We start from the raw sequence: 54,673 nt of genomic DNA on the forward strand, positions 1-54,673 counted from the left end.
ACCATATAAACCCATACATATTTAGAATTACTTAAGAGTAGGCATTTCATTCCTGTTAAAGAATGACGGTAAAATAAATAAGTATTCTTTAATACAGTTAGGCTGACGAGGTAAGCAATGCGCGCCATCAAACATATTCATAATAATAAAGCACCGCATTGGGTCGGCGATGGTTTTTATGTCAAAACTTTGTTTAATCATTTAGATAACGAAGCTGATTTTAATTATCAGCATACCGATCCGTTTTTATTATTGGACTATGGTCAGCCGACCACCTTTGCGCCAAATCCAAACCTTGAGAAGGAGCCGCACGGTATCGGGCAGCATCCGCATAAGGGTTTTGAAACGGTAACGATTGCCTACGCGGGAGAGATTAGCCATGCCGATTCGGCTGGTGGTTGTGGCATCATCAAAGAAGGTGATGTGCAATGGATGACCGCAGGTCGCGGCATCATGCATGAAGAGTTTCATTCTGAAGCATTCGGGCAGCGCGGTGGGGTCTTCAGCATGGTGCAATTATGGGTAAACCTGCCAAGCGCCCACAAGCTAACCGCACCCAAATACCAAACGATAAAGCGCGCCGAGATACCCATTGTTGAGTTGACGGATAATAATGGGAATAATGACAATAAGAATGACCATGGCAACCAATCTGCCAACGCATCGATTGATTCAGCGAGCAATGCTACACTCAATGCAACACTCAATATAACAATAGGCACAGCTGCTATCATCGCTGGTGATTGGCAAGGAGTGATAGGAGCCGCCAGTACCTTTACACCGATTAATCTATGGGATATCGAATTACATACGGCAGGTACTACCTTGCTGCAAGTGCCTGATAGCCATAACGTGATGTTATTGGTTCAAGAAGGCGAATTGCTAGTCAATGGTACGTCAGTCAGTGCTGGCAACTTAATACAGTTCGAAGCGCCAACGCAACATCGTGCTGACATGCCTGCCGAGCAAGCGCTTACCAACGATACCATTGAGCTGACCTGTTCGACACATATAACTGGCACAACCGACAAGCAAACACCTGCACCCGTTAAATTATTGCTGCTGAGCGGGGAACCTATCGGCGAACCTATCGCCGGTTATGGCCCCTTTGTCATGAATACTCAAGCAGAATTAAAACAAACGTTTCGCGATTATCAAACCGGTAATTTTGGTAAATAGTTAAAACACTAAATACTCAAAAAATAAGCATAAAAAAGCCACCCTACTAATGATAGTAAGGTGGCTTTTTATTGTTTATAACGCTATGACTCATCTTGTCAGCATTGAGGCTGATCGATGAGACTTTACGCTTGGTTCAGGAACGGATAATCAGTGTAGCCAACCGTGCTGCCACCATAGAAGCTCTCTGGATGCTGCTCGTTGAGCGGTGCGCCCTCTTGAATACGTTCAGCGAGATCAGGGTTGGCAATATAATCACGACCGAATGCTACCGCATCGATATAGCCTGCTTTGATGTTCTTCTCAGCTTTGTCCGCATCATAGCCACCAGCGGCAATAATCAGTTGACCAAAAGCATTACGTACGTTTTGGCGGAACTCATCGTTATAAGGCGTACCCCCTGCCCAGTCTGGCTCTGACAGATGCAAATACATTAGACCACGCTTGTTGATTTGCTCAATCAGCCAAATGTTATCGTCTTCTTCGTAGCCTCCCTCAACATTGTTGAACGTGCCAAGTGGTGAAATACGAATACCCACGTGATCAGCATCCCATGCCTCTACGCAAGCATCAATCACGTCCAAGGTTAGACGCGCGCGGTTTTCGCGGCTGCCACCGTACTCATCGTCACGCTGATTGGTATGCTCGGCCCAAAACTGATGCAGCAAATAACCATGCGCGCCATGAATCTCAATACCATCAAACCCCGCTTCCTGCGCGCACTTGGTTGCATGCGCAAAGTCAGTAACCACTTGCTGAATCTCATCAAGACTGGCTGGGCGCGGCGGCGTGGCATCCGCGCGAATGGCTTGGTTGTCACTATCACGCAATGAGGTACGGATACCTACATCGACATCTGAGGCTGAAATTGGCGCACGGCGTTCAGGTTGTACGCTTTCATGTGAGACAAGTCCTGTGTGCCATAGCTGGACGACGATCTTGCCACCTTTAGCGTGGACATTGTCAACGATGGCTTTCCATGCAGTGACTTGATCTTGAGTATGTAGCCCTGGTGCGCCTGCATAGCCTTTTGCTTGAAACGATACTTGCGTCGCTTCAGTGATGACAAGGCCCGCCCCTGCACGCTGCGAGTAGTACTCTGCTGCCCATGTGATAGGGACATCGCCTGGCTCAACGGCACGCAGACGTGTCAGTGGGGCCATCATAATGCGATTTTTTAGCGTTTGTGTGCCCATTTTTACAGGCTCAAATAAAATATCGTGTGCCATAATCTGTCCTATTGGTTATTGCTGCTATCTATGATCTTTAGTTATAGCAACCATCAATCATACTAATTATTATCGAATGCTGTTTAGAAAAACTTATAATATCATTAGTAAATCTACGTTTAGCGCCTACCTTTATAGGGAACAGATTTCATTATTCCAAGCAATATTTACAAACAGATACAACAATATTCACCTATACAAATCTTCGTACTCGTTTACTACGAAGACTGTTTACTAAGCCTTAAATACTGTTCATCTGAGTCTTGTCTTTTGGCTTTAGCATTTTCTTAATTGACAGCTCTAATGACAAATACGTGCCGATCAATATCACAATCGAACCAATGATGGCTTGTATATTTAGCGCCTCGCCAAGCAATAGATAGCCCAAAATAATGGCAAAGATTGGAATGACCAAGGTGATGCTCGTCGCCCGTGTTGGTCCAATATTTTTGATTAACTGATTCATAAAAATCAGCGCAATCGCTGTTGAAAACACGCCAATGCAGATAACAGAGACCCACGCTTTTAGACTGATGGTTTGACCATAAGGGAATTCATAAAATGCCACAGGCAACATAAGAATACTCGCTATGATGAGCGAACCTGCGGTGATTGGCACTGGTGAAACATTGTACAAATAACTTCTGGTGATATTGGCGCCAACCGCATAACCGACACAGGCCAATAATGCGTAGCCCATCGGCAGTAACCCTGAGCCTGACTCAGCGCCCTGCCCGCTGCCGCCAAATAAGTTCTCACTCATCAAAATAATCACGCCGATAACGCCAATGATTAAGCCGATAATTTGTTTTTTTGACAGTCGGTCTTTAAAAAAGGTGCTGGCGATAAAACCGCTCATCATCGGTACGGACGCATTCAGCACCGCCAACACCCCAGCATTGACCGAGCGCGCTGAAAAGGCAAACAGGATAAAAGGGATAGCGGCAGAAAACAGTCCGACTAGCATCAAAGCTTTCCAGTTATCACGTATGCCTGCTCTGTTTTTTGAGCTGATTAAGACAAAAATCAGCATCACCAAACCGGCAAATACCACCCGCAAACTGGCAAACGCTAGCGAGCCAAATTCTGGCACGCCGATACGGTAAAAAATAAAAGACAGCGACCACATAAAGGACAGTGTCATAAAAATAATGAGGTCGCGGTTGGACATGGGTGAATCCTATCAAGCGTTAGACTAAAAAAACCACGATGATAACTTGTTAAACGCTTGAGAGCTGTTGTCTTTTTATACTGTTTGCAGATTTTTTATAGCTTTACCTTATCCAAAATAAAATCAATATCTTTATCGCCGCGCCCTGATAGATTAACCAAAATCGTCTCATCCGCTGACATATTTTTGGCGATTTTCATCGCGTAGGCAATGGCGTGTGCTGACTCTAACGCTGGAATAATACCTTCAAGTCGAGATAGCGCCATAAAGGCTTCTAAACATTCTGCATCAGTCGCTGATTCATACGTAGCCAGTTGTAAATCTCTTAGGTGCGAATGCTGTGGTCCAACGCCCGGGTAATCTAGACCAGAGGCAATCGAATGTACCGGTGCAGGCTCGCCTTTTTCATCAAGCAGCACGTAGCATTTAAAGCCGTGAATCTCGCCTTTGACGCCGAGCGACATCGTCGCCGCATGATTGCGCGTATCTAAGCCCTCACCAGCAGGCTCAACGCCAATTTTTTGTACCTCTGCATCATCAAAAAAGCCGCTAAACATGCCAATAGCATTGGAGCCACCGCCAACACAAGCGACTACTTTATTAGGCAGCTTACCCGTCGTCGCTAGAAACTGCGCCCGTGCTTCATGACCAACCACTGACTGAAAATAGCTGACCATTTCAGGATAAGGCGCAGGCCCCAATGCCGAGCCAATCGCAAACATACTGCTATCTAACTCGTTAAGATAAGTTTCAAACGCACTATCGACCGCTTCCTTTAATGTCCCTGCGCCGCGTGAGACTGGTACGATATTGGCGCCCAAAATCTTCATCCGGCTGACGTTTGGATGTTCTTTTTTAATATCGACCACACCCATGTGAATCTCACACTCCATACCCATCAATGCCGCTGCCGTTGCCAATGCGACGCCATGTTGCCCCGCGCCCGTTTCCGCAATCACCTTGGTTTTGCCTAATTTCTTGGCTAATAACACTTCACCCAAACAGTGATTAATTTTGTGTGCGCCCGTATGGTTTAAATCTTCACGTTTAAAATAAATCTGCGCGCCGCCGCAATGCTGGGTCAAACGCTGCGCATGATAAATGGGACTTGGACGACCAATATAAGTCTCACGCAAGCGCTTCGTCTCTTTGATAAAGTCGTCGTCTTTGATAATTTCACGAAAACCTACTTCGATCTCGCTCATCGCTTTGGCGAGCTCAGGATGAGCAATTTTGCCACCGAACTCGCCATATAAACCCTCGCTATTCGGCAAGATGGATTGATGTAAACCGTAGCCCGTGGCGGTATTTTGCGTTGTCATAGATAAACCTTATTGTTTTAGATTACTCTTATTATTTTTGCCAAATTAATTAGCATTTTTAAAAATAATTAAATGTATTTATGTTCTAGTACATTGAAACAAGATAGTAAGGGATATTTCTTATTTGGTCAAGTCACCTTATAAATTTAAGCGCGCTAAATGATTACCCGTCTTGCTTCAAGTAGTATTATTTTGTTCTAATCTGGCTAAAATCGCCTCGCTCGCAATATAGAAATAATAATGACACTTTCTTTTGCTAAACTCTCGTTCATTACTTTCGATTATTAAAGATATAAAAACAGGAAAGTCATGCAACGTCGTCAACTGATTAAAGCCATGGGTCTAAGCTTAGGCGCTATCGGTACCTCTGCTGCGGTGAGTGGTTGCCATTCAGCCAAGACGCGCGCACTTTGAAGCAGTGTTCCCATGGATTGATTCTGATGAGATGTACAGCACCTACTTTCCGCGCGCTATGCGAGAATTAAAAGTCAGTCAAATCCCTGAGTCATTCTTTAATCAGTCCGAGCATTACGAATATACGCGCGCTGCGGAACGGCAAGCAGCAAAAGCGGGACTGAAAACCGAATTTTTTAGTAATAGCTACGACTTTGACTATATGCAACGTGAGGCGCGTGGCGAAGTCTATCCGTCAGCACTCGGCGGCGAAGTCATCTATGGCAATAATGCTGGCAAGTTTTCACTGGATTTAACTTATCTAAAAGATGCCGAAGCCACAGGCAATGTGACGGTCAAAACCCTACGCAAAGTCAATAGCATCCAAGCGCTCGATAATGAGCAACTCAGATTAGAAGTTCATGTCCTCAATACTATTGGTGGCATCGATAAAATTGAGCATTACACTTGCGATAAGCTATTTCTCAATGCAGGCAGTACGGGCACTTCAGAACTGCTACTTAAAAGTCAAGCGGAGGGCAAATTAAACAACCTAAACGAACACATCGGCAAACATTGGGGACCCAATGGCAATATTATGACTGGGCGCAATTTCGTCCACGCTGCGGGCACCACCCAATCTACCATTCCGGTCAAAGGCATCAATATGTGGGACGGCGATAGAGGCGGTACAAAGTACAAAATATTTGCCGAACTCGCGCCATTACCGCTAGAGCTTGAGACGTGGACGACGCTCTATCTCGCCATCACTGACAATCCAGAACGCGGCAATTATTACTTTGACAAAGCGAGCAAAACCGTCAAACTAAACTGGAAACGCGAGCAAAATGAGTACTCAGTAAATGCTGCCAAAGAGCTGATCGAAAAACTCGCCAAAGTAAATGGCGGCTCTACTTCAAGCTTATTATTCACCAAAGGCTTCGGCGATAACTTCTGCTATCACCCACTAGGTGGCTGCGTATTAGGCAAAGCGACTGATGAGTTCGGTCGCGTTAAAGGGCATAAAAATATCTACGTACAAGATGGCGCGTTAATCCCCGGCAGCGCAGGCGTCAATCCCTATGTGTTTATCACCGGACTTGCTGAGCGTAATATGGCAAGTATTTTAAGGGAAGATTTTGGGTAGGTTTATAATAATCAGTTATACATAAACGTTCTTAAATGTTAGTTAGATGATGGGTTACGCTCGGACTAACCCGCTCTACGCGCTACACTTCAAAATTATTGATTAGCTATTAAACTACCTATTTTATCTTTTATTTCAATAAATTTATTATTCTCTATAACTCTCTCATCAAAATCCTCTCTCCAAATATAAAAATCTGAAAAGCTACCGTTACCGCTATTAATAAAGCTATAGGTGTTACCTATACTTTTAATAGTGTCTTTTACCTTTTCATTATCCTCTAATGAATAATTTATTTGATTCAATATTGAGTTAATACCTCTTATCCAATTATTCTCATTCTCTTAAATTAGAATATCTCGTATTTGAGTAAAAAGGTCAGCTAATCTTGCTAATTTATCTAAGTCGCTCATGTTAGAATTCCTATAGATATTGAATAATATATAAACATTATATGTGAAAGCCTACAACACATAATAAAAAGGATAAATAATGAAACTGCGCATCTTAAAATCTGCCGTCACCAACCCTTGGTTTAACCTCGCGACCGAGGATTGGATATTTAATACGCTTAATCCCGACTCGCATACGCTATTTTTATGGCGCAATAGCGAGACCGTGGTGATTGGACGCTCTCAAAACCCATGGGTAGAATGCAAAATCGATAAGATGGAAGCCGACGAGGTGTTTTTAGCACGGCGTCAGAGTGGTGGCGGCGCGGTGTTTCATGATTTGGGCAATACCAACTTTACCTTTTTATCACCTAAAGACGACTACGACCAAGCAGCGAACTTTACGATTATTATCAATGCGTTAAAGAAATTGGGCATAGACGCAGATTTATCGGGGCGTAATGACATGCAAGTCGGTGATAAGAAAATATCAGGCAGCGCCTTTAAACATGCCGCCGATCGCAGCTTTCATCACGGCACGTTACTGGTCAATGCCAATATGCAAAAGCTCGGCGATTATCTCAACCCGCATCCGCTAAAACTAAAAGCCAAAGGCATCAAATCTGTCCGTGCTCGCGTCGCCAACTTGGTTGAGTTTAATGAGTCTATTAACCACGAGACTTTATCCGCTGCGATTATCGAGGCGTTTTGTGAATATTATCGTGACAAAGATTATGGCGACACTACGCCAGTAGAAGAATTGGATGAAGCCAGCCTCGCCAAGCAGCCTAACCTGAACAAATACTATCAGCAAATGGCAGATTGGGACTGGCGCTTTGGTAAGACGCCTGAGTTCACCCATCATATTGAGACGCGATTTGATTGGGGCATCATTGATTGTCACCTTGATGTGAAGCAAGCAGTGATACGCGATGTGGTTATCTTTTCTGATGCGCTAAACGTTGAGTTAATCGACCTATTAAAAGACACATTGACAGGTATTAAATATGACAAACATGAGATTAAAGCTAAGTTTGACGAGTTATGCAAAGCACATCCTGAGTTGGCAGTACAAATTGATGACGTGTCTAAATGGCTGACTAGTGAGATGGAAGGTTAGATTTTTGCTTGTTATTGATAATTAGTAAAGAGTCTTAATTTCTTATTGACGTCAATATTTCAATCGCCTTTATACTTTGCGTGAATTAGACTTGCTGTCTAGATCATACTCCTAGATAAACTTAAGTTTGATATTTAACGCTCTAGCCATCTATAATGTCAGGCAAATAATAGACTCGATTTAAGAGTCTACACTTTGGGCATTTAAGCAAGGTAGCACTATGGCAGCCTATATTACCGTCGGCGCAAAGACTTCTCATGGTGGGACGGTCATCTCCGGCTCACCGCACACCACTCATAACGGTATCCCAATCTCGCGTAAAGGCGATAAAGTCCTCTGTAAAAAATGCAAAAAGGTCACCACTATTCTTAGTGGTGATGCCTCTTTTATCATTGATGGCGCACCCATTGCTCGCGGCGGCGATGTGACAAGCTGCGGCGCTAAACTGATTGCTAATCAGCAGTCATTTGCGGAGTCAGGATTTGATGTGATGGGGATTGAGCAGGCAGCGGCTTTGGTGTTTCCGAAGTCGAGTATGAGTAATTCGTTCGTTAATAAAAATTCAGATGAGTCTTCGTCCATTTCATTAATGTGGGTAGATTTAAACGATAATCAGTTCGTACCTTTGAATGCTCCATCTTATGACTCTAATAGTACGGATTATGGAAAAATAATATTTACCGTAGCTATAAAAGAAGGAAGTTATAAAGATTTAAAAATACTTTTAGGTAATGAGGTTATTGCTTCAAAGAAGGGCGATTTCAGACCCGGTAAGCATGTAAAATTATATTGGGATGGATTTGTAAAAAATATTTATGATAGTACAAGCTTTACCGATAAAGCGGTTGTATTTACTTTAGAAGGTAATAGCAACGGTACTATAGATAGAGACAGCAAAATCGTCACCTTTGAAAATAAGTACAAATGGTTAGATGTAAAGATTAACAAAGTAACTAAGAGAATTGATGCTATTTTGAGAGTTTCTATCTCGTCAATTACTAAAGTTAATGTCCTACCTCTAGTAGTCCCTTTATCTGTTCAACAAAGTAAAGGAAAAGGGAGGCCGTTAATGAATGAGATTAATATAACAAGTAATGAGATAGAAACATTGATAAGGGAAAGTATTACTCGATATTGGAGTCGTAATAGCAGTACCTTAACGGGTAAAATATCCAACTCAATAGGTATAAGCGTTTTTGGCAGTAAATACGAAGTCTTCACAACTTGCAAAATTACTGATACCAATAGTCTTCCCACATTAAATATTAAATTCAATACTAATAGAGGCTCCGCTCGGTCTCGAAATTGGGAAGGCTCGAGAATAGTTTTTTATAATATTGGATACATAAAGTATGAAAGTGGATGGAGCTATATTACTAAAGCTTCTGCGAATAGAAGTTTTAAAAAGACTTTTGCTCATGAGCTAGGTCATGAGATACTTTTGGCATATGGTGGACACTCATATTCAAAAGGACATAAAGGTTCCTCTTCTCTTATTACTCAAAAACCAAATGCTAGTTATCAACATATCGGTAAGGAATATGACTTAATGCAGTATGATTCAGCCAAAACTAACCCAACAGACATTTATGATAAGCTTGTTGCCAGCGACAGGGATGTACGCGGTTTACTATGGTTATCAATGATTGCGACTACAACATGATAAATACATCGATGCTGAAACTCAGATTTTTAATGGGATCATGCTTTTTAATATTATTATTAAGTGCTTGTTCATCCGAAACTACCACATTACATTACTTGACACCTATCGTTACAGGACAAGTGCTAGACAAAACTACAGAGCAACCCATCAGTGATGTCAGTATTATATATACCAGTTCAGCATCTACCACAACTGACAAAGACGGTTTTTTTCGACTACCTGCTATTGAGATTAAGAGCTCTTCAACTGACGATTGGGAGTCCAAACAACTAAGTGAAAGCGACATGACCGTATATAAAAAAGATTATAAGAGTAAAGATTACTGGAATTTTGGTCTTCCAAGAATAAAAGCTAAAAGAGCTTCAGAGGTCCCTGAGTACGTACATATGGGTATAATTTATCTTGATAAATTACCAGATGGTGTGCAGCTAGAAGACAACTATAAATACAACGAATATATAGAAGATATGTCTTACTGCCAATCTAATCAGTCGCAAAAAGAGGTAAATTGCATTCCACTACCAGATGGAGTGGACCATGAAGCCGTCTAGTAAAGTTAGATTATTCAGTATCTTTTGGCTGACTGCTTTAGTAACCTCATCTTGTACTGCGCAAGAACCTGAGGCCTTTTATGTCACACCTTCTATAAAAGGACAGCTAATTGACAGTCAAACTGATCAGCCACTTAGCAATATCACCGTCTACTTAACAGATGACATTCAAGGCATCTCTGATAACACAGGCCGTTTTGAATTACACTCAATGCAAAAGATAGATTCAGATAATATGGGCAAAGGTTATTTTAAAGCGTTAGCTGAAGAAGCCAGTATCATGATAGATACCCAAGGTTATCAAAGGCGTCTGTTTGCAATTGACGGTATGGCAAAATCTGAAGATGATAACTTAAAAAGTCCCATGATTATTGATATGGGTAATATTTATCTAAAACCATTGCCTGATGGCCTGCATCGCTACGCAATAGTATTTGAATATATAGCAACCATGCCTTACTGCCAACCGAGCCAATCTCAAAGAGAAGTCGACTGCATACCCGTACCACAGGGTAAAACTTATGAACAAGTGAGACCAAATCAGCCAATAAAATAAAGTTTCCTAATGAGGTTTTAATGTATCAAAGAAGAATTACCCCTTTAATTCAGTCTTTACTAATAGCCACAATGCTATCCAGTAGCTTAATAACTTCTGCTTGCTCAGCAGAATCATCAAACGCAAAGATATCATCCAATCAAAATACACCTGCTGAAATATACGAACTCGTGCTAGCCTACTACGAGGGCGACTCAGTTACTGTAGGTAATGACAAAGCTTTTGAACTGTTTCAAGAAGCTGCTTAATCAAGGGGTACGCTCGTTTAAGTCAATTTACGGATACTTGAATCCTGCCGTTTTCGAAAGAAAGCTAAAAATACAGCTGAACCAATCAACGCCATAAACATATCAGACTGCGTATCCCAGACATAACCTTGCGTGCCCAAAAAAGCTTCTGCATCGCTGCCAATGGCTAACGCTACCCACCATTCTATCAGCTCATAAAAAGCACTAAACGCCAAACAAACGGACATCACAAAGACCAATAACCAACGCTCATTTTTCACCACATTTAAGCGCAGTAAAATTTCTCTCGCAATCCCTGCCGGTACAAACCCCTGAACGAAATGCCCCAATTTATCATAGTGATTGCGCTCCCAACCAAACCAGTTGGCGACCGTATCAAATAGAGGTACTTCGGCATAAGTATAATGACCGCCTATCATTAATACGATGCAGTGCAGCAATATTAAAAAATACGTGAGCCTTGATAGGGTAAATCTTTGATAAGTCGCGGCTAGTATGCCCAAACCAATCAGCGCGGGCGCAACTTCCAAAACCCAAGTGAAATAATTTTTAGGTGCAATACCCGACCAAATCAGCGCCGCAAAAAATACCACTAACCAAATGATCTTAAGCGAGCCATCATGCCCTCTATTTTTATTTGAATGATTCATTAAGGTTTTAATATTCCTTGTTAAAAATAGAAACTTTTATCACTATGCTTATTTTTCTGATTATTAATGATGTGTGATGGACTTAGCAATTTATGCTATTACTCACTCGCCTTATAAATAAACTCAAGTTACTGCTCTAGTGGTAGATTATCCAACATCATTTTCACCTCAGTAACATACTGACCCAAGTCTGGCTCCAAGTGAAAACCCTCTACTGGTGTGGGCAAACCTTTTTGCATGCCTAATCTAACGACAATCGCATTCTCTTCTGGCAGCACCAATACCCGCTGCCCTAAATGACCAAGCATGGCATAAAACGGAATCGGAGCGTCCATATCCGTCCATACCGAATGACCGTAAACTTGCGCTTGCCCGTCTGCAAATGCTGCTGCATTGGGCGTAATCATAAAATTAACGTGCGCTTTACTAAGTAATTGCTCGCCTTGCCACTCACCACCATTTAATAATAGCTGCCCAAATTTGGCAAAATCTAATGCGCTGGCATTGAGGCAGCAATACACTTTTTCGATGCTCGAAGCACCATCAAGCGACCAATAAGCATCGCCTTGCATGCCGAGAGGTTGCCAAAATTTCTCTTCTAAATAGCTAGAGATGGTATAGCCATGCGGCGCAAGCGCTCGCGATAAAGCTATACCAATCATTTGCGTATCGCCTGATGAGTATTCAAACCGACCACCACATTCTTCTACAAAATCACGATTGACCATTTGCTTGACCAAGTCATGACCATAATAGGATTCAGCCGTCGGATTGATGGGAAAGTAATAATCTTCCGTCCAATCATAGCCTGAGGTCATCGCCGAGAAATCTGCTAAGGTACAGTTCTGCGCATATTGATTGTCCGCATATTCAGGTAGCCACTTGGTAATTGGCTCATCAATGCTTGATATATAACCATCTTCAACCGCTTTGAGATACAGCAAGGTTGTCACAGTTTTTGCCATCGAAAAGCTATTGGTGTGCGAATCAGCACCATAACCTTGCCAGTAGTTTTCGTACAGCAGTTTGCCGTCTTTGATAATGGCAAAGAAAGGCAACGGTTTCATCGGTATCTAAAGCATTTTGCAAGGTGGGCGTGAGTTTGACCTGCTCAAAGTTGGCAACTTTTTCCCATTCGATAGGATTTTTGGCGCGGATAGTACGATTATCAAAATCGACATAATCGTCAATATTGGCAGTGCTTTCACCTTTAAGATAAGTAAGCTTTAGCCCTCGAAATATATAAGCGTTACCCGTCACTACTAAGCTCAAGCTGATAATAATGAGTAGCGCTACAATAGGCAAAACGATCCATTTAAACAGGGTCTTTAACACTACCATTATAAAATCCTTTTTTATGGCGTGAGTAATGAGTACGATTGAGTATCGCTGATGGGTTAGCGTAGCATTTATAGGTTATTTACGAGTGACAATGCTATATTCATATTCAGCTTTAGAACAATGGTATCAATTTTCGAAATTAAGCATTAAACGATGAGAGTAACATGAAAAAATCAACCGTAATTATTATTACTACTTTAGGTGTTTGTCTACTATCTAATCATGCAAACTCAGCAAGTTTTGATTGTAAAAAAGCCAGCACTTGGGTAGAAAAAACTATTTGCCAAAGTCCTGAGCTTTCTAAGCTCGATGACGCAATGGCGAAGAAATATAGAGCTAATCTCAATGATGGAGCTAACGAAGAAGACAGCGAAAGCTATAAAAACAATGTGATTATAGATCAAAAATTATGGTTAAATTTTCAACGAAATACCTGTAAAGATACTAAGTGCCTTAAACGTGAGTATGAAGAACATATCGGAGAAAAGACAGATTCTAACTGGAACGATGATTTAGATTCTTCTGATTTGCCTAATAAAAATGCATTTGGAGAATTTTCTAAAAACTTCCAGATTTCAATCTATAATTTAGATGGTCAGCGCAAAAATACTTTGCAAGACGCAACGAATACTTTATCTATTAATAAGGTTGATAATAAACCTCATCTTTCTGTAATTGAAAGTGACTTAGTTTTTAATAACTTACACACCTGTGGAATTGAAGAAAGTATTGCAACATGGTCACAGAACCACTGGGCGATTCATGATAATAGTCAAGATAAAGAAGTTAGGTTAAGGTTGTATCCTGCACTCTATCAAGGTAAAAGTCAGTTACTCTTAAAAGACGTTGATTATCAATTTAGTTCAGGGCGTTGTGGGGTGCGCGGCTATTTTGACGGAATTATATTAGAGCGAGAGTAAATAACTTTGGACTAGAAATATACTCTAAAAGCTTAAAACCTAGAAACAAAAAAACGGCAGGAAATTGCTCCCCTGCCGTCTGCGAATCTTACACTACGACTTTAAATCATCAATTATATCGCTGCCGCAACCTCAGCACCATCTCTTATAGCACGTTTAGCATCCAGCTCCGCAGCAAGTTTAGCACCGCCAATCAAATGATATTGTGCGTCTGGTGCATCACCGACATTTGGCATCAGCTCAACCACTGATTCTTGACCAGCACAGACCACAACGCTATCGACACGGAGCAGCTGGCTTTGACCTTGGTTATTGGTGATCCAAATACCTTCATTGGTTATTTTATCGTACTGGGCGCCTGATACTTGGATAACGCCGTGTGATTTGACATGAGCGCGATGTACCCAGCCCGAGGTTTTATTGAGCCCACTACCCAAGCGACCTTTGGTACGCTGCATTAAGTACACTTGGCGCACAGGTTTGATGCCTTCAGGTTTAATCAAGCCGCCATCTGCCTGATAGTTAGTATCAGACGTCACGCCCCACTCTTCGCGCCAATCACTAATTGACTGCGGTTTTGGACGATAGCTTGGGTCTTTTAGCAATTCAGGACCAAGCTCATCTAATGGCTGCCCATGATTGGCGGTGAGATATTCACTAACATCAAAGCCGATACCACCAGCTCCAATGACCGCAACGGTTTCGCCGACAGATTTTTCACCAGAGAGCAATTCAGCATAGCTGATGACTTGTGGTAAATCTGCACCTTCTAGCTTGCCCTTTAGGCTTCTTGGCACCACGCCCGTTGCGACGATAACATGATGGAACTTGGCCTTCTCGAGCATATCTTTATCAACTTTAGTATTAAGTTTAATTTCAACGCCTAAGTGCTCAAGCTCATTGATATAGTAGCGAATGGTTTCAAAGAACTCTTCTTTACCAGGTATGACTTTGGCATAATTAAACTGACCGCCCAAGATATCTTTTGCTTCAAATAGGGTCACGTCATGACCACGCAAAGCTGCAACATGAGCGGCTGACATGCCAGCGACACCGCCACCGATGACCGCCACTTTTTTAGGCTTTTTGGTTTTCTTATAAACCAATTCTGTCTCGTAGCAGGCTTGCGGATTGACCAAACAGGTCGAGCGTTTATTCTCAAAGGTATGGTCAAGACAGGCTTGGTTACAGGCGATACAGGTATTGATACGATCGGCTTGACCTTCTTTAGCTTTGTTGACCCAATGCGGATCCGCTAAGAACGGACGCGCCATTTGAATCATATCTGCTTGCCCACTGGCGAGGATTTCTTCCGCTGTTTCTGGCATATTGATACGGTTGGCTGCCATCATTGGAATACTGATGTGCTTTTTAATTTCAGCAGTGAAATCAACAAACGCCGCGCGTGGCACGCTGGTGACAATGGTTGGAACACGCGCTTCATGCCAGCCAATTCCAGTATTCATAATGGTCACGCCCGCTTCTTCTAGCGCTTTAGCGACAGTGATGACTTCGTCCATAACGTTACCGTCTTTGACCAAATCAATCACTGACAAGCGGAATAGGATAATAAAATCTTCACCCGTTGCTGCGCGAACGGCCTTGACCACATCGACCGCAAATTTCATACGGTTATGAATATCACCGCCGTACTCATCGGTACGTTTATTGACATGACGCGATAAAAACTGATTGAGCAAGTAGCCTTCAGAGCCCATGATTTCAACACCGTCATAACCCGCTTGTTTGGCCAGTTTGGCACAGCGCGCATAGTCTTTAACGGTTTGCTCGATGTTTTTGATGCTCATCTTACGCGGTTTAAATGGCGAGATTGGTGATTTAATCGGACTTGCTGACACCGCAAACGGATGATAACCATAGCGACCGCTGTGCAAGATTTGCATGATGATTTTGCTGTCATATTTATGCGCCGCACGGGTGACGCGTTGATGATTAATGACGTCAGCGCGGGTGTTCATGGTACCGCCAGCAGGGAGCAACCAGCCTTCGCGATTGGGTGAAATACCACCGGTAATCATCATCGCCACGCCGCCTTTCGCACGTTCGGCGAAATACGCCGCCAGTTTACCGTAATTATAAAAACGGTCTTCAAGCCCCGTATGCATCGAGCCCATTACCATGCGGTTTTTAAGGGTGGTAAAGCCCAAATCGAGCGGCTCAAATAAATGCGGGTAGTGCTCGTTGGTGCTGGCAGTCTCAATAGTATTGGCAGTGCGGCTGGCGGTCATATCATTTTCCTTATGAATGAATTATCAAACTACGTTTTGAAAACAGAAAAGTCACGGGATTTAGCGTTGCTGCTATCGTAACACACCGCTATTATCATCAGCTATGCGGACAAGCGACTGATGAGTGAGCAATATATTAACCCCAATCCTAGACAGTCAAATGTTTAACTCGGCTTTATGGGTTTTATTGAGCAAATCTCATAAAACCCACCAAATTTTTGGGACAATTGGCTATAATAGCGTGAGCGTTGTCAATATTTAACGTGTTTTATAACAACCGTTTTTATGACCATTGTTTTTATGACAACGGCTTCTATAATAGCCGCTTCGCTTAATCGGCATCATCGAATACCCGCAATACGATTACGATAAAGGACTATCCACATGACAGACTTTCACACCGGTCTTGGCAAAAATGCTGCCAACCATCAACCGCTGACCCCCATCGATTTTATCATTCGCAGCGCGCAGGTTTATCCTGACAAGACTGCGATTATCTACGACGACCTAGAGCACAATGAGCTTACGCAGACATGGCAACAGACTTATGATCGCTGTCGTCAATTGGCGGATGGTCTGCGTAAGTTGGGTATCGATAAAAATGACACGGTGGCGGTGATGATGCCGAACACGCCAGCGATGGTCGAATGCGCCTTTGGAGTACCCATGTCAGGCGGCGTACTTTGTACTCTTAATACCCGTCTTGATATCAACGCCCTAACCTTTTGCCTACAACATTCTGAAGCCAAAGTGCTGATTTTAGACAGCGAGTTTGCTGAGCACGCTGAGATTATCGATGAAGCTTTTCCCAATCTCATCGTCATTCATGCGACTGATAAAGCGCTCGATATCGAGCGTTTTGGCAGTATGAGTTATGAAGCATTAATTGCCAGCTCAGACCGTTTGGATAATTGGGAAAAGCCAACAGATGAGTGGGATGCAATCGCCCTCAACTATACCTCTGGCACCACGGGCAAACCCAAAGGCGTGGTTTACCATCATCGCGGTGCCACGCTCAATGCCGTGTCCAACATTTTAGATTGGGATATGCCCAAGCACCCGATGTATTTATGGACACTGCCATTATTTCATTGTAATGGTTGGTGTTTCCCATGGACCATCGCCGAACGCGCGGGCGTCAACGTCTGCTTGCGTAAGATTGACGCTGATTTAATTTTGCAGCTCATAGCCAAATACAAAGTCAGCCATTATTGCTCAGCGCCCGTGGTGCACAACATGATCGCAGGCGGCAAGGCTGAATACAAAGAAGCCATTAACCATGAAGTTAAAGGCTGGGTCGCTGGTGCACCGCCGTCTGAAACCATGCTCGCCGCTATGGAAGCAATGGGCTTTCATATCTCGCATGTTTATGGCCTCACTGAAGTTTATGGGCCGGTTACTGTCTGCGCTGAGCAAGAAGAATGGGATGCGCTTGATGTCGCGGCTCGTGCGCAAAAGAAATCACGTCAGGGCGTAACATCGCATTTAATGACTGGCTTTGAAGTCTTTAAACAAGGGACCACTGAACCCGTTGCCGCCGATGGAGAAGAGATGGGCGAGCTGGCACTGCGCGGTAACATGGTGATGAAAGGCTACCTAAAAAGCCGTAAAGCCACCGAAGAAGCCTTTGCTGATGGCTGGTTCCGTACCGGTGATTTGGGCGTCAAATACCCCGACGGCTATATCAAAATCATGGATAGGCTTAAAGACATCATCATCTCAGGTGGTGAGAACATCTCTAGTATCGAAGTCGAAAACGTCTTATATAAGATGCCAGAAATTCAAAGCTGTGCCGTCGTCGCCGCGCCCCATGACAAATGGGGCGAAGTACCCGTTGCCTTTATCGAAATCCATGCTGGTAGCACCTTACAGCGCGATCATGTCATGGAGCATTGCAAGCAGTATTTGGCTGGCTTTAAAGTGCCTAAATATATTATCTTTGCTGAAATTCCAAAAACCAGTACCGGTAAAGTGCAGAAGTTTGAGCTACGGCAAGCCGCCAAATCATTGGCGCACGAAACACCAAAAGTCACGGCTAGCGCTAAATAATAGCTTTTGAGCAACTTGCACTTTGAGCAATTTGCATAAAACAGGGTCAGTCTAATCATTAGGCTGACCCTGTTTTCTTGAACTAAAAATGTAAAACTTATTATTATAGGCAGTCTGCTATAAAATAAACACAGGGCTACTGTTATTAATTTTGCGCAGCCTCTGTCTGCGTAGGCACAGCAAGCAAGGAAAATGAATACCAGTAGCGCGTTATAACACTGGTACTGATTTTATTTAGGACTGACTATAACCAAACGACTAATCAAGCTTTGGTTCAAGCCATTGATAAACCAACATACCCATTATCATCGCTGGAATAAAGACATACGCTTGCCATTGTCCTGTCCCAAGTAGCACGATACCCGGTCCTGGGCAAATACCCACCAAGCCCCAACCGATACCGAATAGCATCGCGCCGATGAGCAGTTTTTTATTGATGGTGGTTTTGGTTGGCATCTCAATCAAGGTGCCAATCCAACTATTCTTTTGGCGCTTAGCCAATTGCACACCGACTATAGCCACCGCCAGTCCGCCGCCCATTACCAGTGCGAGGGAGATATCCCATGCACCAAAGACGTCTAAAAACCCTTGTACTTTAGCAGGGTCAGTCATCCCTGATATCAGCAGTCCAAAGCCAAATAATAGCCCTGCCAGTAATCCAATCATATTTTTTAACATTATTGTGCCCCATACTCAAACAATTTACTCAAGCGCTTATAAATGATGTGCTGTCTATATGACTTTTAAATCAAGCCCAAGACATGGCGACCAAGATAAACCGTCACAATACCAAACAACATAAAGGTCACCGTCGCCGCCATCGAGCGTGGTGACAAGCGCGCATTACCGCAGATACCATGACCACTGGTACAACCAGAACCTAAACGCGTGCCAAAACCGACCAGCAAACCTGCCATAATTAATAACGGTATAGAGGTGCTGATTTCTAGCACTGGTAACGGCTTAACCAAACGATATAATAACGGCGAGATAACAAGACCGGCGATAAATAATACCTGCCACATCTCGACGCGCTTGGGCTTTAAAAGACTTGAGAAAATACCACTAATCCCCGCGATACGGCCAATACCCAATAGCAAAATGACAGTTGCCACCCCTAATATCAGCCCGCCTACCAAGGAGATTGGCGTAAATGCCTGCCAGTCTATTTGTATACTCATAATGTTTACCTAAGCCAATTTTTATCAAAAATAAAATATATTCGTTTTATATAAATACATTATATAATAAAATATAATAGAAAGGTAAAAAAATACTGAGCCTATTTTTTTAATAGGTTCAGTATTGATGTTACGCCGTTGTTAGGTTAAACCTTCTTTCAAAATAAGAAGCTATTTAGCCAACACTGCATCAAGCGCTTTCTCAAAACGTTGTACCGCACCGTCAACATCGGTCAATTTATCAAGACCAAATAGACCTAAGCGGAAAGTTTTAAAGTTCTCAGGTTCGCCTACTTGTAGCGGAACGCCAGCGGCGATTTGCATGCCAGCTTCAGCAAAGGCGCTACCTTTATGCATATCATCACGGTCGGTATAAGCAACGACAACGCCCGGTGCTTCAAAACCTTCTGCCGCCACGCTTTCAATGCCTTTGTCTGCCAATACTTTACGAATACGCTTACCAAGCTCCCACTGCGCCTCGCAAAGTTTATCAAAACCGACTTCCTTAGCTTCATTAATAGCATCGCGGAACTGGCGTAAGCTATCGGTTGGCATGGTTGCATGATAAGCGTGACCGCCATTTTCATAGGCGCGCATGATGTTTAACCACTGTTTTAAATCTAAGCTAAAGCTATCAGACTCGGTGCTGTCTACTTTTTGCACAGCCGCGGCGCTGAGCATCACCAAACCTGCACCCGGTGTGCTGCTCCAGCCTTTTTGCGGCGCGCTGATAAGCACGTCAATGCCCAAATCTTTCATATCGAGCCAGACGCAACCTGAAGCGATACAGTCAATGACTAATAGACCACCAACGCTATGGACGGCATCGCTCAATGCTTTGATATAATCTTCTGACAGAATGATGCCAGATGAGGTTTCAACATGTGGAGCAAAAACGATGGCAGGTTTTGTTTCTTTGATTTTAGCAACCGCCTCATCGATAGCAACAGGCGCAAATGGCTTTGGCGAGTCACCCTCTTCACGATTGGCAGTCAATACCGTTGATGATTTGGCAATTTTGCCTTTGTCTAAAATTTGCGTCCAGCGATAGCTAAACCAACCGTTACGGATAATCAGGCAGTCTTTATCATTGGCCAATTGACGCGCCACGGCTTCCATCCCATAAGTGCCAGAACCCGGTACAATCGCCACCGCATCTGCGTTATAGACTGACTTTAGGTTGCTAGATAAGTCATTCATCACTTGCTGAAAGACTTTTGACATGTGGTTTAAGGCGCGGTCAGTATAGACCACCGAGTATTCTAATAAGCCGTTTGGATCAATATCTTGACGTAATGCAGTCATAGGACGCTCCTAGTTTATAGTTAGGGAATATAGTTATTTTTAAACTTTAGTTACAACTGCTCAAATACTACTATAAATAGTATTAATGGGGCACTAATATCGAGTAATAGTCGAGAGTATGACGCAAGATTGACGATATAACGCTTTATCCTAGCGCTATTGCCGCTAACAAGTCTGTCTTGTGCGCTTTATTTTTTATTTTAAACAGTACTACAGACCATCAATAGGCGCGACAATATCGTGACCACGCATTGACAGCCTATTGAATCATAAATACTGAGAATTAATAAGATGAGAAAATATTAAGAAAGGGTTGATAAAATTAAGCTTTAAAAAAAGTCAGAACCTATTGATTAAAGGCTAATTAAAAAATAATCGCAGCCATATAACCAAAAATTATCATCGCTTAATATACTCATAACAACTTGATATTAGCACTGATAATGCAGGTTGACAACGCTAGGTTTGCGTAAGTGCCCCGCTAAACTAATTGATGACTTTTTCAGAGAAACGGTTTGCAAAGAAACGCTTTTAGGATAAATAGTAGAAAAATTGATAGATTGATAGACAGCTACATTGATAAATAGCTACAAGGAGCGGAGCCATGGTTACTGGCGGCGACCGCGATGCGCGTCTTGTAATCCAGAAACCACAAAATCTAGGAGCTCATTGTCACCTTCGCGTGCCGCTTTGCGCATCAGCTTCGATGGTGCATGAGTCAGCGTCTGGGTCAAACGCCGCGACAGCTCAGTGATGATATCTTCAGGGCTGGCGTTATCTTGTTGCAGCTTAGCAATGGATTCATGCAGCAGCTTATCGACTTGGTCATGGGTGCGCGCGCGATATTGTTGAATCTCTTTGCCGACTTGGCGCACTTGAAAGCGCCGATCCATCTCAACCACCAACTGACTAACGAGCAGCTCCGCATCGACCGCCGCTTGCCTGCGCTGCTCAATATTACCAGCAATCACGTGTTGCAAGTCATCGACAGAATACAAATACACATCATCGATACGGCTAATGGTCGAGTCGATATCGCGCGGTACGGCCAAGTCAATCATCAGCATCGGCTGATAACGGCGGCTTTTAAGCGCGCGCAAGGTCATGGTCTTATCAATCAATATATCCATACTGCCGCTACAACTACTGACGATATCAGCCTCTGCCAATACTTGCGGCAATTCTTGCAGCGATTTCACTTCTACCATACGCTCAGGTCGACGCAATTCGGCGGCCAACGCTTCGGCACGCTCAGGATTGCGGTTACAAATAATGACCCGCCCGACCCCAAGCCCAGCGATATGGGTCGCCACCAAGCGATTCATCTCACCAGCTGCGACCACCAATAGCGTCCGACTGGGCAAATCATCAAATATCTGCGTCACCAGTTTGGCGGCCGCATAGCTCAGCGACACTGCTTGAGCGCCGACTTTGGTTTCGTTACGCACGCGTTTGGCAGCAGCAAATACTTGATCGACAATCCAGCCGAGCTGATTGCTGAGCGCCTTTTGGTCTTGCGCCAAATGCACAGAACGTTTGATTTGACCAAGTATCTGCGGCTCACCCAATATCATCGAGTCAAGACCAGCGGCGACTCGTAACCAATGAGTCAGGGCATGAGTATCACGGTGCACATAAAGATAAGGGTCAATTTCAGCCAAAGGTAACTGTTTAAAATCCGCCAGCCACGCTTTTATTTTTAAAATATGAGCGCTAATTGCCGCGGCAGAAGGCTGCGCACTAATGGCATTATTACTCGAGACAGCAGTTTGCTGCGCTGCTAAAGCCGCGCCTGATTCTGACGATGCTGAGACTTGCGGGACGAGTGCATAAATTTCTGTACGGTTGCACGTCGAGACAATCACGCTACCATCGGTAAAATCTTCTAGCTGCTGCAGGGCAATATTCACATCGTCACCGACAAGCGCCAAGCGCTCTCGCAGAGCGACTGGTGCGGTTTTGTGATTGACCCCAATGACCACTAATCTCATTATTGATAGACCATAAATATAACGTTTACCTGCCAGCCAAACGCTTTTAGAATGTGAAAAAACCTATACAATCAGCAGTGCTAAAAAACAGTTTTTCACAAACAGCGCTTGCTAAACTGGCTGTGAAAAAATGTCTTTAATTAATACTTGTCAATATAAAAGTCTAAAAAGCGCTTATTATATCATTATTGCTGGCTTTATTTAACAAGCAGCGCTGGGCGATGGTATTTGTCTGTATCTGGGCATGACGACGATAAATCAACTGCTACCAGGCTTTAAAATAAATGCCAGTTATATTTGTCTAACTTATCAGCGCTGGTTTACTAGCAGGCGTTTAACCTATCAGAAGTTATTCGATGTTACTTAGGGTCATTTATTGTCATGACTTAATTGCCTAAATATTGTTAGTATTTGAGTAACATAGGCGCTATTGTTTATCGCTTTCATCTGCTCTTATAATGACAACAACAAACATCTTTAAAATAAAGAAAATAAAATCCTCCTGTTAGAATGCAAGTGGACTAATGGGAAAATATTGCTCGCTAGATTTTTTGGGTCATCCTTTAGATTGCAACCTATGTATAATGATCAATCTCGCCTCCGCGCCTTATTGCAAGCTACTATTGAGCGCCTATGCCAGCGTTATAAGCTAACGTTGTCGTTGGCCATTTGTCTATGCCTAGGATTACCCGCCCACGCCAAATATGTCAGCCCGGCGTTGACCGCTCCGATATTAAATACTGACTTGTCCAATTCGTCTAAACCTTCAGCAGCTAAAGCAAGCAATACCGATATCATTGGTCATACTGCTCATGAAATACCTTCTCAACCATCGTCTACTGAGCAGTCTCAGCTAGCAGTAAATAGCGCTGATGCAAACAATCAAGCACTTACAAACCAAACACAATCAGAGCTTGGTGAGCCAAATTTATACGCGCTGTTGGATGCCGAATTTGCCGCAGATCGCGATGATAATAAGCGCGCGCTAACTATTTATAAGCAGCAATCTTTTAAACAAGATGCGACCGCCGTATTTGAGCGCGCCCTAAGCTTATCTTTACGTAATGAAAGCGTTGAGAATTCATTGCGCTTTGCTAAAACTTGGCAAGACCAAAACCCTGACCACGTGCCCGCTTGGTTTTATGTGGCGCATTTGGCCCTGCGTGCGCACGATTATGAATTAGCAGGTGCCACTCTAAATCGCATTTTAAACTATGACCCGCGAGCCGATCTTAGCGAAATACTGATTGGCATTTATCCCAATACCGATGAAGACAAACGCGAGTTACTTGCCGCTTTGCAACCTATCGATAGCGAGCAAAATGCTTCGCTTTCGGTATTAAAGGCTGGTTTACTGTATCAGTTTGATGAGCCTGAGGTTGCTATTGTCCATATCGATCGCGCCCTTGCGCGCCAGCCAGATTATGTGCCTTTTATCACTTTAAAAGCCGACATCTTACGCGAGACCAAGCCATCAGCAGCCGTGCTTGATTATATTAACCAAGCGCGCCTACGTAACCCTGATAGCAAGAGCTTATACTTATATGAGATTCGTTATTTACTTGATTTGCGGCAAAGCGAGCAGGCTTGGCAGCTATTACTTGATGCACACGGGCGCTTTGCTGATGATGACGAAATCACTTTGCTCGCCGCACTGGTGAGCTTGGACGTTGAAGAATACGCCAGCGCCGACCAGCTGCTTAATATCTTGGCTAAAAATCCGGCTTATCTTGACCAAGCCTATTACTACCTTGGCATCAGTGCCGAGCGCCAGCAGCGCTTTGAGCAAGCAAAATACTATCTCAATGGCGTGATGCAAGAGGACTTGGTGTTAGAAGCGCGGCGAAAAGTGGTGTCGTTTGAGCTGCTAAATGACGACGTCGATGCAGCCATTGCTACTTTAGAGAAGCTGCGTAAAGACTTTAGCATCTTCGCGCCTGACAGCTTTGTCATGCAAGCGGATATCTTATGGCAGCAAAATGAGCCCGAGGAGGCGCTACGGTTATTAACGCGTGCCAGCCGCAAATATCCTAATAATGAGATGCTGCTATTTGCCCGCGCGCAGCTGCTTGACGACAAAAACGATTATATCGTTAAGCGCACTTTATTGAACCATTTGCAAACGCTCGACCCAACCAACCTTGCTTATCAGCTTAGCTATGCGCAGTTATTGCTCGCCAATGAACGCAGCTCCAAGCAAGGTTTGGCGCTAGCAACGGCTATCATTCAAATCCGTTATGATGACCCGCGCTATGACAATGAGCTGCATTTGCAAGCGTTAAACGTACTCGCCGCCAATGCTTTAGCGAACGAAGATTATCAACAAGTCATCGATTATCTACAAACCCCGTACGACGTTTTTCCAACCCTACGTTCAGGCACACTACTGCTGCGCGCTTATCAAGGGCTAGGCGATAATGAAAAAGTTGAGGCGTTGCTTGCTGAGTTACAAGAGCGTTTTTCATTTGGGCAGCGCAACGTCAATGACCGTATACAGCTTTATTAACACGCTTTTGCTTAAGGCTTATTGAATACTCATCATAAAATATGATTAAAAATAAAAAACGCTTACGCTAAAAACTACAAGCCAGTTATAAGAAATGAACAGCCATGCATCAGCGCGTAACAAATTATGCTTAAGCTAAGCGTTTATTGTTTCATTTGAGCTTTTAGCAAATCTGTTGCTTTTAAAACTTGTTACTTTTAAAAATTGTCTATTTTTGAGGATATATCATGTCAGTATTAAAAAAAAACCAGCCGAATAAACTGGCGCTATTTAGCGCTTTAACGGCCGCGCTCGTTATCACATCTGGTTGTCAGTCATTAAAAACCGCCAATGCTACCAATCAGCCTGTTGGCACGGTACAAGGTCAGAAACCTGAACAACCTAAAAAGCTTGAGAACTTTAATATCACGGGCAAGATCGGCGTTACCACACCTAGTAAGGACAATTCAGGAAACCAAGGCGGCAGTGCGTTTTATGCATGGGGACAACAAAATGACCGTTTTGCTATCGAATTGATTGGTGCGCTTGGCATTGGCAAAACCAATATCGAATATAATGGTCAGTCGGCGACTTTAGTCAGCGAAAAAACCGGTACTTTAACCGCTGCTGACCCTGAAACCTTGCTCAAAAAAGCCACAGGCTGGCAGGCGCCAATTTCACAAATGCCGTACTGGATATCGGGTCGCCCAGCGCCTTCAGACAGCGCCCCACAGCTTGACGACCAAAACCGTTTGATTAGTTCGGTCAATGGTGAATGGCAAGCGAACTTTAGTTATAAAGGTAACGACAAATTGCCAAATAAAATCAGTGCCGTACAATCACAAGGTAATAAGGTAGTGATGACCATCGACCATCAAAAATAATGGCCTTATGTAGACAGTAGAAAATACTGTCTTTACGCACAATTCATAAAGACATTTATTTATGACTGAACGCAACATTGCAAAACAAGTTATCACGCGCTTGTCACCGGCAAAGATTAATTTATTTTTGCATATCACCGATAAGCGCGCTGATGGCTATCATAATCTGCAAACTGTCTTTCGCCTGCTCGACTGGGGCGATTATTTGCATTTTACGTTTGTAGACGATGCGGCACTTTCTATTATAGATAAGACCTTCGACGCTACTATGCTATGTCATCAGCTGCTAACGCTTGCTGGTGCCGACACCATAACCAGCAGTATCGATGATAATCTGATTTTTAAAGCCGCCCGAGCGTTACTAGCATTTGCTCTCCAAGCAAATAGACTATCTAAGCAGTTAGTGCCAGTACAAATCACCTTAGATAAACACCTACCGATGGGTGCAGGCTTGGGCGGTGGCTCATCCAATGCGGCAACGACCTTATTAGTCTTAAATGAGATTTGGCAGCTTAACATTACTAAAAATGAGCTGATAAAAATCGCCGCTACTATTGGCGCAGATGTGCCCATATTTATCTTTGGGCAAGATGCCATTGCCATGGGTATTGGCGAAGAGCTGACCGCCATTGATTTGCCCGAGCAGCAATATTTAGTCTTAACCCCGAACGCGCATGTGAGTACTGCTAAGCTGTTCGCGCATCCAAAGCTACAACGAGATATCGACGCCCTATCCATTGACATCATCAAAAGCCAGACCAATGACTATGTGCAACATTTAAACACGCCTTATCAAAATGTCTTTACGCCCGTAGTTATTAGTCTCGCTCCGGCTGTCGATGCAGCGTTACAGTATTTGCAAGGTTTAGAATCACAGGCACTCGGCACAGCTCGTATGACCGGCTCTGGTAGCGCCGTGTTCTTGCCATTGGATGCGAGTGTTATTGATGATAAGGTACTGTTGGCAAAATGGATTGCGGCTGCGCCTTGTGCAGGGTATCTCGTTGGCAGTTTGTAAGATGGACGTGCCCTACTCAAACTCTCAAATAAGTTGGTATTAATATGAACCATTCATATCTAAATAAGAGTCTAATAACCGCCACCGTTTTTATTTGCTTATCATCGAATTTGACTGCGTGTTCATTACTATCTAAATCTCACGATGAATCTCATGCTAATCGCTTATCCGATAAAATAACTTTGCCACAACAACTAGACATAAAAGTAAAAGACAACTCTCAAAATATAGAGGTTTCTCAGCAAGATTCCAAAGTCAGCTCGCCTACTGAACTATTCACTTATGCCGCGGCTCTTTCAATGCGAGAGATAAACTTTGTTTTCAAAGGTAAATACATTATCAAAAATAACTGCTTATACTTTGTAAAAAATAACAATGAGTACCTTAGTCCTATTTTTTATCCCGATAGAGCGATTCTTTTTGAGAATGAACAAGCCATTTCTCTAAATGGAACCAAAGTTAAGCTCGGTGAGGAGGTTGTCACTAGCGGTATAATTAAAGAGCGTATAGGTAGTTACTATTTACGAAAAGGTGATATTGTCATCGAAGACCCAGAGAATACAACTTGTTTGACGGAACCTGCAATATTTATGAGTGGTAGAGTGGTCAATCCTCTCGTACAAAAGTAACTCGCACAGCATTAGCTTACGATTGACAAGCTTAATAAAAAGACCTCTATTCACTACAATAGTAGCGATGCAACTCAGGCTAATTCACTTAGTTTCGAATAAAAGCCATAAAAACGCCTAAAGACCTTGCAAATTCTGAAAACTTATTTATAATAGGTCGCCACAATAGGGGTATAGCCAAGTTGGTAAGGCATCAGGTTTTGATCCTGACATCCGTTGGTTCGAGTCCAGCTACCCCTGCCATTTTTAAGTGTAAAGCGTTCGATATGTCGTCATTATAAGCCGTTTTTAAATAAACGCTTATTTTATTGACATTGACAACGTTATCCCAGTTTCGGTATAGTTTGCAATGAACACCGTTAGGGAAAAGTTATGATGTAGACGGTTTATCTGTTTATACAATAACGAACAGGTCGTGACGCTATTCTAAGCATAATTTACTATAAATTATACCTAGATATCGACGTACACAGCCTAGATATTACAGGGGTATAGCCAAGTTGGTAAGGCATCAGGTTTTGATCCTGACATCCGTTGGTTCGAGTCCAGCTACCCCTGCCATTTTTTACTGTAATAGTAGTCATCAATAGTTTTCCATACTCTTTTCTAAATTTGAGCAGTTTGATACTGCTTAGCGGTCGCTGCTTGAGTTAATCAATAGGACTTCTGTCATGCCTTATTTGGCGATTTTTACGGGTAATGCCCACCCAGAATTAGCAAAAACCGTAGCCGATCATCTCCATATACCTCTTGGTAAAGCTGACATCACGCGTTTTTCTGATGGCGAAATTGCCGTGGAAATCAAAGAACACGTTCGCGGTAAAGACGTGTTTATCATGCAGCCTACTTGTGCACCGACCAACGACAATTTGATGGAAATCATGATGATGGCCGATGCCTTGCGTCGTTCTAGTGCGGGCCGTATCACTGCTGTCATGCCCTACTTTGGTTATGCGCGTCAAGACCGTCGTCCGCGTTCAGCACGTGTGCCTATTTCGGCCAAAGTCGTCGCTGACATGCTAAACATCGTCAGTATCGATCGCGTCATGACTGTTGATTTGCACTCAGATCAGATTCAGGGTTTCTTTGATATCCCAGTTGATAACATCTACGGTACGCCTGTCTTATTGAACGATCTTAAAAAACAAGATTATGACAACATCATGGTAGTGTCACCTGACGTTGGTGGTGTGGTACGTGCGCGCGCGATGGCGAAGCAGTTGGGCGATACCGACATGGCGATTATTGATAAACGCCGTGCCCGTGCCAATGAATCACAAGTGATGCACATCATTGGTGATGTCCGTGACCGTGACTGCGTCATCGTTGATGATATGGTTGATACCGCAGGTACGTTATGCAAAGCCGCTGAAGCCTTAAAGCAAAATGGCGCACGCCGCGTACTCGCTTATATTACTCACCCTGTCCTATCGGGTAATGCGCTAAAAAACATCAGCGAATCGGAATTGGATGAGATTGTGGTAACTGATACCATTCCATTGTCTGACGCGGCTAAAGCCTGTAGCAAAATCCGTCAAGTAAGTATCGCACCGATGCTTGCTGAAAGCTTACGCCGTATCAATAACGAAGAATCTATCAGCGCTATGTTTGATGCCTAGTTAATGCTTAAGATTTTCTTTCGCTAAAAAATATATTACTAAAAAACGCTAAGTTTAATGACTTGGCGTTTTTTTATGTAAGATGGTCGCGCACCATTTTCTCTAGGTCTTTATTATTGTTAAAGAATCACGTATAATGCGCGCCTGTATTCATCATTCGTTAACCCCTATTATTTTTAGGTATTTTATACTTAGCGACATGATTGATACTTTCTAAAGTATTGATTATCCGGTGATAGACTGGTCGCAAGTCTGTTATTGCTGGTAGATACTTCACATACTCTCTATAGGATTATATCCATGGCTATTGATCATTTTGCAATCAACGCAGTTGACCGCTCTGCTGAACAACAAGGTAAAGGTGCGAGCCGCCGCCTACGTAAGCAGAACCTAGTTCCTGCTATCATTTACGGTGGTGGTGAAGAACCAACTGCTATTTCTATCAAAATCAACGAGCTCGTAAAATCGCTTGAATATGAAGCGTTTTTCTCACAAATTTTGACCATCACTACCGATAAAGGTGATGAGCAACAAGTGGTTATCAAAGACTTGCAGCGCCATCCTGCTAAAGGTTTCCCAATGCATGCAGATTTTCAGCGCATTGTGAAAGGTCAAAAAATCAACATGCACGTACCGCTACATTTTGCTGGTCGTGAAGAAGCGCCAGGTACGAAAGCGGGCGGTATCTTATCTACGCTAGTATCTGATGTTGAAATCGTTTGCCTACCATCACAATTACCTGAATACTTAGAAATCGACGTATCAGGCATGGAAATCGGTGATCTATTCCGTCTATCAGACATCAAATTGCCTGAAGGCGTAATCATCTTTGATCTTGACATGGAAGATGCGCACGACCGTACTGTTGTGAACATGCAGCCACCAACAGTTGAAGAAGTTGACGAAGATGCTGACGAAGTTGATGCTGATGAAGTACCTGCTACTGAGCAAAACGCTGACGGCGAAGTTAAAGAAGACAAAGACGCTGAATAATAATCTTTATAACGCTTATATAGCAGCCTTATGGTTGCTCGGTTATAAAAGATTGGTTTAGTCAAAAAATAGCAGGTGATGAATGTCTCCTGCTGTTTTTGTAACTGAGGTTTGAAAAGAAGGTTTAAAAAGTAGGATAAGCACGATCAGTTCATCTTACTTTTCAAACCTTATCTCTTATTTATTAAATAAAAGCAGGGTGTTTTTATGGCCATAAAGCTTATTGTCGGTCTTGGTAATCCTGGTCAGCAGTATATGTTTACGCGTCATAATGCCGGGTTCTGGTTCGTCCATCATTTGGCGCAGCAGTTTAACATTGCTCTCGCCCCTGACAAAAAATTCCACGGGGTAACGGGACGCGGGCAAATTCATGGTCACGATGTGCGCCTGCTGATGCCTCTGACCTTTATGAATAAATCTGGTCAATCGGTGGTGCCGATGGTCAATTTTTATGGCATTAACAATAATGAGCTGCTGATTGCCCATGATGAGCTCGATATACCCGCTGGCAGTATCAAGCTCAAAACCGACGGCGGACACGGTGGTCATAATGGTCTGCGTGATATCACCCCGCACATCGGCAACGACTTTCATCGCCTGCGTATCGGCATCGGTCATCCGGGTCACAAATCTAAAGTCAGCGGTCACGTATTATCGAAAGCGGCGCCCGATGAACAAATGGCTATCGATAGCGCGTTAAGTGCTGCTTTTGATGCGCTGCCATTACTATTAGATGGTGATATTGAAAAGGCACGCTCGCAGATTAATGGCTTTAAATTACCGGAATAATCTGCCGTTGATGGCAAACATTTAAGTCATTTAAATCGCCAAAGCGTAAATTTAGCCGTGACTTTTAGGCAAATAACTTTTATTCTACTTACCCTGTCCCCATTAAGCTTTTGATTTGGTTCATTTATATCAGTTACCCTAAGGAAGCAACCTATGCTACTTAATATGCTCAAGTGCAAATTACATCGCGCCCGTGTTACCCATGCTGAACTGCACTACGAAGGCTCATGCGGTATCGATGGTGACCTACTAGACCTCGCTGGTCTGCGTGAAAACGAATCTATCGATATCTACAATGTCACCAATGGCAAGCGTTTTCGCACCTATGCGATTCGCGCTGAAGCGGGCTCTGGCATTATCTCGTTAAACGGTGCCGCCGCGCATATGGCAGACCTGGGCGATATCGTCATCATTTGTGCTTATGCCCATTTTGATGAAGTAGAAGCCGCTACCTATCAGCCAAAACTGGTGTATTGCAACGAAGACAATACCGTGAAAGACACTGCCAATATCATTCCGGTACAAGTGGCTTAATTATCCATGACTGCTATTTAAGTGATCAATAAAAAAGCTGAATCTAATTAAGATTCAGCTTTTTTTATGCTATTTATTTATCCTGCTTACGGTTTCTAATCACCCGCCATAGCCCTTCATTTTCTGTTTTCGGCATTTTTAAAGTGATGGTATTTGATAGCATGTCTTGTATTGCCAAACCGCGACGATTAAACAGACAAAAGGCATAGTTGAAAACAAAGCCCAAAAAAGCACTGGTCAATAAGATAGCGCGTGAACCACCGATGACACTACCGATGAGTCCAAATATCAGCGGCATCAGGCTCGCCGCCAAGATACGTTTGAACGACTGCCCCCACGTAAGCAGGTGACCATCATTATTGACCGTTTTTAAGCGCCACGTTTGCATACCTAGTGTTTGCCCACCGCGGCGCCAAAATAGCCCGTAGAAGCCCACCAGCGTCAGGATAAACGAAGGGGTCATAATAAAGTTTTGATACCATGTCGGTAGCGATCTGGCTTGCTGTGACTGCGTGCCCGTCTCCATCGTCAATAGCGTACCAATTACTGTCAGCACCGTACCAACCAAAAACAGTAGTGCCAAAATCAACATACCATCATAAAGGATGGCCGCCATACGCGTGCCTGGCTTGGCAATCACTGCCTCTTCGGCAACGGAGTCTTGATGCGCTGAGTTGGTGCGTGGCGATTTTGCTTTAGTAGCAGCTTTTGGTGATGATTTTGACATGATACCAGCCCATAACAAGCGAAAAATAGAGCGCTCATTGTACCGTAATTCAGGCGCTTAGCGTACCTTATGATAAGACAAGACTTTTGGTACAAGGGCAGGAGAATTTGAGTGTAGGAAAAAACATCAATACCAGATTGTACTGCTATAAAAATGACAGACATAAAAAAATCGCCAAATTGTCATAAGACAGGCGATTAATTTAGTTTAGCTTAATGGTTACATGAACAAATAAGCTAGTATGCAAATGGTGCGCTTGGAGAGATTCGAACTCCCGACCCCTTAGTTCGTAGCCAAGTGCTCTATCCAACTGAGCTACAAGCGCGTACTTTGCACATTATCTACTGAATTATTCAAAAATAATTGCAGTAAATTAGTTTGGTTATTATATAGATAATCTCGCTTGTGTCAACTCATTTTTTAATTAAATTCAAATTATTTTTGAATATTAATCTAAAAAATTATTAACGCTATTTTTGCGTTATTACTCTTTATAACAACTGAATAAATGGCGGTGAAGGAGGGATTCGAACCCTCGATACGCTTACACGTATGGTTCCTTAGCAGGGAACTGGTTTCAGCCACTCACCCACTTCACCGAACGATTTAAGACACTTATCAAGATATTCTTATTAAAAATGCTTTTTAAGCCAAATATCTTTTTAAATACAGTATCGATGCTAATGATACGTCTTATGCCGTGGGCGAGTATTATAACAAAGCCGAAACGAATTGCAAGCCTTGTCTACAGATTTAATGCCGCTTTTGTCATAATTGTTAATTTAAATGGTTTTATCATTCTCTAGGCATAAGGAATATCTCATTTAGCGGTGAATTTCCAAGTTTTTAGGTTTTATTACTTATAATCAAAATATCCCAAAATCGCTACGGGATTGCTGATATCAATTGTTTGTAGCCTCTGTCTGCGCAGGTACAGCAAGCAAGAAAAATTGATATCAGCAGATATATTGATATTACTTTCCACTGATTATATTTACCAAAATCTGCTGGCTATGGCTTTTTGAGTCATGGGTGGCTATAGTATTTATCATTCATTATAGGACAAATAAAAGGAAGGGTTATGCGACCGGTAGTATTGTGTTTTTCAGGATTGGATCCGTCAGGTGGTGCTGGATTACAAGCGGATATCGAGGCAGTCGGTCAAGCAGGCGCGCATGCCGCCATCGCTTGTACGGCAATCACCATTCAAAACTCGCAGCAGGTATTTGGTTTTGAGGCTTGTGCGGCCGACTTGGTAGCAGCGCAGGCGACCACCGTGCTCGATGATTTGCCTGTGCGCGTGATTAAGTCAGGTATGCTTGGTACCACTGACAATATCGCCATGCTGACGCGTTTATTTGCCGAGCAGGTTATCGCTGCTGAGACGCCATTTGTCCTCGACCCGGTATTGGTTGCCAATAGCGGTGGCAGCTTGGGCGATGAGCAAACCTTGGTAACGGCGTTTAGAAAACTACTGCCCTATGCGACGTTAATCACCCCAAATACGCATGAGCTACGCGCTTTAAGCGACGAGCAAGATTTACATATCGGTGCGCAAAAACTATGCGCCCAAGGCTGTCATGCGGTATTGGTCAAAACTTCACACGACTTTGATAGCGGTGATATCGAGCAATATTTATATATCAAAGGCGAGATGGTGCATAAAAGCGTTTTACCGCGCCTAAAAGGTGAATTTCATGGTTCTGGCTGCTCGTTAGCGAGCTTTATCGCTGGACGCTTGGCGATGGGTGACGCGCTTATCGAGGCAGTAAAGGCGGCGGATCATTGGATTACTCAAACCCTGCGCGCTGCTGATGCGCCGCACCCTAATGATGCTAATGCCCAATTGATACCCAATCGTTTTGTAGAATCTTAGAATAACCTATAGATGGTAAATAAAAAAAGGCGCTCTATAAAATATAGAGCGCCTTTTGTATCTTTTATAGAATCGCTAGTTTTTTAAATTTTATTAGGCCAGCCTAACCCAACATCGGCATAAAGTTTGATGCCAAACCGCCGATAAAGATTTCAAGCAGATAAAAGGCAAAAAAGGCAATCATTGGCGATAAATCAATCATACCCAAGTTTGGCGTGATACGACGAAACGGCGCTAAAATTGGTTCAGCCAACATAACAATAATACCAATAATCGGATGCTGAGACTGGGTAAACACCACAATCCAGCTGACAATGATAGAACCGATGACCAGATAGCGGCACATGCGTAAAAAGTCCAAAATCAAGCTGATAGTACCCGTAAAGAATAGCGGAACAGGCGCGATACCTTTATGGGTCAAAGCCGCTTTACCAGAGATATCAATCAGGCGAATTAAAAACATCAATACAATGGCAGCAATACTAATACGGCCTTGGCCGACGGTGGGGAAAATACGCCCAAATACATCGACGATATGGGTGGCTTTATAAGCAGGCGCAATCATAGGGTTGCTGGCATCCATCCCCGCAAACTGTAGCATAAAGCGGATAAATACCAACATCATGGCGAAGGTGGTGACCAAATCAAAAATTTGCAATAACATGTTGTTCATGAAGTGCTACTCAAGGTGACATTATTAACGGGTTTTAGGATGACGAATGTCATTATTAGGCATTTTTATGACTTTAAGTTTTTTATGACTTTAAGTTCTTATAATTATTAATAAGGCATCTCATCAACCGCGACATGCCCTATCAATAGCGTACTAGCTATTCAGTACTATTTACTCATCTCTTCACTTAGCGCTTGGCTACGATCGGCGCAAGCTTGCATGGCTTCAACGATTTGACGGCTGATGTCATTGGCTTGCATGGACTCAATGGCTGCTTGGGTCGTGCCGTTTGGTGATGTGACTTTACGACGTAGCTCGCTTGGTGCGTCTTCACTACCCAGCGCCATTTTTGCCGCACCTAGCATGGTTTGCATCGCTAGCGCTGAAGCTTGCTCTTTATCCAATCCTAATGCGACTCCGCCATCGACCATTGCTTCGATAAAGTAAAACATATAAGCGGGCGCTGAGCCTGATACGGCGGTGACCGCATGCATGTGCTCTTCATTATCGACCCACATGACCAGACCTGACGCTTCCATCACTGCGGTTGCCAATTGTTTTTGCTCAGCGGAAATTTCATCCGTACCGTAAAGACCGGTTGCGCCCATTTGAATCATGGCTGGCGTATTTGGCATCGCACGAACGATATTGCCATAGCCGCCGAGCATATTTGATAATAGCGCAGTCGATAACCCTGCTGCCACTGAAATCACCAGCTGCTTATCTAAAGCATCAGCAAAACCACTGACCACCGCTTTCATGACTTGCGGCTTGACCGCCAATACCACGATGTTAGCACCGATAACCGCCGCTTTTGTATCGGCCGTTGGATCGACTGTATTTAGTCCCTTGGCAGCCAATTGCTCGCGCGCGTCACTGCTTGGATCAGCAACGGTAATCAGACTCGGTTTGACGCCGCAGCTGATAAGCCCGCTAATCAAAGCCTGCGCCATATTACCGCCGCCAATAAAGCTGATTTTTTTATTATCTAATACTGACATACGTGTCTCCTATTCAAAAAATGCAAAGGCATTCAAACTAACATAATGATAGGTAAAATGACACTCAGTTTACCATACTGCTACTGGCGTCGTTTGATAAATTGAAAGGCTTAGTCAAGAGCTCGCAGTTTAAATAAACTCTCAATCAGACAATGCATATCATCATTTAGAATGTTTTAATAATATTTAAATGGCTTTCGATAATCTCGGCTACCTGATTTATGTCAGCATTCATACTCGAGGATTCAGTCTTTAACATCCAACTTCTAAAAGGCGATATTAATAAAATAGGCAGTTCTATCAGGTGCTCACTTTCTAAAAGCTCGTTTTTACTACTTTCCTTATTTATCAAAGTCACACTCACCATGATCAAATTCTCACGCAGCCATGATGGAATAGCCAAGGTTTGATAAAGCTTTTTGCCTGATTGCGGGCGCGATGCCAATGCCGTTTGCACACGCTGATTGCGCTCTAATGGCGCAAAGGTAATCTTAAGCTTATTCTTATCGCTTTCTACGTTATAGCCTTTTAATAGCTGCGTTACTTCATTTGGTAGAATCTGTAATTGCCAAATAAATTTTTCATCACTGCATAAGGTAATTGAAATAGGCTTACTGTCAGCAGCAGTGAGACCGCATAAGACCTGCATCTGCTTAGTAAGCGGCAACTCTAACCACTTGAGCCAATCACTACTTAAACGATAAAGCTGCTGGCGATAACGGCGAATAGTATAAGACGCTTTGCGACCTTGCCAAAACAGCGCCGTTTGATGGTCATTATCATCACGTTGGCTTAGACTTAAGACATCATCGACGAGCTGTTTAGCGGGCGGTAATGGCTCATCTTGACCAAGCCAATAATGCAATAATTGGCGCTGACGATAAATCGGTAGTTTTTGCAATTTATCTATATCTAGCACGCGCTGGGCAGGTGGCAGCTGTAATGATGCAATCTCTGTCTGCTGTAAGTCCTTTGCCGCTTGGGCATTGATTATCAATTGTGCGTCACTTAGTAATTGCGCGCTACGAGCAATATTATCAATAACGTTAGAGTTATAGCTCGCCAATACTGGCATGATATCTCGACGTAAGCCGCTACGAACATTATCGCCAGTATCATTGGTTGGGTCGTTGATATATGGCAGCTTTAAACGCTGAGCATAGGCGCTGATAGTGGTGCGTTTGATACTCAGCCACGGTCGCCATAATGCTATGCGATGTGCGCTTTTTGCCTGCACACGCCACGGCTGCATAGCCGATAGACCATTTACCCCAGCGCCTTGAATCAGGCGCATTAAAACCGTTTCCGCTTGGTCATCGGCATGATGGGCTAATAATAAAACATCATCTTGATTAAGTTGCGCGCGCATCACATCATAGCGCGCTTGCCGTGCGGCTTGCTCATCTCGACCATTGAGCTGCGCCTGTAAAATCCGACAAGGTATATTTTGCGCCTTTGCCCAGTTAGCAACGTGCTGTGCCCAAGCGCCACTATCTGCTTGCAGATTATGATTGACATGCAGTAATTGCGGTAAAAATGGCAGCTTACCTTGGCGATAAAGCTGTACGCAAAGTGCTGCTAATGCCAACGAATCACGCCCGCCACTACAGGCCAGCCAAACTCGCCGACCATGTAGTTGCTCGCCATATTCAGCTAGACTTTTTAACAATGCCTCTGCTAGAACAGCATCGATAGGCAGTTCTGCAATTGGTTCAATGGGGTGTGGAAGGATTGCGCTACTGGTCATAATCGTTCTTATTTACTGGGTGGTTTTATTTACGTATCAATCAATTAAAACATAAACAAGTCGGCACAAAAAAACGCGCCATAAAATGACACGTTTTTATTTTAACATTAAGCGCAAAGCGATATCGTTAAAAGCTAAGTTTAAGTAACCTAGCAATATACTTTCATATAAATGCTTAGCAAGGCAACATCACTTCTGAGTTAAAGGATTTTAATTTCTCATAACGCAGCTCACAGCGCTCATGCGCATCCATGTCTTTAAGCTCATCTAGTTGCTCAACGATTAATGCTTTTAGCGCCGTCATCACAGGTTGCGGTTGAAGATGAGCGCCCTCGCCTTCGTCGATAACTGCGTCAATTAGGCCCATTTGATAAAGGTTAATCGCATTTAGTTTTAATGCTTCACTGGCATCTTGGGCTTTTTCAGCAGTTTTCCACAGGATAGACGCACAGCCTTCAGGTGAAATGACTGAGTAAATACTGTTTTGTAGCATATTTACTTTGTCGCCAACGCCAATCGCCAATGCGCCCCCTGAGCCGCCTTCACCAATAATGGTAACGATAACAGGTACTTTAAGGCTAGAGAATACGGCGATACTTTCAGCAATGGCTTGCGCTTGGCCGCGCTCTTCGGCACCGATTCCGGGGTAGGCACCTTGGGTATCGACAAAGGTCATCACCGGAATATTAAAGCGCTCAGCCATTTTGACCAAACGAATGACTTTGCGATAACCCTCGGGGTTTGCCATGCCAAAATTATGAGCGATACGCTCACGCGTACTACGACCACGATGTTGACCAATCACCATTACAGGCTGACCATCTAGGCGCGCAAGACCACCAAGAATAGCCTTGTCATCGGCATAAGCACGGTCGCCATGCAACTCATCAAATTCGGTAAACAGCTGATTGACATAGTCCATAAATAATGGACGTTTGGCATGCCGTGCAAGCTGAACGCTATCCCAGACGGTACTCATAGACGCTTCCCTTTCATAATTCTATACAATGTGGTGATGGTTAATAATGGCTGTGTTAGTTAATACTGTTATTATCGACTCTCAAATAATGAAAGTACAGTTGTAAACTCAATAGAAGCTATAGTAGCACATCTTAAATCGCATGGCATTACTGACAACGCCGCTTTTGTTACGTTAATCCGTAGCGCCATTATTATAATAGTAACGGCTTCGCATTAAGAATCAGTATTAAGAGTCGGCATTAAGAAACAGTATGAGCAATCAGCCCTTATTCCTCAATCACACTGCCATCAACAACGCTCAGCTTTACGCCCCATTTAGCAAACTGCTCAATCTCCGTATGCAAATCTGACAATAAGAAAGTATAGTGCTCACTACTTTCGCCAACGGTGATTTGCCAGCGGTTATTATCAATCACTTTTAGCGCCAGTTTTGGTAACTCATGATCGCTGCGACTATGATGCGCCAGTACCGCTAAGCGTAGCAGCAAACACAGATAAACGAGCGAATCACCGCCGATGGTACACGTTTGCTCTAGCATATCCGCTTTAAGCTTACGGCGATGGTTAAGCATCAATTGTGCCATCCGCTTTTGATCCACTTGCGAAAACCCTGGAATATCAGAGTATTCAACCAAATAAGCACTGTGTTTATGATAGCCGCTATGCGCAATTGCTAAACCGATTTCATGTAATGACGCTGCTCGTCTAAGTAAATCACCATCTTCTGTACTAAGTCCGAGCTTTTCTTTGACTTGCTCAAATAAACTGCGGCTGGTTTTGACCACTTGTTTGGCTTGTTTTTTATCACCAGAGTAGCGTTTAATCAGCGCAAGCACACTGCGGTCACGCACATCTTCGCTAGCAAAACGTCCAAGCATATCGTACATGACGCCTTCACGCAGCGCGCCATCTGAATACACCATGGTCTCAATGCCGAGCACTTTCATCACCGCTCGCAATACCGCAACGCCCGCTGGGAAAACCGCTTTACGGTGTTCTTTGACGCCTTCTAATTCAATGTCATCGACGTTGCCAATTTTAAGCAATAATTTTTCTAACTTTTTCACGCCTTTATAGGTGATGCGTTCTTGTTCATCTGCCCAGCCTTTTGACACAAGGACGTTGCGCACCGCTTTAATCGTCCCACTTGAGCCAACCACACTACTCCAGCCGACTTTTTGGTAACGGCCATTAATCGCCAGCACTTCTTTGCGCGCCGCTGAGATGGCATTATTAAAGGCTTCTTTGGTAATCAAACCGTCCGCAAAATACTTTTGGGTAAAGGCAACACAGCCCATCTGCAAGCTTTCGGTCAATAACGGATCGAACTCTTGACCAATGATAAACTCTGTCGAACCGCCGCCGATATCAATAACCAAACGCTTATCGCTACTGGCATTGGTATGCGAGACGCCCAAATAAATCAAACGCGCCTCTTCACGTCCAGCGATAATCTCAATCGGTTTCGGTAAAATTTTATTGGCCCGAGTAATAAAGTCATTGGCGTTTTTTGCTTGGCGTAAGGCGTTGGTTGCTACCACGCGAATACGCTCGGGCGGCACCGAATCCAAACGCGCCACAAAGCGGCTTAAGCATTCAAGCCCGCGCTTTTCAGCCGCCGCGCCCAAGATATTATTCTCATCGAGTCCGGCAGCGAGCTGCACCTTTTCAGACATAGACACCACTTTTCGCACTTCACCGTGGTCGAGACGCGCAATCGCCAGATGAAAACTGTTGGAGCCGATATCAATAGCGGCCATCATTTCATCTTCAGCAAGTGGTGGATTTTTTAGGTAGTCTTTGGGCATAAGCGAGATTGTTACCGTATTAGATAAAGTGATATTTAAAAGCCTTCAAGCTTTTAAAATAAAGAATATGAGCAAGTTTTGCCATTAAAGCATTTATGCCAAACGCTGGCAAGTCAGCGGCTACCATCGCTAAACACAGCTTGCAAAAACATTCAAAAATCTAAGAAAACTCGATTAAATACTGGCTAAACAGTGATTAAACCAGAACCTTAAAGTCAGTCTCTAACGCTTGTTTTAATGCACTCGGTTTGCTACATTGAAAATGCGTTAGAATCTCATAATTAGCCGGTATATTGTAATAGATAACAAGCACTTACTTATATTATAAACATTGGTTATATAAGCTCATTACATAAAGCAGCCCTCAATTTTGCGATTGAGCATTCATAACTCATTGATGATTTAAAATAACTCATTTGCAAGGAAGCAAAGTCATGAATCAAGCCACTACCCAAACCTCACAAAACAAAGCTGCCCAAACTGAAAATGCCGATACTCATATTAATAAACAAAGTAATGGCAAGCTTATCAATATAGCAGACCCAGCCAAGCATCAATTTTATGACTTTTATTTAAATGAACATCAAAACATGGCGTGCCGCCGTTTGCACTTCGCCGGTAGTAGCTTTGGCTTATTAGGCTTAGCAAAGTCTGTCAAAAATCGCTCAGCCAAACCGCTGCTTAAAGGTATTGCCGCAGGATATGCTTGCGCGTGGGTTGGCCATTTTTTCTTTGAGAAAAACAAACCGGCTACTTTTAAATACCCATTACAAAGTTTTGCTGGTGATATTCGTATGTTCACCGATGTGCTCCGCGGTAATTTAAGTTTAAAAGACCGTAAGTTTGATAAAGCGCGTTAAATTTATTGATAATAAACAGACAAAATAAAAACTGGGCCAGTTTAAGACGCTAGCCCAGTTTTTTATGTCGTTATCAAAAATCTATTATTTAGCAGCTATTTAGCGTAAAGACTTACGAAGTATTTTACCTACAGCGGTTTTCGGTAACTCATCGATAAAATCGTAAGCTTGCGGACGCTTATAACCGGTCAAACGCTCTTTGGCAAACGCCGCCAATTCCTCAGCCGTTAAGCTGGAATCTCTTTTAACCACAAACGCTTTTGGCACTTCGCCACTGTGCGCATCTTCAATGCCAACGACAGCCACCTCGAGCACTTTAGGATGTTCCGTCAGCGCCGCTTCCACTTCATTTGGATATACATTGAAACCCGAAACCAAAATCATATCCTTTTTACGATCAATCAATGTCAAAAAGCCATTTTCATCTAACATGCCGATGTCACCGGACTTAAAGTACCCATCATCGGTAAAGGTCTCTGTATTATCCAAACCCCAATAACCCTGCATCACTTGTGGCCCTTTAATCCCCACTTCGCCGGGCACGCCAACAGCGCAGGCGGCTCCTTGCTCATCAATGATTTTGATATCCATCATGGCTAAAGGTAATCCGACGCTGCCATTAAAGCTATCTATCCCTGGTGGATTAAAAGAGATAACCGGCGACGTTTCTGACATGCCATAACCTTCATTAATAATCATGCCTGTAGCGCGCTGCCATCGGTCAGATACCGCTTTGATAATCGCGGTGCCGCCACCGATAGATAGTGCCAAGCGACTAAAATCAAGCTCGGTAAACTTTGGATGATGGAGCATGCCATTAAATAACGTATTGACCGAAGGAATCACATGCGGCTGATGCTGTTCAATGCTATTTACTAAGCCATCGATATCGCGCGGATTGGTGATCAATATATCTTCCCAGCCGCCATAAATACCCAGTAAACCACAAACCGTGAAGGAGAAAATATGATAGAGCGGTAAAGGGTTAAGTATCTTGATTTGCTCGCTGCGACCTGCTTCGACAACGCTGCCAAACATTGCATAACACTGGCAAATATTCGCCATCAAATTATAATGAGTAAGCATCGCGCCTTTTGGCTTACCCGTTGTGCCGCCGGTATACTGGAGTAACGCCAAGTCTTCGCGCGTGATGGTCGGTGGCTGAAACTGATCTGCATGATACGCTTGCATAATATGAGCAAAGCTGACATAACGTTCTTGATGAGATTTCGCAACTGTAAGCTCGTTTTCACCGTCATTTTCGGTTGAACAATGAATACTGTTAAGGATAGCAATATCATTATCGATAAGCTCAGCACTCGGATTGATAGAACAATGTACGACTAAAGACAGTTGCGCTTTAACCTCATCATCCAATTTATCGAAAGCTGCCGACATACCATCGACAATCACCAATCCACACGCTTGAGAGTCTGTCAGCTGATGGGCCAACTCATACTGGGTATACATCGGATTGACATTTACCAACACTACCCCTGCGCGCAGACAACCTAGCAATACCACCGCATATTGCAATATATTTGGCAATTGCACCGCAACACGGTCGCCCTTTTGAATGTTTTGTGCTTGTAAAAAAGCAGCAAAGCGGCGACTTGCAACATCTAACTGAGCAAAAGTTAAGGTGGCAGCGCCCATGCTAAAAGCAATAGCGCTACTGTGCTGATCAATTCTTGGTTGCAATAAATCGAGCAGGTTGTCCTTTCCGATTAACACATCCAAATTATTTTCTAAGCCATATTGCTCGTAAGCTCGCTGCCATAATGGCGGAACACGGCTACTTGGCGCATTATTTTCAAAGCTATTATCCATCAAATTGCATCCTTGCTAAAACGTGATTGGTGCTCTCAGAATAGCACAACTTAGTCGTTGTATTATAGGTTCTAGAACAAGGATACTTTTAGGTTATAGATTATTTTCAAGCCTGAATAACTTCCACCATTTATTAAGAATTCGTTTTATTAATACGCAGGCACAAAAAAACCAGCGCGATAATCTTGCTGGTTTTTTTGTTGTACCTATAAACTCTAAAGAACATTAAACTTTAAATTTTAGACAAGTAATTTTAACCAAATGAATTACGCTTTTACCATTTCAGCAAAAATCTCATCAGCGGCTTTAATAGACGCTTCAATGTCTGCATCACTATGCTTGATCGACATAAAGCCTGCTTCATAGGCAGATGGCGCAAGATAAATACCGCGCTCTAACATGCCATGAAAAAAGGTATTAAACACATCCATATCGCATTCGGTGACGTCATCAAAGTTTTGCGGTACGTTTGTCGCCTTGTCTTTAACAAAGAACATCCCAAACATGCCGCCCAACTTATTGGTGCGCAGATTGATACCATGCTTGTCTGCCGCCGTTTGGATACCATCAATAAGCTGGTCTACTTTCGCAGATAATTCGGCGTAAAAACCATCAACGGTTAAATCTTCAAACATCGCAATACCAGCGCGCATGGCCAGCGGGTTACCTGATAACGTACCCGCTTGATAAACGCCGCCAAGTGGTGCAATACAGGACATCACTTCTTTTTTACCACCAAAAGCACCAACCGGTAAACCGGCACCGATGATTTTACCAAAGCAGGTTAAATCAGGGTCAATGCCAAAATGCGCTTGCGCGCCACCAAGCCCAACGCGAAAACCGGTCATCACTTCATCAAAAATCAATACCGCGCCATTGGCGGTACATTCTGCGCGCAAAGTATCATGGAATTCTTGAGTTGGAATGACCATATTCATGTTGCCAGCGATTGGTTCCACAATCACGCAAGCAATCTCACTACCCCATTTTGCAAAGCACTCTTTAATCGCTTGCGGGTCATTATAAGGAATGGTAATCGTATGCTTGGCAAAATCGGCTGGCACGCCTTTTGACGTTGGTTCGCCAATATCTAGCATCCCTGAACCCGCTTTTACCAGTAAGCTGTCTGAATGACCATGGTAGCAGCCTTCAAATTTGACGATTTTATCACGCTCAGTAAAGCCGCGCGCCAAACGAATCGCGCTCATGGTCGCTTCCGTACCCGAGCTTGTCATGCGAATCATCTCAACGCTTGGGACGATCTCGCAAATCTTATCGGCAACGGTGGTTTCAAACGGCGTTGGCGTACCAAAACTCAAACCATCATCAGCGGCTTTTTTAACGGCATCAATGACTTTTGGATGCGCATGACCCAAAATCATCGGGCCCCAAGAGCCGACATAATCAATATAAGCATTGTCTTCGGTATCATAGATTTTGCTGCCGTTAGCACGATGCATAAAAATAGGCGTACCACCAACGCCAGCAAAGGCGCGAACCGGTGAGTTTACACCACCAGGAATATGCTTACGTGCTTGCGCAAAGAGTTGCTCATTTTTAGTACTCATAATTAGTCTCTACTTATTTTTTTGGTGTTATTTTATTAACAATCACTTAATTAACAAAAACTTAAGCTTTTTTAACCACTGACGATTTGAGCTTCATCGGTCCAAAACCATCGAGTTTACAGTCGATATCATGACCATCAGACGCATCTGGCAACAGACGAATCCCTTTTGCTTTGGTGCCGACTTTGATAATGGTTGATGAACCTTTGACCTTTAAGTCTTTAATCACGGTGACGGTATCGCCATCTTGCAGCTCGTTACCGACCGCATCACGAATGACCGCATCTTGCGCTTCAGCCTGCGCCGCATCGGTTTCAGCCGCGGTCCACTCATGAGCACACATCGGACATACCAGTAACGCACCATCTTCGTACGTATATTCAGCATCGCATTTTGGGCAATTGGGTAAGCTCATAATTTTCTCGTCAGCTGTGATAAATTGGGTGTATTCTAACGCTATCATTGTACCGTAACTCGCCGGCTTTCACCAATCGCTACGCTTGTAAACACAGAACTGTGACTAATTGATACATTCGCTTATCCCTTAACGCGGACGTTTTTTATCACGTGGTTTTTTGTGGTACTCTGCTGTAACCAAATTTGATTTGATCACCATTTGTCTTTAGGTACTAAAAAGATGGTAAAAACTTAAATAACGACTTTTTCGCATTATTTTAACAGTAAATTTTATAACGACTTTAATCACTCAGTATTAACCCTAATATCTGAGGCTATAGCGACTCATAAATAGGACAATAATAATGACTCAATCAACATTGCCACAATTTGTTCAACTAACCATTCAAGGTGAAGATGCCGCAAAGTTCTTACAAGGGCAGCTGACCTCTGATGTCACTAAGCTTGGGCTTAGCTATCAAGCAACGGCGCTTAGCAATTTAAAAGGTCGTATCGATTTTGGCCTTTGGATTAAAAAACAAGACGAAAAGCATTTTGATGTAGTCATCAGTGCCGATTGCGCTGAGGCGTTGCAAGCGCATCTTAAAAAGTTTGGCGCCTTTTCAAAATTTGATACCAGTGCACCAACGCCCATTTATCCTTGCGTACTCGATGGAGTACCAACCTTTAGTCATAAAGACGAGCATAATACTATCGATGACACCCAAGCGTGGATGCAAGCGAGTCTTGCAGCGGGTAACTATTGGATAGTCGCGGACACACGAGGCGAGTTTCAGCCGCAAGAGCTGCGCCTACATCAGCGCGGCGGTATGGATTACGATAAAGGCTGCTACCTCGGTCAAGAAGTCATTGCCCGTATTTACTTTAAAGCCGCGCCAAAAGCGTTTTTACATTATGTTAGCGGCACAGGTGAGGCGCCAGCCGCAGGTGATAAGCTAGAGAAAATTCAGGTGGTCAATGCCATTGCTGATGATGATATAAATGCCAATAGCTTTAAAGCTTTGGTCGTTGCCCGCCCAGAGCATTTGGCCGATAGCGAGCTTACGATATTAGATTTACCACCAGCACTACAAGCGGATGTCGCCCGTCAAAAATAACGTGAAAAGTTTGGTAGTCCATTTGGTATTTTAAAAAGTACTTTTACTAAAACGCAGCAGAGCAATTTATGACCCATATTGCGGTACTCGGAGCAGGTGTGGTGGGCGTGACCAGCGCTTGGTATCTTCGGCAAGCAGGCTACGATGTGACTGTCATTGAGCGCGAATCTGCTGCTGGTATGCAAACCTCATTTGCCAATGGTGGGCAGATATCCGTCTCGCACGCGACGCCGTGGGCAAATCCGAGTACACCGATGAAAGCGCTGAAATGGTTGTTTCGCGAAGATGCGCCGCTGCTCTACCGCTTGCGAGCTGATAAAGCGCAGTTGAAATGGGCGATGCAATTTTTACAAGAATGCCGCGCAGATCGTGCAGATGCCAATTTGGTACAAATGGTGCGTTTGGGCTTGTACTCACGAGATACTTTGCAGCAGCTGCGTGCTGATATTGGTATTGATTACGAGCAGCAAACGCGCGGTATCATGCATTTTTATACCAACCAAGCTGAGTTTGACGCTGCCATTGCACCAACCGAGCGTATGCAAGAGCTCGGCTGTGAGCGTTATGTGATAGATATTAATAATGCTATTAGCCTTGAGCCTGCGCTTTACCCTATCGCGCATAAGCTCAAAGGCGCGACTTATACCAGCCGTGACGAATCGGGTAATGCGCTTGTATTTACCCAGCGTTTGGCGCAGCGCTGCATCGATGCTGGCGTGAAATTTTTATACGATACCGATATCTTGGCGTTAAATACTGACGCCCATTCTGCTCGCCCGCACGTGCATAGTATGACCATTCGTCCCAAGGGCGAAAACGCACAGACTTTTAGTGCCGACAGTTATGTGCTAGCGCTTGGCAGCTATAGCGTATTGCTCATGAAACCGCTCAATATTCATCTGCCTATTTTCCCTGCCAAAGGTTATTCAGCCACTTATCAAGTCAATCCGCGTGCGCCACATTTAGCACCTTTCGTTAGCCTTATTGATGATGAGTTTAAATTAGTCACCTCGCGCCTTGGTGACAAATTACGCGTCGCAGGTACGGCGGAATTTAACGGCTATAATATGGATTTAAATAGCACGCGCTGTGCAGCCATTACCCGCCGCGTCCAGCAGTTATTCCCCAAAGGTATCATTGCCAATTCTGTGCAATATTGGACGGGATTGCGCCCGATGACACCTTCTAATGTGCCTTTAATAGGGCGCGCGCATCATGGTCAAGTCCGTCATGGTAGTCATGATGCCAATGCCAGCTTTGATAATTTATGGTTAAATACCGGTCATGGCACGCTTGGCTGGACCCATGCTTGTGGTTCGGCAAAGGCGCTCAGTTTATTGATACAAGGTGAAACGCCGCCGGTTAATTTTGATTTTGTTGGCTTAGGAAATTAAAAATCAGAAACGTCAGAGTTAGAAACATAAGAGTTAGAAACATAAGAGTTAGGAACGTAAGAATTAGGAACGTAAAATGAGAAGCATAAAAAAGGCGCTACCACTATAAGTAAGCGCCTTTCTAATTAGACGTACAACTTCTAACTTAGCTTAATTTTAAGCAGCAGTGGTTGCTTCAGTGTCAGAAATAGTTGTATCTAAGTTAACCTCTTCTGGCTCGATTGCTTGCAATTGCACAGGTACGCCATTGACTGCTGCATTACCACTTAGCTGATCGATTAAGGTATCGTCCGTCAAGTCATTAACACTGACTCCGGCATGCGCTTGCGCAATCTTTTGCTGCACACCTTTGCGCCCATGACCCCAACCATGAGGAATACTGACTACGCCAGGCATTAGCTCATCGGTGACTTCTGCGGTAATAATCACACTACCAACGCGCGAGGTCACTTTTACTTCCTGTCCATCCTTAATACTATGCTGTTGCGCCGTTTCAGGATGCAGCATCAGCGTACAGCGTGGCTTGCCTTTTACCAAGCGATAGCTATTATGCAGCCATGAATTGTTACTGCGTACATGACGCCGACCGATAAGTAAAATCTGTTTGTCATCATAATCCTGCATCATCGTTTGCACGCGCGCTAAATCGGCTTGATAAAAATCAATATTAAGATGAATTTGCTTATCTTTGTGCTTTATTGCCTGCGGCAGCATTCTTTTGAGCGTGCCTAAATCAAGTCCATGTGGCTTTTTCTTGAGTTTATTTAGATTCATGCCAGCATAAGGTCCGCGTCTTAAGCCTTGCTCAAGCAAGAATTTCGGTCCTAAAGTCTTAACCAATCGGCGCTCAATTTTGGTCGTAAGCGGCGCTTTTTTATCGAGGCGTTTTGCTAATTCTAAATAGATTTGCCAATCGTGTTTGGCACTTTTTTTCTTAGCAAACAATGCTGGAGAGTATTTAGCGACATTATGTACGGCAAAATTATTAAAGGTAACGTCATAATGGTCACGCTCTAGCGGCGAGACGGGTGGCAAAATAATATTGGCATGCCGGCTGGTTTCTGTGACAAAGTAATCAATTGCGACCATAAAATCCAAATTGGCAAAGGCTTTATCTAACTTTTTACCATTTGGCGTACTGAGGACAGGATTGCCAGCAACGGTCATAAAGCCTTTTAATTGACCCTCGCCTGTTACCAGCATCTCGTCACCCATCGCTACGACAGGATAATCACCATTGAAATCAGGCAAGTTACTCACGCGGCTATGACGTTTACCTAAATAACCTGGGCCAGAGTTATTAACCACATCGAGCGCAGGATTGGGGAACATGAGGCCGCCCACTTCATCCAAGCGTCCGGTGACGATATTAATCACCATAATCAAATACTGGCTTAATAAGCCAAATTCTTGCACCGATACGCCCATGCGCCCGTAACAGACCGAGCTTTCAGCTTCACAAAACTCTTTAACCAGTCGTTTAATCTCATTTGCGGCAATGCCAATAATATCAGCAACTGTCTTTGCACTATAGTCTTTAGCAAAGTCTGCCAAGCGCGCAATCTCTGGCGCAAGCGCCGCCGCTCTATTATTAGTCTGTGCTTTATCGGCGTAACCTTGGGCATAGATTTCATTGAGCATAGCAAGCAAAAATAAAACATCGGTTGCTGGACGAATAAATTGATGCTCGCTTGCAATGTCAGCAGTTTCGGTACGGCGTGGATCAATCACTACTACTTTGCCATCGCGGGCTTTGATGTCTTTGAGCTTTTGGCGCATATTTGGCGCGGTCATAATACTGCCGTTAGATGCCAGCGGATTGCCACCAATGATGAGCATATAGTGGGTACGATTGACGTCAGGCACGGGGATACGCAGCATATGCCCAAACAGGTGCATGCTGACGATATGGTGCGGTAATTGATCGACCGAGGTTGCAGAAAAACGACTGCGGGTCTTGATACTGCTTAATAGATGCTTAATGGTCAGCATGCCGCCCAAATTATGGACGTTAGGATTGCCTAAATAAACACCAAAAGCATTTTGGCCGTGTTTCTTTTGTACTGACTGTATGCCAGCAGCTACTTTATCAAGCGCCTCATCCCAGCTGACTGTTTTCCAACCGTTAGCCGTCCTCTCGATGGGATGACGCAAGCGATCTGGGTCTTCATGTAAATCTTGTAAGGCGGTTGCTTTTGGGCAAATATAACCTTTAGAAAATGGGTCATTTTTATCACCTTTAATCGATAATACCTTTGCTCCATCGTGCTTTATTTCAATACCGCACATCGCCTCGCACAGATTGCAGGTTCTAAAATGTGTTTGCTCATTCGTCTTGGTTTGTTTACTGCTCATGGCCACGCTCCCTGTGATGTTTTACTATCGCTTTCGTTAACTAAATTCCGTTTTATGATATGGATTTTACGATATCAATCGATTCGTAAGTCTTAAAAATTTTGCGAGCTCAGCATTAATTTGCTCACTAGCGACTTATTACTTGCTCATTATTGATAAAAAATCCGCCAAAAAGCCTATCAAAGTTTTTGCACAGTATAGCAATCGCTTGCTGCTGTGAATAACGTCCTTGATGACAGCCTAATATCAACTCATGAACTTGCGCGCTCGCACTATCAACGCAGAGATAAACTTCAAACGTCTCAAAAGAACACTCGGCTGACTGCAATCCTTGGATAAATATTTTTGTCCATTCTTCACGTATGTCGGTAAACAAACTTCCCAAACCTTTATCTTCTACTCGCAAATCAAAGCGTAGACTGTCTTCGAGTAACCGTTGGAACAACCTAATATTTTGAAAGGCGGCTGTAAAAATCAGCGTCAAGCAATGCTGACAGCGCTGATTGAACGCCGCTCTAGACAGCGTTGGATAATCTCCAAGCATATCTGCCCACGCCTTACGCATCGGTGATAAATAATTGTCTTTTAATTGCCTACTCAACTCACTTTGTAGCGCCTCTACGCTGTCAAAATGATTATAAAAACTTGGCTGAGCGATTCCCGCCCCTTTAGCGATTTTGTTCATACTCATGCCGCAAGCGCCCTCTAAGCTATAAAGCTGCAGCGCACTTTTTAATAAGGCACGACGGGTTTTGGCTTTTGCCAGCTCACGCTTCGTATCTAATCTTGTCGCGTTTACGGTATTAAGTGGACTCACTGTTATTCTGTCCTCATTGTCTAAGGCTTATGATTTCAGCTATAAGCTTATAGTTATTTAAATAACAAGTCTACAATCAGATGCGTAAAAGGTTTTATTTTCCATTAATAGTTTTATAATTAGGATTGATAAAGACATAAAAAAGGACAACGCACTATATAGGTAGAGATTTGGCTGCTGGTTTTCTTTACGTATCGCTCTGACAAAGTACCCTGTCTATTACACAACTATGCCCTCCATAACACAGCAAGAGCAATGACCATAATTAAGCAACACTACAAACATTGCTCATACAGACACGGCGGTTTGAAATTCATATATTGGTATCACAAGTTAGCCACGGGCTAGCTGTAAAGTACTTAAAACAGTACGAGATAAACAAGAACAATCATAAATAATAACTTGCTCCTAAAGCACTTTACGGTTTATAGCGTTAGAATTTTTAAACTATTTACCGTAAAGATTTGATAACTAAAATAAGGATTATAATAATGAACGAACATACGCTAAAAGGTGATTGGAAACAGATGAAGGGTACGGTCAAGCAGAAGTGGGCTGACCTAACTGATGATGATTTACTACATATCGAAGGTAGCCGTGATAAGCTCGTGGGTAAAGTCCAAGAGCGTTATGGTCACAGTAAAGATGACGCTGAGCGCGAAGTAGATGCATGGCGCGTTGAAAACAAATACTAATTTGTCTTATAAGAATTTTCTTACTTATAGATTTTTATAAGCTATTTATTGAAAGAGGCCGCATTGATTTAATGTGGCCTTTTTTTATCGTCTATGCTTTTTTATTGTTTGTAAGTAACTATAATCAGTTCAAAATAAAATTGTTATGGTTAGGACAAACATCATAAAACAACTTGGATAAGTCGTTTTCCAACCAGCCTTGGCGTAGAAACTTTACTTGAGCCCATTTTTTTTCAATAGGGTTCAAGTCAGGGCTGTACGGTGGCAGCCATAGAATACGATGACCATGCCTGTTCAGTAGCTTTTGAATGCGCTTCTTCTTATGAAATCTGGCATTATCCATCACAATCACGCATTTGGTTTTAAGACTTGGGATCAGCTTGTGTTTGCACCATTCGTAGAATATGCGGCTGTTAATGTTGTGCTTAAAGTAATCTAGTGCAAACAGCATCTTTTCATAGAGAGCACCGATAACGTTGGTTCGCTTTTTACCTTGCCAGTTGTAGCTATCGATACAGGGTTTACCAATCGGTGCATAACCATGAGAGCGAATGGTCTCGTGCTCAAAACCACTTTCATCCATATAAACGATGGGATAGCCTTGTTGTTTAAAAGTATCAAGCTTACTGTGATATATCGCTCTTTTGATTGGACAGGCTTTTGGATGTTCTAAGGTCTTTTTTTTGACTGATGCCTAGGCGCTTTAGGGCATGATAAATGCCTGTTTTATTACAGTTTAGACGACGAGCTCGCTCATACTGGTAATCATCGGGATACTCTTTGACATCATTAAGTAGCACATCATCTGGTATTTTATAGGGCTTGGTTTGCCTGGTTGTTTTACTATGAACACGCCGCTTCCAGTTCTGTATGGTGGTTGGGCTCAGATTATAAAACTCAGCCGCCTCGGCAAAGGTCATACCCTCGTCTAAGCTTTTTAGTACCTGTTTGCGAAAATCTAGTGAGTAAGTCATGGTCTTTATAATAACAATTGGATTTGATAATTAATTTATAACACTTTTAGGTGGAATTGACTATACTCATCATACTGGCTTATGGATTTTAACGATAAAAATATGAGGTCGTTATCATTGGCGATAACTGGCATGATAGAAGTTTTCTGAGAAGACCATGTTCTGAGAAAATATGCATAGGGAATTTTTAACACCCAGACACGATAAAACCGCATAGCAATTAATTGTTATGCGGTTTTATTGTTAACCATCCGTGTTACCCATCACCACTCTTATCGCTGCATCCTTGCAAGATATTGAGTATCTTGTGATAGCCGGGCATCCTGCCCATTTGTTCTGACTACTACTGGCATTATCTGCCTGCAGCACGGGTCATGTGTCCTTATTTCAATTGCCTTTATCATCCTGATGCCAGCGATTGAACTATTATCCTTAATACGGTTAACTCAATCCTTGAGTCACATTCCCTTATGCCGTGTGTGTATAGTGTCAAATTATGCACCATGTGTTAAGTCGCGTAAGCGTCAATGCGTGTAAGCATATGCTTACGTCGATTTTAAGATAGCCAATATCTCAATCTAAGTTATTGATAAATTTAAAATAATTTTTACATATATCTTTAATTATTTAATACTTCCTATATTAGTCATTAAAAGTGTTAGCGACATTTATTAAATTTAGCAACGCCTTAGTCACCTAAAGTGTCGAATGCTTACGCAACTATTTGCAAAATTTACAACTTATTAACACCAAAGACATGGAAAGATGATTTTTTAGTCTTATGATGTGTATGTAAGAAAATATTTCAGTAATAAGAAACAAATATCGACCTTGGTCATTATTTGACTAAATAGATTGGTAATTATGTACTATTAAAAGTGTACCTGATAAATGACCGTTCCTTATCCACATCACCGGTTACTCCAAGGGAGATTTTATTGTGAAAATTCTATCCGCTTTCTCATTTAAGGCTGCAATATCTACGGGTCTGGCGTTGACTTTATTAGGGACGGTGGCTGGTTGTGCCGTTGTTGATCCAGGTTATGGAAATTATCCAATATATGGCGATAGTGGTGATTATGGTAATACTGATTATAAGCGTGTCAGCCAAACGCTGCGCAATGACCTACGCCGTAAAGGTTATCAAGTGCTAGACATTCGTTCTGATAACTATCGTGGCAACCGTGTTATTACTGCCATCGCTAGAAAGAACAATCAAACCTACGAACTTAAATATAGCTATCCAGATTTAAGACTCATCAGCTCAAACAAAAGAGGTTCCTCTAATGTTTGGCAAGATGATAGATACGATAAAGACCGTTATGATAAATACGACTATAAGAAAGATAAGTATAGAAACCATGGCAAATATAAAAATAATAAACGCTATAAAAACGATGATATCGAAGACAGTATCAAACGTGATTCTCGTTACCCAGCCATTAAACAGCGCGCTGTCAACAAAGTAAGGTCAATGGGCTACCGTGTGGAAGATATTGAATTTGAAGAAAAAAACGGTCGCGGTGTGTTTGAAATTGAAGCCAAACGCGGCTCACAAGAATATGAGATTTTACTTGGCTATCCAAACTTAAATGTGATTAAGATTGAAAAAGATTAATATAAACACCGTTTAAAATTTTGTATAAATATTTTATGCCACGCATAAGAGTAGCCGTAAATAAAATAGGTATAAATGGATGAGATAAAGATTTTGGCATCGTTGATGACTTGATGCCCTTGGTCAAATAAGCCAGCCCTTGGTTTATTTGACCATTTTTTTATTGTGTCGTTTTTAGCATAGAACCTTGCTGATATAGACGAGTTACCAATGCCTTTAATAGCATGAGAGGATATTATGAAAAAATATACGTTATTAAAAACCACCGCGGCGAGCAGTATGATTGTCGCGTTACTGTCCATAACGACTGCCTGCGTCACCGCGCCCGGCTACAATGCTTATGGCGACCTTTATGAAGACATTTACAAAGACACTAAAATCTATAAGAAACACAAGAAAACCATCAAGTCTATTGATAAAGAGCTTTATCAGCCTGCTATCGAGCAGCGCGCGGCCAATCAGGTCAGCAATATGGGTTATCGGGTCAAAGACGTCAGATACAAAAAAGGCGACAGTAAAATAAAAGTAAAGGCTCGCCGCGGCAGTAAAGACTATAAAATCGAGCTTGATTATCCAAGCTACAACGTGATTAAAATCAAAGAAGACTGATAATTTCTGATAATA

48 protein-coding genes and 4 tRNA genes are annotated in these 54,673 nt (G+C 43.1%); 25 read left to right on the forward strand and 27 right to left on the reverse strand.

Annotated elements, in window-relative coordinates:
- Window positions 1-117: 117 nt before the first annotated feature.
- Window positions 118-1,179: a pirin family protein gene (locus tag CXF58_RS09040; RefSeq protein ID WP_102077273.1), complete on the forward strand. Its 1,062-nt coding sequence runs from the start codon at window positions 118-120 to the stop codon at window positions 1,177-1,179.
- Window positions 1,180-1,304: 125 nt separating this feature from the next.
- Here the strand turns inward: CXF58_RS09040 and CXF58_RS09045 are convergent, their stop codons facing one another.
- From CXF58_RS09045 to trpB, 3 genes are all read right to left on the reverse strand, one after another.
- Window positions 1,305-2,408, reverse strand: a complete 1,104-nt coding sequence (locus CXF58_RS09045) for an alkene reductase (protein WP_025651894.1) — start codon at window positions 2,406-2,408, stop codon at window positions 1,305-1,307.
- A gap of 241 nt (window positions 2,409-2,649) precedes the next feature.
- Window positions 2,650-3,579, reverse strand: a complete 930-nt coding sequence (locus tag CXF58_RS09050; protein ID WP_102077274.1) for a DMT family transporter — start codon at window positions 3,577-3,579, stop codon at window positions 2,650-2,652.
- A 95-nt stretch (window positions 3,580-3,674) separates the two neighbouring features.
- Window positions 3,675-4,901 (reverse strand): tryptophan synthase subunit beta, encoded by a 1,227-nt coding sequence (trpB, locus tag CXF58_RS09055; protein WP_102077275.1) that lies wholly within the window; start codon window positions 4,899-4,901, stop codon window positions 3,675-3,677.
- Window positions 4,902-5,280: 379 nt separating this feature from the next.
- Here trpB and CXF58_RS09060 point away from each other — a divergent pair, with 379 nt between their 5' ends.
- The gene (locus CXF58_RS09060) at window positions 5,281-6,441 is read left to right on the forward strand and encodes a GMC oxidoreductase (RefSeq protein ID WP_228706583.1); all 1,161 of its coding nucleotides are present in this window, start codon (window positions 5,281-5,283) and stop codon (window positions 6,439-6,441) included.
- Between the two features lie 95 nt (window positions 6,442-6,536).
- On the opposite strand, the gene CXF58_RS09065 is transcribed toward CXF58_RS09060, so the two are convergent.
- Window positions 6,537-6,746, reverse strand: coding sequence for a hypothetical protein (locus CXF58_RS09065; protein WP_102077276.1), 210 nt, complete (start codon window positions 6,744-6,746; stop codon window positions 6,537-6,539).
- Between the two features lie 187 nt (window positions 6,747-6,933).
- Between CXF58_RS09065 and CXF58_RS09070 the strand changes: the two genes are divergently transcribed.
- The 4 genes from CXF58_RS09070 to CXF58_RS09085 all read left to right on the forward strand — a co-directional run bounded on the left by CXF58_RS09070 (window position 6,934) and on the right by CXF58_RS09085 (window position 10,726).
- Complete coding sequence (locus tag CXF58_RS09070) at window positions 6,934-7,953, forward strand: lipoate--protein ligase (RefSeq protein WP_102077277.1); 1,020 nt, start codon at window positions 6,934-6,936, stop codon at window positions 7,951-7,953.
- A 220-nt stretch (window positions 7,954-8,173) separates the two neighbouring features.
- Complete coding sequence (locus CXF58_RS09075) at window positions 8,174-9,616, forward strand: PAAR domain-containing protein (protein ID WP_102077278.1); 1,443 nt, start codon at window positions 8,174-8,176, stop codon at window positions 9,614-9,616.
- Window positions 9,613-10,170, forward strand: coding sequence for a peptidase associated/transthyretin-like domain-containing protein (locus CXF58_RS09080; protein WP_102077279.1), 558 nt, complete (start codon window positions 9,613-9,615; stop codon window positions 10,168-10,170). The genes CXF58_RS09075 and CXF58_RS09080 overlap by 4 nt, the downstream gene beginning before the upstream one ends.
- A complete protein-coding gene (locus CXF58_RS09085; RefSeq protein WP_102077280.1) occupies window positions 10,157-10,726 on the forward strand; it encodes a peptidase associated/transthyretin-like domain-containing protein in 570 nt (189 codons plus the stop codon). The genes CXF58_RS09080 and CXF58_RS09085 overlap by 14 nt, the downstream gene beginning before the upstream one ends.
- Window positions 10,727-10,991: 265 nt before the next feature.
- Here the strand turns inward: CXF58_RS09085 and CXF58_RS09090 are convergent, their stop codons facing one another.
- From CXF58_RS09090 to CXF58_RS14055, 3 genes are all read right to left on the reverse strand, one after another.
- The gene (locus tag CXF58_RS09090; protein ID WP_102077281.1) at window positions 10,992-11,624 is read right to left on the reverse strand and encodes a DUF2238 domain-containing protein; all 633 of its coding nucleotides are present in this window, start codon (window positions 11,622-11,624) and stop codon (window positions 10,992-10,994) included.
- A gap of 128 nt (window positions 11,625-11,752) precedes the next feature.
- Window positions 11,753-12,691, reverse strand: a complete 939-nt coding sequence (locus CXF58_RS09095; RefSeq protein ID WP_228706584.1) for a serine hydrolase domain-containing protein — start codon at window positions 12,689-12,691, stop codon at window positions 11,753-11,755.
- The gene (locus tag CXF58_RS14055; RefSeq protein WP_228706585.1) at window positions 12,612-12,965 is read right to left on the reverse strand and encodes a hypothetical protein; all 354 of its coding nucleotides are present in this window, start codon (window positions 12,963-12,965) and stop codon (window positions 12,612-12,614) included. The genes CXF58_RS09095 and CXF58_RS14055 overlap by 80 nt, the downstream gene beginning before the upstream one ends.
- A 164-nt stretch (window positions 12,966-13,129) precedes the next feature.
- Here CXF58_RS14055 and CXF58_RS09100 point away from each other — a divergent pair, with 164 nt between their 5' ends.
- Window positions 13,130-13,885, forward strand: coding sequence for a lysozyme inhibitor LprI family protein (locus CXF58_RS09100; RefSeq protein ID WP_102077282.1), 756 nt, complete (start codon window positions 13,130-13,132; stop codon window positions 13,883-13,885).
- Window positions 13,886-13,998: 113 nt separating this feature from the next.
- Here CXF58_RS09100 and CXF58_RS09105 read toward each other — a convergent pair whose 3' ends face one another.
- The gene (locus CXF58_RS09105; protein WP_102077283.1) at window positions 13,999-16,134 is read right to left on the reverse strand and encodes an NADPH-dependent 2,4-dienoyl-CoA reductase; all 2,136 of its coding nucleotides are present in this window, start codon (window positions 16,132-16,134) and stop codon (window positions 13,999-14,001) included.
- 384 nt (window positions 16,135-16,518) lie between these two features.
- On the opposite strand from CXF58_RS09105, the gene CXF58_RS09110 reads away from it, so the two are divergent.
- A complete protein-coding gene (locus CXF58_RS09110) occupies window positions 16,519-18,183 on the forward strand; it encodes an AMP-binding protein (protein ID WP_102077284.1) in 1,665 nt (554 codons plus the stop codon).
- Window positions 18,184-18,441: 258 nt separating this feature from the next.
- Here the strand turns inward: CXF58_RS09110 and CXF58_RS09115 are convergent, their stop codons facing one another.
- The 4 genes from CXF58_RS09115 to hemA all read right to left on the reverse strand — a co-directional run bounded on the left by CXF58_RS09115 (window position 18,442) and on the right by hemA (window position 22,660).
- Window positions 18,442-18,861, reverse strand: a complete 420-nt coding sequence (locus CXF58_RS09115; protein ID WP_180952562.1) for a DUF6691 family protein — start codon at window positions 18,859-18,861, stop codon at window positions 18,442-18,444.
- 65 nt (window positions 18,862-18,926) lie between these two features.
- A complete protein-coding gene (locus CXF58_RS09120; protein ID WP_102077286.1) occupies window positions 18,927-19,364 on the reverse strand; it encodes a YeeE/YedE family protein in 438 nt (145 codons plus the stop codon).
- 171 nt (window positions 19,365-19,535) lie between these two features.
- Entirely contained in the window at window positions 19,536-20,669 is a 1,134-nt protein-coding gene (locus tag CXF58_RS09125; protein WP_102077287.1) for an aminotransferase class V-fold PLP-dependent enzyme, read from the reverse strand.
- A gap of 608 nt (window positions 20,670-21,277) precedes the next feature.
- Window positions 21,278-22,660 (reverse strand): glutamyl-tRNA reductase, encoded by a 1,383-nt coding sequence (gene hemA, locus CXF58_RS09130; protein ID WP_102077288.1) that lies wholly within the window; start codon window positions 22,658-22,660, stop codon window positions 21,278-21,280.
- A 577-nt stretch (window positions 22,661-23,237) separates the two neighbouring features.
- Between hemA and CXF58_RS09135 the strand changes: the two genes are divergently transcribed.
- The 10 genes from CXF58_RS09135 to panD all read left to right on the forward strand — a co-directional run bounded on the left by CXF58_RS09135 (window position 23,238) and on the right by panD (window position 31,611).
- Complete coding sequence (locus CXF58_RS09135) at window positions 23,238-25,166, forward strand: tetratricopeptide repeat protein (RefSeq protein WP_102077289.1); 1,929 nt, start codon at window positions 23,238-23,240, stop codon at window positions 25,164-25,166.
- 227 nt (window positions 25,167-25,393) lie between these two features.
- On the forward strand, window positions 25,394-26,029 hold the full coding sequence (gene lolB, locus CXF58_RS09140) for a lipoprotein insertase outer membrane protein LolB (protein ID WP_102077290.1): 636 nt from the start codon (window positions 25,394-25,396) through the stop codon (window positions 26,027-26,029).
- A 61-nt stretch (window positions 26,030-26,090) separates the two neighbouring features.
- Window positions 26,091-27,047: a 4-(cytidine 5'-diphospho)-2-C-methyl-D-erythritol kinase gene (ispE, locus tag CXF58_RS09145; protein WP_102077291.1), complete on the forward strand. Its 957-nt coding sequence runs from the start codon at window positions 26,091-26,093 to the stop codon at window positions 27,045-27,047.
- Between the two features lie 44 nt (window positions 27,048-27,091).
- Window positions 27,092-27,676 (forward strand): hypothetical protein, encoded by a 585-nt coding sequence (locus CXF58_RS09150; protein ID WP_102077292.1) that lies wholly within the window; start codon window positions 27,092-27,094, stop codon window positions 27,674-27,676.
- A 167-nt stretch (window positions 27,677-27,843) separates the two neighbouring features.
- Window positions 27,844-27,919: transfer RNA gene (locus CXF58_RS09155), tRNA-Gln, on the forward strand.
- A 242-nt stretch (window positions 27,920-28,161) separates the two neighbouring features.
- Window positions 28,162-28,237, forward strand: a tRNA-Gln gene (locus CXF58_RS09160).
- A 110-nt stretch (window positions 28,238-28,347) separates the two neighbouring features.
- Window positions 28,348-29,295: a ribose-phosphate pyrophosphokinase gene (locus tag CXF58_RS09165; RefSeq protein ID WP_068404706.1), complete on the forward strand. Its 948-nt coding sequence runs from the start codon at window positions 28,348-28,350 to the stop codon at window positions 29,293-29,295.
- A 300-nt stretch (window positions 29,296-29,595) separates the two neighbouring features.
- Window positions 29,596-30,288, forward strand: a complete 693-nt coding sequence (locus CXF58_RS09170; RefSeq protein ID WP_102077293.1) for a 50S ribosomal protein L25/general stress protein Ctc — start codon at window positions 29,596-29,598, stop codon at window positions 30,286-30,288.
- Between the two features lie 207 nt (window positions 30,289-30,495).
- The gene (gene pth / locus CXF58_RS09175; RefSeq protein ID WP_068404711.1) at window positions 30,496-31,077 is read left to right on the forward strand and encodes an aminoacyl-tRNA hydrolase; all 582 of its coding nucleotides are present in this window, start codon (window positions 30,496-30,498) and stop codon (window positions 31,075-31,077) included.
- A gap of 153 nt (window positions 31,078-31,230) precedes the next feature.
- Entirely contained in the window at window positions 31,231-31,611 is a 381-nt protein-coding gene (panD, locus tag CXF58_RS09180; protein WP_045443274.1) for an aspartate 1-decarboxylase, read from the forward strand.
- A gap of 73 nt (window positions 31,612-31,684) precedes the next feature.
- Here the strand turns inward: panD and CXF58_RS09185 are convergent, their stop codons facing one another.
- The 3 genes from CXF58_RS09185 to CXF58_RS09195 form a co-directional block, all read right to left on the reverse strand.
- Window positions 31,685-32,338, reverse strand: coding sequence for an RDD family protein (locus CXF58_RS09185; RefSeq protein WP_102077294.1), 654 nt, complete (start codon window positions 32,336-32,338; stop codon window positions 31,685-31,687).
- A gap of 248 nt (window positions 32,339-32,586) precedes the next feature.
- Window positions 32,587-32,663, reverse strand: a tRNA-Arg gene (locus tag CXF58_RS09190).
- Between the two features lie 184 nt (window positions 32,664-32,847).
- Window positions 32,848-32,937: transfer RNA gene (locus CXF58_RS09195), tRNA-Ser, on the reverse strand.
- Between the two features lie 482 nt (window positions 32,938-33,419).
- Here CXF58_RS09195 and CXF58_RS09200 point away from each other — a divergent pair.
- Window positions 33,420-34,214 carry a hydroxymethylpyrimidine/phosphomethylpyrimidine kinase gene (locus CXF58_RS09200; protein ID WP_102077295.1) on the forward strand — a complete coding sequence of 265 codons (795 nt, stop codon included), beginning with the start codon at window positions 33,420-33,422 and terminating at the stop codon, window positions 34,212-34,214.
- Window positions 34,215-34,317: 103 nt separating this feature from the next.
- On the opposite strand, the gene CXF58_RS09205 is transcribed toward CXF58_RS09200, so the two are convergent.
- The 5 genes from CXF58_RS09205 to ppx form a co-directional block, all read right to left on the reverse strand.
- A complete protein-coding gene (locus CXF58_RS09205) occupies window positions 34,318-34,887 on the reverse strand; it encodes a YggT family protein (RefSeq protein WP_102077296.1) in 570 nt (189 codons plus the stop codon).
- Window positions 34,888-35,054: 167 nt separating this feature from the next.
- The gene (proC, locus tag CXF58_RS09210; RefSeq protein ID WP_102077297.1) at window positions 35,055-35,888 is read right to left on the reverse strand and encodes a pyrroline-5-carboxylate reductase; all 834 of its coding nucleotides are present in this window, start codon (window positions 35,886-35,888) and stop codon (window positions 35,055-35,057) included.
- A gap of 166 nt (window positions 35,889-36,054) precedes the next feature.
- Window positions 36,055-37,635, reverse strand: coding sequence for a tRNA lysidine(34) synthetase TilS (gene tilS / locus CXF58_RS09215; protein ID WP_102077298.1), 1,581 nt, complete (start codon window positions 37,633-37,635; stop codon window positions 36,055-36,057).
- A gap of 175 nt (window positions 37,636-37,810) precedes the next feature.
- Complete coding sequence (locus CXF58_RS09220) at window positions 37,811-38,614, reverse strand: acetyl-CoA carboxylase carboxyltransferase subunit alpha (RefSeq protein ID WP_102077299.1); 804 nt, start codon at window positions 38,612-38,614, stop codon at window positions 37,811-37,813.
- A 268-nt stretch (window positions 38,615-38,882) separates the two neighbouring features.
- Entirely contained in the window at window positions 38,883-40,424 is a 1,542-nt protein-coding gene (ppx, locus tag CXF58_RS09225; RefSeq protein ID WP_102077300.1) for an exopolyphosphatase, read from the reverse strand.
- A 434-nt stretch (window positions 40,425-40,858) separates the two neighbouring features.
- On the opposite strand from ppx, the gene CXF58_RS09230 reads away from it, so the two are divergent.
- Window positions 40,859-41,284, forward strand: coding sequence for an Mpo1-like protein (locus tag CXF58_RS09230; protein WP_102077301.1), 426 nt, complete (start codon window positions 40,859-40,861; stop codon window positions 41,282-41,284).
- Window positions 41,285-41,383: 99 nt separating this feature from the next.
- Here the strand turns inward: CXF58_RS09230 and CXF58_RS09235 are convergent, their stop codons facing one another.
- The 3 genes from CXF58_RS09235 to CXF58_RS09245 form a co-directional block, all read right to left on the reverse strand.
- Entirely contained in the window at window positions 41,384-43,114 is a 1,731-nt protein-coding gene (locus CXF58_RS09235) for an AMP-binding protein (protein WP_102077302.1), read from the reverse strand.
- Between the two features lie 266 nt (window positions 43,115-43,380).
- On the reverse strand, window positions 43,381-44,682 hold the full coding sequence (gene hemL, locus CXF58_RS09240; protein WP_102077303.1) for a glutamate-1-semialdehyde 2,1-aminomutase: 1,302 nt from the start codon (window positions 44,680-44,682) through the stop codon (window positions 43,381-43,383).
- Window positions 44,683-44,743: 61 nt separating this feature from the next.
- Window positions 44,744-45,097, reverse strand: coding sequence for a zinc ribbon domain-containing protein YjdM (locus CXF58_RS09245; RefSeq protein ID WP_068405853.1), 354 nt, complete (start codon window positions 45,095-45,097; stop codon window positions 44,744-44,746).
- Window positions 45,098-45,443: 346 nt separating this feature from the next.
- Between CXF58_RS09245 and CXF58_RS09250 the strand changes: the two genes are divergently transcribed.
- Together CXF58_RS09250 and CXF58_RS09255 are read left to right on the forward strand one after the other, a co-directional pair.
- Window positions 45,444-46,196, forward strand: a complete 753-nt coding sequence (locus CXF58_RS09250; protein WP_102077304.1) for a CAF17-like 4Fe-4S cluster assembly/insertion protein YgfZ — start codon at window positions 45,444-45,446, stop codon at window positions 46,194-46,196.
- Window positions 46,197-46,264: 68 nt separating this feature from the next.
- Complete coding sequence (locus tag CXF58_RS09255) at window positions 46,265-47,590, forward strand: D-amino acid dehydrogenase (RefSeq protein ID WP_102077305.1); 1,326 nt, start codon at window positions 46,265-46,267, stop codon at window positions 47,588-47,590.
- Between the two features lie 156 nt (window positions 47,591-47,746).
- Here CXF58_RS09255 and CXF58_RS09260 read toward each other — a convergent pair whose 3' ends face one another.
- Window positions 47,747-49,945: a molybdopterin oxidoreductase family protein gene (locus CXF58_RS09260; protein ID WP_102077306.1), complete on the reverse strand. Its 2,199-nt coding sequence runs from the start codon at window positions 49,943-49,945 to the stop codon at window positions 47,747-47,749.
- A 127-nt stretch (window positions 49,946-50,072) separates the two neighbouring features.
- Entirely contained in the window at window positions 50,073-50,762 is a 690-nt protein-coding gene (locus CXF58_RS09265) for a TetR/AcrR family transcriptional regulator (RefSeq protein WP_180952563.1), read from the reverse strand.
- 491 nt (window positions 50,763-51,253) lie between these two features.
- On the opposite strand from CXF58_RS09265, the gene CXF58_RS09270 reads away from it, so the two are divergent.
- On the forward strand, window positions 51,254-51,457 hold the full coding sequence (locus CXF58_RS09270) for a CsbD family protein (protein WP_068405819.1): 204 nt from the start codon (window positions 51,254-51,256) through the stop codon (window positions 51,455-51,457).
- Window positions 51,458-51,581: 124 nt separating this feature from the next.
- On the opposite strand, the gene CXF58_RS09275 is transcribed toward CXF58_RS09270, so the two are convergent.
- Together CXF58_RS09275 and CXF58_RS09280 are read right to left on the reverse strand one after the other, a co-directional pair.
- Window positions 51,582-52,106, reverse strand: a complete 525-nt coding sequence (locus CXF58_RS09275) for an IS630 family transposase (protein WP_145989807.1) — start codon at window positions 52,104-52,106, stop codon at window positions 51,582-51,584.
- Entirely contained in the window at window positions 52,081-52,431 is a 351-nt protein-coding gene (locus tag CXF58_RS09280) for an IS630 transposase-related protein (protein WP_102077309.1), read from the reverse strand. The genes CXF58_RS09275 and CXF58_RS09280 overlap by 26 nt, the downstream gene beginning before the upstream one ends.
- A 940-nt stretch (window positions 52,432-53,371) precedes the next feature.
- Between CXF58_RS09280 and CXF58_RS09285 the strand changes: the two genes are divergently transcribed.
- On the forward strand, window positions 53,372-54,049 hold the full coding sequence (locus CXF58_RS09285) for a hypothetical protein (RefSeq protein WP_102077310.1): 678 nt from the start codon (window positions 53,372-53,374) through the stop codon (window positions 54,047-54,049).
- 237 nt (window positions 54,050-54,286) lie between these two features.
- Window positions 54,287-54,658, forward strand: a complete 372-nt coding sequence (locus CXF58_RS09290) for a hypothetical protein (RefSeq protein ID WP_102077311.1) — start codon at window positions 54,287-54,289, stop codon at window positions 54,656-54,658.
- Window positions 54,659-54,673 lie beyond the last annotated feature (15 nt).

This window comes from Psychrobacter sp. Sarcosine-02u-2 (genome assembly GCF_002836335.1).
Classification (GTDB): domain Bacteria; phylum Pseudomonadota; class Gammaproteobacteria; order Pseudomonadales; family Moraxellaceae; genus Psychrobacter; species Psychrobacter faecalis.

Excerpts from the sequence above, each read along its gene's own strand:
- CXF58_RS09115 (WP_180952562.1), bottom strand. The coding sequence starts at position 18,861 with ATGTTAAAAAATATGATTGGATTACTGGCAGGGCTATTATTTGGCTTT.
- ppx (WP_102077300.1), bottom strand. The coding sequence starts at position 40,424 with ATGCCCAAAGACTACCTAAAAAATCCACCACTTGCTGAAGATGAAATG.
- CXF58_RS09250 (WP_102077304.1), top strand. The coding sequence starts at position 45,444 with ATGACTCAATCAACATTGCCACAATTTGTTCAACTAACCATTCAAGGT.
- panD (WP_045443274.1), top strand. The coding sequence starts at position 31,231 with ATGCTACTTAATATGCTCAAGTGCAAATTACATCGCGCCCGTGTTACC.
- CXF58_RS09075 (WP_102077278.1), top strand. The coding sequence starts at position 8,174 with ATGGCAGCCTATATTACCGTCGGCGCAAAGACTTCTCATGGTGGGACG.
- CXF58_RS09135 (WP_102077289.1), top strand. The coding sequence starts at position 23,238 with ATGTATAATGATCAATCTCGCCTCCGCGCCTTATTGCAAGCTACTATT.
- CXF58_RS09170 (WP_102077293.1), top strand. The coding sequence starts at position 29,596 with ATGGCTATTGATCATTTTGCAATCAACGCAGTTGACCGCTCTGCTGAA.
- CXF58_RS09205 (WP_102077296.1), bottom strand. The coding sequence starts at position 34,887 with ATGAACAACATGTTATTGCAAATTTTTGATTTGGTCACCACCTTCGCC.
- CXF58_RS09200 (WP_102077295.1), top strand. The coding sequence starts at position 33,420 with ATGCGACCGGTAGTATTGTGTTTTTCAGGATTGGATCCGTCAGGTGGT.
- lolB (WP_102077290.1), top strand. The coding sequence starts at position 25,394 with ATGTCAGTATTAAAAAAAAACCAGCCGAATAAACTGGCGCTATTTAGC.
- CXF58_RS09090 (WP_102077281.1), bottom strand. The coding sequence starts at position 11,624 with ATGAATCATTCAAATAAAAATAGAGGGCATGATGGCTCGCTTAAGATC.
- CXF58_RS09085 (WP_102077280.1), top strand. The coding sequence starts at position 10,157 with ATGAAGCCGTCTAGTAAAGTTAGATTATTCAGTATCTTTTGGCTGACT.
- CXF58_RS09045 (WP_025651894.1), bottom strand. The coding sequence starts at position 2,408 with ATGGCACACGATATTTTATTTGAGCCTGTAAAAATGGGCACACAAACG.
- trpB (WP_102077275.1), bottom strand. The coding sequence starts at position 4,901 with ATGACAACGCAAAATACCGCCACGGGCTACGGTTTACATCAATCCATC.
- CXF58_RS09120 (WP_102077286.1), bottom strand. The coding sequence starts at position 19,364 with ATGAGTATACAAATAGACTGGCAGGCATTTACGCCAATCTCCTTGGTA.
- CXF58_RS09100 (WP_102077282.1), top strand. The coding sequence starts at position 13,130 with ATGAAAAAATCAACCGTAATTATTATTACTACTTTAGGTGTTTGTCTA.
- proC (WP_102077297.1), bottom strand. The coding sequence starts at position 35,888 with ATGTCAGTATTAGATAATAAAAAAATCAGCTTTATTGGCGGCGGTAAT.
- tilS (WP_102077298.1), bottom strand. The coding sequence starts at position 37,635 with ATGACCAGTAGCGCAATCCTTCCACACCCCATTGAACCAATTGCAGAA.
- ispE (WP_102077291.1), top strand. The coding sequence starts at position 26,091 with ATGACTGAACGCAACATTGCAAAACAAGTTATCACGCGCTTGTCACCG.
- CXF58_RS09070 (WP_102077277.1), top strand. The coding sequence starts at position 6,934 with ATGAAACTGCGCATCTTAAAATCTGCCGTCACCAACCCTTGGTTTAAC.
- CXF58_RS09280 (WP_102077309.1), bottom strand. The coding sequence starts at position 52,431 with ATGACTTACTCACTAGATTTTCGCAAACAGGTACTAAAAAGCTTAGAC.
- CXF58_RS09185 (WP_102077294.1), bottom strand. The coding sequence starts at position 32,338 with ATGTCAAAATCATCACCAAAAGCTGCTACTAAAGCAAAATCGCCACGC.
- CXF58_RS09230 (WP_102077301.1), top strand. The coding sequence starts at position 40,859 with ATGAATCAAGCCACTACCCAAACCTCACAAAACAAAGCTGCCCAAACT.
- CXF58_RS09150 (WP_102077292.1), top strand. The coding sequence starts at position 27,092 with ATGAACCATTCATATCTAAATAAGAGTCTAATAACCGCCACCGTTTTT.
- hemL (WP_102077303.1), bottom strand. The coding sequence starts at position 44,682 with ATGAGTACTAAAAATGAGCAACTCTTTGCGCAAGCACGTAAGCATATT.
- pth (WP_068404711.1), top strand. The coding sequence starts at position 30,496 with ATGGCCATAAAGCTTATTGTCGGTCTTGGTAATCCTGGTCAGCAGTAT.
- CXF58_RS09050 (WP_102077274.1), bottom strand. The coding sequence starts at position 3,579 with ATGTCCAACCGCGACCTCATTATTTTTATGACACTGTCCTTTATGTGG.
- CXF58_RS09125 (WP_102077287.1), bottom strand. The coding sequence starts at position 20,669 with ATGACTGCATTACGTCAAGATATTGATCCAAACGGCTTATTAGAATAC.
- CXF58_RS09110 (WP_102077284.1), top strand. The coding sequence starts at position 16,519 with ATGACAGACTTTCACACCGGTCTTGGCAAAAATGCTGCCAACCATCAA.
- CXF58_RS09270 (WP_068405819.1), top strand. The coding sequence starts at position 51,254 with ATGAACGAACATACGCTAAAAGGTGATTGGAAACAGATGAAGGGTACG.
- CXF58_RS09290 (WP_102077311.1), top strand. The coding sequence starts at position 54,287 with ATGAAAAAATATACGTTATTAAAAACCACCGCGGCGAGCAGTATGATT.
- CXF58_RS09095 (WP_228706584.1), bottom strand. The coding sequence starts at position 12,691 with ATGAAACCGTTGCCTTTCTTTGCCATTATCAAAGACGGCAAACTGCTG.
- CXF58_RS09245 (WP_068405853.1), bottom strand. The coding sequence starts at position 45,097 with ATGAGCTTACCCAATTGCCCAAAATGCGATGCTGAATATACGTACGAA.
- CXF58_RS14055 (WP_228706585.1), bottom strand. The coding sequence starts at position 12,965 with ATGGTAGTGTTAAAGACCCTGTTTAAATGGATCGTTTTGCCTATTGTA.
- CXF58_RS09260 (WP_102077306.1), bottom strand. The coding sequence starts at position 49,945 with ATGAGCAGTAAACAAACCAAGACGAATGAGCAAACACATTTTAGAACC.
- CXF58_RS09235 (WP_102077302.1), bottom strand. The coding sequence starts at position 43,114 with ATGGATAATAGCTTTGAAAATAATGCGCCAAGTAGCCGTGTTCCGCCA.
- hemA (WP_102077288.1), bottom strand. The coding sequence starts at position 22,660 with ATGAGATTAGTGGTCATTGGGGTCAATCACAAAACCGCACCAGTCGCT.
- CXF58_RS09080 (WP_102077279.1), top strand. The coding sequence starts at position 9,613 with ATGATAAATACATCGATGCTGAAACTCAGATTTTTAATGGGATCATGC.
- CXF58_RS09165 (WP_068404706.1), top strand. The coding sequence starts at position 28,348 with ATGCCTTATTTGGCGATTTTTACGGGTAATGCCCACCCAGAATTAGCA.
- CXF58_RS09255 (WP_102077305.1), top strand. The coding sequence starts at position 46,265 with ATGACCCATATTGCGGTACTCGGAGCAGGTGTGGTGGGCGTGACCAGC.
- CXF58_RS09040 (WP_102077273.1), top strand. The coding sequence starts at position 118 with ATGCGCGCCATCAAACATATTCATAATAATAAAGCACCGCATTGGGTC.
- CXF58_RS09105 (WP_102077283.1), bottom strand. The coding sequence starts at position 16,134 with ATGACCGCCAGCCGCACTGCCAATACTATTGAGACTGCCAGCACCAAC.
- CXF58_RS09220 (WP_102077299.1), bottom strand. The coding sequence starts at position 38,614 with ATGAGTACCGTCTGGGATAGCGTTCAGCTTGCACGGCATGCCAAACGT.